Here is a 55555-nt window from a genome sequence, read left to right as displayed (position 1 = left end):
GTACCGGATGTCGCAGCTGCGGGAGCTGTTTCCGGATCTCGCATCGCCACAGCGGGTCCTTGAACTGACGCTGGCGGTCGGTCTTCGGGCCGGCTGATGCGTACGTCGACCGTCCACGACCGCGTCCGCGAGCGGTCCAGGAATCGTGCCTCGTTCTCGGTGCCATCGGCTGGCTCATGCGGCCCGGGGAAGAGCGGTGTCAGCCGGCTGAGACCGGCTGGGGTTGATGTGAAGTCCGGACAAGGCCTCGGGAAGCCCGTCGAGGGCGCTGTCTCCGAGAAGAGCGGTGGCGGATACGGCTCGACTGGATCCGGTGGACGATGCGCACCGGCCCGCCCATCGACGCGCTCATCGAGCATCTGGTCGGTGACCCGGTCCGTTATGCGCTGGAAAGCAGCTTTCCTGTCGTCGTGGAGGGCGCTGTCCCGGCACGAGCTGGCCCACGGGCGCGCGGCGGGCTGCAGCTGGGTGACCGGCGTGGGATACCCATCTGGCGGCCAGGCCGGATCCGCCCCGGGCACGCGCTTCCTCGGCAACCGTACTGACCAGATGCTCAGCGACGCCGAGCGGAAGGCCCGCGAGGAGTGATGCTCTGGGCTGCTGATTGTGCCGAGCTGCACTCACCTCATTCTCAGAGTTCGTTCGGCGCCAACGGGCCGGCAGTGGGATCCCCATCGCCCGCCGACTCGGCGTAGGACGGCAGTTTGCGCATCCGGCGCAGCGGCGACAGGAAAACGGGCAGGAAGGTGAGTGACTGGCCGACCGCCCCGGCCAGCAGCGTGGCGCGGACGCCGATCGTGGAGCCGAGCAGGCCGCCCATCAGCGCACCGAGGGGCATCGTGCCCCAGACCAGGAACCGCATTGTCGCGTTCATCCGGCCGAGGAGCCCGGGAGGGCACAGCGCTTGCCGGAAGCTGACCTGGTTGATGTTGTAGACCACACCGCTCATCCACATGGCGGTCTGCGCGACCGCGAGCAGCCCCAGCGTCCAGTCGCGCTGTACGAACGGTGTGACCAGCGCGCACGGTCCGGCGACCGCGATCGCAATCCAGATGGCCGGGCCCTGGCCGACCTTCGCCGCGAACCGTCCGGCCACCAGCGCACCGATCAGGCCACCCACCGCCGCGGTGGAGGTGAGCAGGCCGATGACGCCCGGAGAGAGCCGCAGCTCGCGGGCGAGCAGCACGTAGAAGACGGCGGAGATCACCGAACCGAAGAGGTTGGCCGAGCTGCTGCACATGGCGATGGCGCGGAGTATCCGGTTGCCGAGCACGAACCGCAGACCGTCGCGGATCTCCCGCAGCAGGTTGGGGTCGGGGCTGCGCTCGGGGCGCGGCGGCCGAACCTCGATCCGCCTCACGCACGCGGCCGACCACAGGAAGCTCACCGCGTCGACGAGTACCGCGTAGGGCGCGGTGAGCGCCTGGATCAGCGCGCCGCCGAGGCTCGGGCCCGCGATCTGACTGAGCGACTCGCTGGCCTGGAGCTTCGCGTTGCCCTCTACCAGCAGCTCCCGGTCGATCAGCTGGGGCAGGTAGGACTGGTAGGCGACGTCGAAGAAGACCGTGCTGACCCCGCAGGCGAGCGCGACCACGTACAACTGCTCGATCGTCAGCACCCCTAGGAGCTGAGCCACCGGCACCCAGGCCAGCAGGGCACCCCGAACCAGGTCGTTGACGATCAGCACCCAGCGGAAGCGCATCCGCTCCACCCACGCGCCGGCCGGCAAGCCCACCGCCACGAACGCCGCGGTCTCGCACGCCACCAGAACCCCGACCTGCCAGGTACTGGCGTGCAGCACCAGGATGGCGACGAGAGGAAGCGCCAACCGGCTGACCATTGTCCCGAACTGGCTGACCGTCTCACCGACCCACAGTCGACGGAAGTCGGCATGCCGCCACAGTCCGCCACGATGGTCAGGGCGGCCCGGCGAGGACTCGGTAACGGTCATGGGAAACTACCGTGGAAGAGTGATTGGGTTTTGTCAATCACTTATCCTGCCCAGCCCGTCGGTAGGCTACTGACCATGACCGAACGTCGGCCGGCGACCGACGCGGAGGCGAAGGCACTCGCCTCCGCGCTCCGCCTGCGCATCCTGCGCATTTGCCTCGGCGAGGCGCACACCAACAAGGAGATCGCGACGATCCTTGGCTGTGCTCCCGCCAGCGTGCTGCACCACATCAGGACGCTTGTACGCACCGGCTTTCTGGAGGCCCAGGAGGAGCGACGCGGTGCGCGCGGCGCACGGGAAATTCCCTATCTGGCGACGCGGAAGTCCTGGCGACTCGATGCGCCCGCGCAGGACCGGTCCTTGCTCGACGCATTCCTGGAGGAGCTGGCGCTGGCCCCCGCGGCCGAGGTCGACAGCACCCGGCTCGGGCTGCGCCTGCCGTCGGCGGAGATGGAGGAGTTCCAGACTCGGCTCCGCGCCCTGATCGAGGAGTTCGCCGCCCGCCCGGACGACCCGACCGCGCCCGCCTGGTCGCTCTTCATGGTGGTGCACCCCGACCCGAACCGGCCCTGACGATCGGACCCGGTCCGGGGTGTCGGCGAGCGGCAGGCGGCAGCAGCACGCCATGCGGGACATAAACAGGCGGACGCCGTGCTTGAGAACGGCACGAATGACTTTTTGCTGATCGAGAGACCGGACCAGAGGAGCGTGCCACACGTCAGTTGGCCGACTTGGCGGGCAAGAGCAGCAGCTCCCTTGATGAACTCGACAGTGGCGGCCGGACTTCGTCAAGGCAGCCCAACAGGCTCTGCGAGGGCAGCCTGTCTGAAACGGACGTTGCTTCCGGGGCTGGCTCGGTGCTGCGGAGCGCCCCCCGGGCCATCGGACTGGTCGCTGATGAAAGCCTGTGCTCCAACGGCTGACGGCCTGGAGACCGGCCGGGCAGGCACTCCACTGTCGGATGCCTGCCCCCGTTACGGCTGGTCGGGGGCAAGGACCGCCTGCGCACCGGGCAGGAGCCAGATCCCCGGAGGCGTGATGGACGGTGGCGGTGAGGACGGCGAGGGCGAGGCGGACGTTCCAGGCCGTACCGGCATTGAGAGAGTTGGCCCCTGCCCGTGATACGAGATGCCCACCTGGCCCTGCTTGCGGGCATAGCCTCCCGCGGACCGAGTGCGCGGGTTCTCCTGCCGAGGTGAGAGCGCGTGCCGTGTGCGGGCCTGCGCCTTCGACGCGGTCAACTGGCGGCAGTACCGGGCTGCCGGGCCGCACCAGCTGCTCCACCCCCTCGATCACCTCCAGCCAGGCATCGCGCTGCAGAGCGTCCGCCGTCACCTTCAACTGGCCGCTGCTCCACGGGTGTGCCGGGTTTCGACGGATGTGGAAAGCGAGAGCGTCCCGGAGCGTCGGCGGATGACGGTGCTCACGCTCGAAGGCGTGCACCCAGGCCGCCACGGCGAAGCCCCCGGCCGCGGCGGATACCGCAGCCGGTTTCGGAAGGGGGACGCTGGGCAGAGCCAGGGACAGGCGAGCGGCCTCGCCGAGGTAGTACGTGGCAGGCTGTCTCCAGCCGCGGTTGACATGCAGCTTGTCCACCCAGCCTGTCGCCTGCAGCGCGCTCAACGCGGCGATGGCAGCCTCGGGGGGGGGGCACACATGCGGGAGAGACGACGCAGCCCCACATCTCCCCGGCCGCAGGGCGCGGCACGCGCAGTGAGGCAGACCGCGGCCAGCCGGACCTCCGCAGGCTGGCCGCGCAGCAGAGCGTGCCCGACCAGCCGGCAGACCCAGCCATGCATCGCAAGATGCTCGTGGACCGGCAGCAGCGGTACGCCGGCGTGACGGTGCCCGGCGTCGGCCATGGTCCACGCTGCCTCCGCACTGACCGCGCAGGAGACTGGTCTGTCGGCGGCTCGGCGCAGCGAGCCGGTTTCGGCAGGGTCCTGCAGGGCGGCTTCCGTCAGACCCGCGTGGCGGGCGGCGAAGTCCTCGGCCGCCATCCTGATGCCGCGGAACCCGCTCGGGTGCAGCAGCACCAGGAGAGCCAGCAGCCGTCCCTGGCTGGAACGCCCGGCGCCGGCGGCATTCAGGTGCTGCAACACCGGTTCGAGCCAGGCGCCATGAGCAGGCTGCAGCCCCGGGCCGACAGCCAACACGTCCTCTTCGGCTGCCGCGCCGCGCACCCGGCGAAGGGCGATGGCGCATGCTGCTCGCACACCGCACACGGATCCCGCCTGGCGGCCGTGTCTGCCCGGGGGCTGCGCGCGGTGACCGTGTTGCTGCCTTTGAGGACGTGCCCGCGGGGGATGGCCTGCGCACACGCGGAGCACGCCTCCGCGACCGTCCACACCCGGTCCGTGAAGCCGGGCACGACGACGAGAACCATGTCACCGCCAGAGCTGGTGGCATGTCGGTGTGAGGTTCTTGCGGGGGCGGACAGCGAGTTCGTCCTTTCCGTGCAGGATCCGGTAGTGGGTGTCCTCGATGACGACGGTGACGATCTTTCCCGCGTGGCGCGGGCCGAGCTTGATGAACTGGCCGAAGCTCGATCGCCGGTTACCGGAAAGTCATATTCGGCGCGGTACGGCTCCGTCCTGCCAGCGGTAGAGGTCGCGCAGCAGGGAAATCTCGGCGCCGTGATGGATCAGCTCCCTGTTGACGTGCAGGACCCTGTTCTCCATGGGAAACCGCTCGGGACCCACCGTGGGCGGATTCTCCAGGTCAGTGTCCGAGAGTTCGCGGACCCCCGCGTTCCATCTCCCATACATCTCATCGAGCTGTTTTAGCGCCTCGTCAGCGGTCCCCGCGTAGGCGAATTTCTCGAAGTCGACGTCCTGGCCGCCGAAGTACCATCCGACCCGATAGCCCAGGCACGAGACGATGATGTGCGCCAGCCGCCAGGCAATCGTGGTCACCGGCGCCGGCACCGGGTCAGGGGACGCGAAGTCCATCGTCCATTCCCCCGAACCTTCCGACATCGGTGCGGCCGACGTGCCACGTGGGCGGATGCTCCAGCAGCCGCGTACCGGCTCCCAGAAGTACTCCTCATCGGTAAGACCGTCCAGCCGCGGCCGCAGGTTCTTGTGCCAGTACCAGTCCAGCTGCTCCGCGAGCCGCTCGCTTCTTGTCATTTCCGCACACTACATACAACGGAGACCTGGCGACCCTCGCGGACGCCGTCGCCGGCCGTGGGCCGCGAGAGCGTACCGCACCGGGAGATGACGCTGGGGGCTGATGTGCCCTTCGGGCCGCGCCGCCGCGAGCGGCTGTTCGACCTTGACAACCCGGCTGGCCGGGTTGGGTTCAATGACCCAAACGTGACAGCCTCGACCGTTGACATGACGGATGATCAAACCGCATTCTCCCGCCCGAGATCAGCATGAGTGTCCCGAGCGAGCGCCACGCCAGAGCCTCCGACCTGCATGTTCGAAGATGGCGAAGACTCAATGACTCGGGGCTCTAGGCGGAGAAGGCTGCTGTTACTGACCTTGCCGGCGTGATGTCGCGGGGCTGACAAGCTGTGGTTGTCGCAGTAAGCCGGTCACATGAGGTATCCGCAAGGGGGCAGGCCGACCGCGGAGCGACGGGCGTTTCGCGAGCGCATCCGGATACATGCGGCCGGGCTATTCGCCCTGGGACACGACAATGCCGCCATCGCCAGGCAGTTACGTGTCAGCGTGCGGTCGGTACAGCGGTGGCACCGGGCATGGGAGCACGGCGGAACACCGGCCCTGGTCTCGAAGGGGCCTGCGTCCAGGCCCAAGCCGAGTGAGGCCCTCTGGCCGCGAGCTGTGATGATGTCGATCTGGTCAGCGAGCGAGCCACAGCCGCGACGGCGGGAGCGCGTTCATGGCGCGAGGCGGCGGATGAACTCCGGCCAGATGACCGGGTCGTGTCCCGGGACCAGCTCGTACCCCTTTTCCTCCGCCAGCCGCTTGAGATGCCGGATGGGTTCCAGGGTCGCCTCTGGGGGGACGCCGATCGACGTGCCGGCGGGGCGCTCCTCGACGATGTTCTCGGTCAGGTCGGCCGCATCGCAGGTGAACACGTACCCGCCGCCGTCGGCGAGATCCACCACGAAACTCTGGTGGCCGGGGGTGTGCCCCGCGGTCAGGACGGCCGTGACGCCCGGTGCGATCTCCCGGTCGCCGTCGGCGAGCCGCCAGTCGATGCGGGGGTCGTCGAAGTCCACCCGGAAGATCGTCTCGCGCTCCACCTCGGGCCGTCCCGACAGCCCGTACTCCAGCTCGGCGCGCTGGATGTGCACGGGCACCCGGCCCGCGAAGTGCTTCAGCCCACCGGCGTGGTCGGCGTGCAGATGACTGACGGCGACGGCCGTGATGTCCTCCAGCGCGACCCCGACGGCGGCCACCGCCTCCGGCAGCGGCTCACCGGAACCGGGGAGTTCCGGCTGGTAGGAGGGGGAGGGGTAGTAGCGCCGGCGCAGCGCGGGGTCGCGCAGCAGGGCCGTGTTGAAGCCGGTGTCCAGCAGCAGCCACCCCTCCTCGGTCTCCAGCAGCACCCCCGGCACGGGCTCCCGCACCCGTTCCCCGTGCGGCGCGCCGTGCACGGACACCGATCTGGGCAGGTCCTCCCAGCCGAGGAGAAGGGGCAGGACGCGCCGTACACCGCGTCGGGTCATGGTGCTCCGTCCGTCGTCGGGGGAATCAGAGGTCCAGTTCGAGGATGGGTGAGGCGGCGCGGCTGACACAGATCATCATCGTCTTGGCGGCCGCCCGTTCCTCCGGCCCGAGCACCGAGTCACGGTGGTCGGGGGTGCCCGCCAGGACAGGCGTCTCGCAGCTGCCGCAGTAGCCCTCCTCGCAGGAGTAGGGCACGTCCGGCACACGGTCCCGTACGACCTCCAGCACCGACCGGTCCGCCGGCACCGCCAGCCGTAGCCCCGACCGGCGCAGCACGACCTCGAACCGCCCCTGTGCCGTGTCCTGCGGTGCGTCGACGGCCGGGCCGAACCGCTCGATGTGCAGTGGACACGGTGGTACGGCCGTCCGGCACAGCTCGGCCACCGCGTCCAGCATCGCCGCGGGACCGCACGCGTACACGGCGTGGCCGGGCGGGGCGGCGGCAAGTTCCGCGGCGAGGTCGGGCAGGCCCGCCTCGTCCTGGGGGACCAGCCGGACCCGGTCGCCGCCGAGCGCGATGAGCTCGTCGGCGTAGACGAGCCGGGAGCGGTCCCGGGCGCCCAGGACGAGGCGCCACGGCAGATCACCGGCGGCCAGCGCCCGGGCCATGGGCAGCAGCGGGGTGACGCCGATGCCGCCGGCCAGCAGGAGGTACCCGGGGGCGGGCAGCAGCGGGAACCGGTTGACCGGCCCGTCGACCGTCAGCTCCCGGCCGACCAGCGCCGTTCCGTGGAGCTCCAGGGAGCCGCCCCGGCTGTCCGGCGCGCGATGCACGGCGACCGTCCAGACGGCGCGCTCCCGTGGATCCCCGCACAGCGAGTAGGAGCGGCGAAGCCCGGAGGGCAGGGTCAGCTCCACATGGGCGCCGGGCTCCCACGGGGGCAGTGGCAGCCCGTCCCGCCGGGTCAGCCGCAGCTCGACGACCTCCTCGGCGATCCAGCGGGCCTGGCGGACCAGAAGGCGCGCGGAGTCCGGTGCGCGCAGGTCAGAAGACACGGAAGTACTCCCGTTGTTCCCAGTCGGTGACCTCCTGGTCGAAGCGGGCGATCTCGGCCCGCTTGACGCTCGTGTAGTAGGCGACGAAGTCCTTGCCCAGCCGCTCGGTCAGCTCCCGGTCGGCCTCCAGCGCGTCGAGCGCCTCGCCGAGGGAGCGCGGCAGTGGCTCCGCCCGGGTCGCGTACGGCTCGTCGGCCGCCGGACCCGGGTCCAGACCGCGCGCCACTCCGTCCAGACCGGCCGCGAGCTGGGAGGCGAGGTAGAGATAGGGGTTGGCGGCCGGTTCCCCGATGCGGTTCTCCAGCCGGGCGGACGACGGACCGTCGCCCAGCACCCGCACCATCGCGCCCCGGTTGTCCCGCCCCCACACCGCGCGGTCGGGCGCCAGCGACAGCGACCGGAACCGCTTGAACCCGTTCAGGGTGGGCGTCGACAGCGCGCTGGTGGCCCGGGCGTGGCGCAGCAGCCCGCCCAGGAAGGCGTTGCCGTACGGCGACAGCCCCGGCCCGCCGACGACGGCACCGGACTCGGCACCGGCATCCGCGTCGGGCTCCGGGGCGAAGACGCCCACGTCGCCGCGGACCATGCTCTGGTGCAGGTGCCAGCCGCTGGAGAACACCCCGGGCAGATGGGGCCGGCACATGAAGGTCGCGTGGTGGCCGTGCCGGGCGGCGACCTGCTTGACGGCGCTGCGCAGCAGCACCATCGCGTCCGCCGTACCCAGTCCGTCGGCGGGGCGCAGTGTCAGCTCGACCTGGCTCGGACCGAACTCGACCTCCAGGGTGCGCAGCGGCAGCCCCAGCCCTTCGAGCGTGCCGCGCAACACGTCGAGCATCGGGTCGAGTTCGTCGTAGCGCAGCTCGCTCAGGTACTGGTAGCCGTGATTCAGCATGCCCACCTCGGGTGCCGCGCCCGGCTGGCCCAGATCGGCCGCGCCCAGCCTCGGGTCGTCCAGCCGGAACAGGTGGAACTCCACCTCCAGGCCCGTGCGGTAGGTGAGCCCGTCCGCCTGCGCCAGCACCGAGCGCAGCAGCCCGCGCGTGCACAGCGGGACCGGGGCGCCGGAAGTGAACCGCAGGTCGCACAGCAGCCAGCCGGTGCCCGGCGACCACGGCAGCATCCGGAAGGTGAGCGGGTCGGGCACCATCACCATGTCGGCCGCGCCGCGCAGTTCGGGCAGCCCGAGCGGGGTCTCCCGGGTGAACAGCGGGAACACGGTACGGCCCGAGGTGTCCTTGGCCAGCAGGGACGAGGCGATGCCGGTGCCCTCGCGCAGCACGGCGGGCACCTCGGAGGCGGTGACGGTCTTGCCGCGCAGCAGCCCGTGCTGGTCGGCGAAGACGAGTCGCACCACCTTCAGCCCGCCGCCCTCGGCGCGGTCGCGGATCTCCTCGGCGGCGGCCGACTGTCCGTCCGTCCACCCCGCGTGACGTTCGACGAAGTCCACCGCGGTCAGCCGTCCGTTCCGGCCGCCTGCGCCCAGCCGCTGTCGGCCCGCTGTTTCGCGGTCACGGCGGCCCAGTGCTCGGCCCAGCCCTCGGTGGGACCGATGCCGTCGAGGGTGACGGGGCCGCGCAGTTCGGCCGCGCGCTCCGCGGGCAGCACCAACGGCGGGTCCTCGCCGCGCTCGACGGCGGCTATCGCCTCGCCCAGCATGCGCCGGTACATCACGATCGCCTTGTCGGAGCGGCCCAGGTGCTCGCGGGTGCGGTCCTGGATGGCGCCCTGGCCCTCCACCGCCCACTGGTCGTGCACGTTGATGTCGGTGCCGAGTCCGGTGTACGTCGTGGCCAACTGCTCGACGGGGTCGTAGCCGTAGCCGTTGGAGCGGCCGAAGCGCGGGCGGCAGTCGGGCAGGGTGACCGCGTCGACCCGCTGCCGACGCATCTGCGCCCGGTCGACCGGGCCGCCGACGCTGGTGAACTGGGCGTACCAGTAGCAGGAGGTGTCGTCGATCGGCACATGCCACTGGGTGATCGCGGTCTCGGCGTCCAGCGGGATGTGGAAGCCGTGCGGGAACACCTGGTGGGTGACCCGGACATGGGTGCGGCTGCCGTCCATCGGGCGGCCCTCGGTGTCGGTGCCGTCCAGCGTGCGCAGCGCCGTTATCCGGATGCCGTACGGGGTGCGGACGGCGTCGATGTCGGGACGGCCGTACTCCCGCAGGATCTTCGTCATCGGCAGGTCGGTGCCCCGGGAGGCGGCCCGGAACTGCTTGCCGTAGCTCTCCGAGGGGTCCTCGTCCTGGAAGAAGCGGTGCAGGTACGAGGCGTGCGCGGGGTCGATGCCGACTTCCAGGGCCTGGAGCCAGTTGCACTCCAGCAGGCCCTTCCAGGCGAAGGTGTGCCCGGGAGGGGCCTCGAAGCAGTCCAGCGCGGGCAGTTCGGGCGGCTCGCCGGGGCCGAGGTAGCCCCAGATCACGCCGTTGATCTCGCGCACGGGGTAGCTGCCCAGCCGGACCCGGGCGGCGAGGCCGCCGCCGGCCGGTTCGGCCGGGGTGTCCAGACAGGCGCCGTCCCGACCGAAGAGCCAGCCGTGGAAGCAGCAGCGCAGACCGCCGTCCTCCAGCCGGCCCAGCGCCAGATCGGCTCCCCGGTGCGGACAGCCCCGGTCGACCAGACCGAGCTCACCGTCCCCGTCCCGGAACAGGACGAGGTCCTGCCCCAGCACCTTCGGGGCCACCAGGGGTCGTACGCCGTCGAGTTCCTCGCTCAGGGCCACGGGCTGCCAGTAGCGGCGCATCCAGGTCCCGGCGGGCGTGCCCGGGCCCGTTCTGGTGAGCCGTACGTTCTCTTCCTCGCGCATCTGACGCCTTTCTGTCCCGGTCACGGAGACCGTAGCGATGGGAGGATCCAGGGAGTCAATAATTGGATCCAATATTTACGCGGGTGTAACAGCCTTTCCGGCGGCGGGCCTTGAGCACGCACACCGCCATGGCCGCGTCGGCGGCCGCCATCACCAGACCCGCCGCACCCCGTCCAGTGGTCGCCATCACCGCGGCCAGCGGCAGGGCGGCCAGGTGCGCGGCGAGGAACGGCCCGCGCGGGGAGGCCGGGTGACGGCAGAGCAGCACGCCCGCCGTCACCCAGGAGAACGAGCGCGCCAGCTCGATCCCCGGCCCGTCGAGCCCGTGCAGAGGCGGCAGATGCCAGGCGTAAGCCGACACCGTCCAGACTGCCGCTCCCAGGCGGGCCCCGCCGCGCTCCCGAGCGGACGGCGGCCCTGTCGCGCCGACGGCGCGCGCCAGCAGGGCCGGTCCCAGCACCGCCAGCGACTCGAAGCGGACCATTGCCCACACGTGCGTGTCCATCCCGCCCGGGGTCCGCACCAGCAGCAGCGGGACGGCGAGCACGGCCGCGGCCGCAGCGGCGAAGAGTACGCACCGGCCGGTCAGCCGCCGCGCCCCTGGCGCCACCGCGACCCGCAGCGCGGGCCACGCGAACGCCAGCGTGACCGCGAGGACCGCCCACAGCAGGCCGACGGCGACGGTCCCGTCCCAGGCGTGTGTGGTGTTCACCGCGGTCGCCGTATCTGCCGCGTGTGCCGCAGCCGCCGTGTGCGCCGCGTGGCCGTTGTCCCCGGAGGCGCCGCCCGTGAGCGCGGCGGCGCCGGTCACGGTCAGGACCGCGGACACGGCGAGCAGTTGGCGCACCGGGACCGCGAAGCCACCGAGCGTGCCGTGGGACGGCAGCGCGGGTGCGCCGGACAGTCCCCGTGCCAGGGCTCTGAGCACGGCGAGCAGCCGGTGAGCCGGGGGCGCGAGCGGGCCGAGCAGCCGACGCACCGGGGCCGTGGGCGAGTCGAGCCGTCGGCGTGCCGCGAGCGCCCCGTCGGCGGCCGTCATCCGCCGCAGCACTGCCCGCCGTCCCCACCGTCCCCGTCGGCCGGCGGGTGGCAGGAGACGGGTGCCGGGACGTCCAGCGCGGGGTTGCGGTCGAAGAAGCCGTCCGGCTCCAGGCGCAGCCTGGCCCGGGCCACCGGCATCACCGGCCACTCCTCGGGACGCGGGAAGTGGTGCGAGCCGACCGTCGCCCACAGCACCAGCTCCGTGCCGTCCAGCGAACGGTCCTCCTCCTGCCAGCGGTGCACCCCGTCCGCGCCGGGCTCGGCCTGGTTGGGGTACTCGCCCGCCACGAACCGCCGCGTCGGGTCGTACTCCGTGGCCCACAGCTGCCTCGCCACGAACGGCGCCCGCCGCGCGCACACACTGTCCGGACGCACCGGCAGCACCGCCGTGTTCTCCACATGCACCCGGTACGCGGTCGGCTCACCCATCCGGTTGCGCGCCTGGGTGCTCTCCACCCGCCAGTGCAGGGCCCGCGAGGCGTCCGTGGACCGCCCGCCCTCCGCCTCGCTGAGGACCGGCCGCAGCACGGTCCGCGCCGCGTTGCCGTACGGGTCGAGCGCGGGGTCGCTCTCGTGCTCGGCGGTCACCTCGACCAGCCGATTGGCCGTTCCGTCCACCGCCATGTCCAGCCGTACGGCGAAGAAGTGCTGGTGGTTGGTGACCGCCACGTTCGGGGCGACCCGCCGGGCGTACGGCGTCTCCTCGTCCTCCGTGACACCGGTCGCGGACAGGATGCCGGTCATCTTGATCTCCAGCATGACGGAGCCGTCCTGGTACAGGGACCAGTAGAAGCCGTAGTCGTAGTTGGCGACCGTCGCGAACGCCGAGATGATCAGCCGGCGGGAGCGGCGCACCTCCGTGCGGCCGGTGCGCCCGTCGTGGTGCTTCCAGAGGATCCCGTCGTCCTCCTCGTGCATGCAGACCGCGTTGGGGATGACCCGGGGCACGCCGTCGCCGCCGAGGACCGCCGCGTCGAAGTAGTGGATGACGCCGAGGCAGTCGCAGCCCAGGGCAAGGGAGTTGGTGAGCGGCCCGGCGCCGTACTCGCCCCAGTCGAAGAAGTTCTTGCGGTACTGGGTGGAGGCGGTGTCGAAGTACGGCACGTACATCTCGTTGACCGAGGCCCGGCGGATCACCTCGCGCGGCCCCCTGCCGCCCGCGTCGAAGCTCAGGTCGTGCAGCACCAGGCCCTCGCGGTGGCTGAAACCGACCCGTACCGACCAGCCCTGCCAGTCCACCCGCTGCCCGGTCACGGTGAAGCTCGGCCCCTCGGGCTGGACCACCTCCAGCGGCTTCAGACCCGCCCGCTCGGGCACACTCCCGGCGCTGAACACGCCGGACTCCTCCGACAGCGGGACGACTCCGTGGTCTTCGATGTACAGCACCTCCATCGACTCCATGTCGATGATCGGCACCACGCCCTGCACGGGCCGCGCGTAGCCGTTGTCGTCCTGCGACTCGCGGTGCCACACACTGCCCCAGGTCAGCCGACGGCCCGGGTGCTCGGGCGGCTCGAAGCCGCCGATCGACTCCGGGTCGACCATCACCAGCGACACGTCGTGGATGCCGCGCAGCGCGAGCGCCTCCCGGAACCGCGGGTCCGCCCGGCACGCGGCGGCGGCCTGCCGGGCCTCCTCCGAGGAACAGCCGGGGCTGCGCACGTCCAGCTCGCGCCATGCCGTCGCACGCGGCTCCGCACCGAGTTCCAGGTCGACTTCGTAACCGAGGTGCGCGGAGGGGCAGATCACCACCGCGCGGGCCCGCCGGGCGTCGCCGGGGCGGGCGGTGCGCGCGTGGTGCTCGTCCAGGGCCACGCCCCAGAACCGGGCGTCCTCGGTGACCCGGGCGTCGTCCTTCAACACCTTGACGGCGACGGCCAGTTCGGCGGCGGACAGCGGATCCAGCGGATGGGGTGCGGCGGCTGACTCGGAGCGGGGAGCGAGGGTGCTCATACGGGGGTTCCTTCCGGGGTGTTGCCGGTGGTGCGGGTGGTGCGAGGCGCGGCGGGGGTGCCGGCCGCCAGGTGGACCGTGCCGCCGTCGGCGCGGGGATCGGAGGCGGCGTCCAGGCGGCCGTCGTGCGTGAGCCGGACCACCTGGACGTGTCCGGCCAGATCGCTCGGGCCCGGCGCGGTGACCACGGGAAGTCCCGGTGACACGGCGGGCGTCGACTCCGGGACCGAGCCGGGCTCGGCGAGCAGGCTCTGCTCCTCGAAGCCGATGTCCCGGGCGCCGATCACCCAACGCGGGTCCGCCAGTACGGCGTCCGGGTCGGCGTCCGGGTCGGCAAGCCCGGGCAGGGTCTGGGCGAGGATCTGCGGCTGGGCCCGGCCGCCCTGGCAGCCGGCCGCCAGCAGCAGCGCGGGGGAGCGGCCGATCACCGGACACAGCGTGTGCGGCGGGCGCGCACCCGGGCGCAGCAGGCCGGGATGTCCGGGGAGCAGACTGAACGCCGAACCCCGGTTGTGCAGCACGATCCCGGTGCCCGGGTCGCACAGTCCGGAGCCGAAGGTCTGGTAGACGCTCTGGATCAGCGATACCGCGAGCCCGGAGGAGTCCACGGCCGTCACCGCGACCGTGTCACCGGACGGCCGGAACGGCGGCCGTGGCGGGAGCGCGCCGGCCAGCGGTGCCGGGTCGAGCAGCCCGTCGAGGTCGAGCCGCTGCCCGCGCGGGTCGCCCAGCAGCCGGTCGCGGGCGGCCGCGGCGTCCTGGCAACGGGCGGCCAGCACCCGGGTGCGCTCCACCGCGGAGCGTCCCGTGGCACCGGCCGCCGCGGCCAGCAGCGCGGGCAGGACAGCCCCCTGACTGGGCGCAGGCGCGGCCCACCAACGAACGCTCACCGGATCGGTGCCGACCGCATCGGCGCCCACGGGCTCGGCGCCGACTGCCTCCGTGTTCCCCGTCTTCACGTTCGCCGGTTCGGTGCGTACCGCCTCGGCACCCGCCACATCGGTGCTCGTCGGCCCGTCCGTCACCAGCTCGACCTCCACCGGCTCGGTGAACTCCGGCCGGTGCGCTTCCAGATCGGCCGCGGTGAGCGGGCTGCCGAGGTCGTGCAGGCCGGTGGCCAGTCTCTCGGCGACCGCGCCCCCGTAGAACGACCAGGGATCGGCGGCGAGTTCGTCGAGGACCGTCGCCAGCCGGGGCTGGGGCAGCGGGTCGCCCTCTGTCACCGGGCGGCCGTCCGGGCCGGTCAGCAGCGTGGAGAGGCCCGGGTCGGCCTTGACGCGCGCCTCGTTGTCCCGTACCGCGCGTGCCAGTCCGGCCGAGACCGTCGCCCCCTCCCGGGCGAGCGCGGCGGCGTCCCGGAGCGCGGTGCCGAGCGCGCCCGGCGTGCCGTACGTCTCGGCGAGCGCCGCCCAGCCCGCCACCACGCCCGGCACGGTGACGGTCTGCGGGCCCTGGGCCGGCATCCGGGAGTCCGCCGCGCGCAGCGCCTCGACGTCGGTGCCCGCCGCGGCCGCCCCGACGGACAGCAACGCGCGCACGGTGCCGTCCGGCGCGTGGACCAGGGCGATGAGATCGCCGCCGAGGGAGCACTGATGCGGGTACACGACGGTCAGCGCGGCCGCGGCGGCCAGCGCCGCGTCCATCGCGTTGCCGCCGCGCGCGGCCGCCCGCCGGGCCGCGGTGAGCGCCGCGGGATGCGGGGCGGCCAGGGCCAGTGCGCCGGCCGGGGTCACGCGGCGTCCCGGGGGAGAAGCAGAGTGCGCGAGGGGGCCGCCTCGGCGCCCTGGAGAGGCACGGGCAACGACAGCATGTCGTAGACCCCGGCCGGGGCGTGCAGCAGGTCGACCACTTCCAGGATCAACACGTCGGCGCCGCAGAGCAGTTGGTGGGTCTCCCAATGCGTGGTGTAGGCGACCGCCTCAATGCTGAGGTAGTCGATGCCCGCCGTGCGCACCCCCGCCTCGATCAGCCGCTCGGCGCCGTCCGGGGCCAGGCCGACCCACTGCCGGGCCTTCCACGGGCTGCGCAGCACCCCCGCCGAGTTGCTGGTGCGCAGCAGCACCCGCTCCTCCGTGCCGAGCCCCGCCGCGTCGAGGTCGGCCGCGGTGATCTGCTCCTTGACATGGGTCAGGTCCAGCACCCGGGCCGTCCCGTTGAGGGCCGACAGGTCCAGCCGGTCCACGGTCTTCCCGCCGTCGACGAAGTGGGCCGGGGCGTCGATGTGCGTCCCGGTGTGGGCCCCGATGCGCCAGCGGCTGACGTTGGACGGATCGCCCGCCGTACGCGACTCGACGACCTCCACCTCGGGTCGCCGGCCCCAGTGCAGCATGCCGGGGTGGATCGGCACCGAGACATCGATGGCCTTGGTCACATCGAGATGCATGACACACTCCTATTGGATGCGGATACTCTGTGAATGGATCCAATGTCGATGAACAGTGGACGGCGGCGGCGTGGCAGACTGCTCCACCACCGCGCGGCCCCCGTCAGCCCCCGAGAAGGGTGAGACCCACTCCGATGACGCCCCAGACCGACGAAGGCGCCCTCGTCGACGACATCGCTGCCCGTATCCGCGCGCGGATCATGGACGGGAAGCTCCCGATCGGGAAACCGCTGCGCCAGGCGGCGCTGGCCGCCGAGTTCGGGGTCAGCCGCACTCCGGTGCGCGAGGCGCTGCGCCAGCTGCAGAACGGCGGCCTGATCGAGATGCAGCCGCACCGCGGCGCGGTGGTGCGGGTGCCGGCGCCCTGGGAGGTGCGTCAGGCCTACGAGGTGCGCGCCGAGCTGGAGGCCCTGGCCGCCCGGCGCGCGGCCGCCCGGATCACCGACAGCCAGCTCGCCGAGCTGCGCCGCCACAACGACGTGCTGCGCGCGGCGGCGGAGGGCGCCGGTACGTCCGTCGCGGGTGCCCCGGACACCACCCAGGCCAACGACTGCTTCCACACCGTGGTCTGCCAGGCGGCGGACAACCCCTGGCTGAGCCGGATGATCGACCGGATCAACGAGAGCTTCCCGCGCAACGTGTCCTCGCTGGCCCTGACCGGTGACGAACGCCACCGCCAGCTGAACGTCCGTCAGCACGACGCCGTCGTGGCCGCGTTGACCGGCCGGGACGAGGACCGGGCGCAGGAGGCGATGCGCGAGCACGTCATCAGCGCCGGCGAACACCTGACCGCCTGGTACGAGCGCCGTTCCCAGACCGTGTTCCACGGCTGACCCGCCCCCGCCCCCGGCCGCCCCGGTGGCGGCCCTCAACGGGCACCGCCGGCAACCAGTCGCGCGGGGGAGAGGAAGTCCAGGTCCGGGCGCGGGAGTTCGCACACCAGGTCGGCCAGGGCGGCCCCGATCGCCGGACCGAACTTGAAGCCGTGTCCCGAACAGGCCGAGGCCAGCAGCGCCTGCGGCACCCCGGGCACCTCGCCGACCAGGAACCGCCGGTCCGGTGTCATGGTGTACAGACACGTCAGGCTCTCCGTGACCGGGCCCGCACCGGGCAGCACCCGGGCCACCGCCCTTGCCAGCAGGGCGAGTTCGTCGGCGGTCGCGGCGGGTCCGGCCGTGTCCGGATCCCACGCCGGACCCGTGTCCAGGCCGGCCTTCACCCCCCGGCCGTCGGTGGCCGGAAAGCCGTAGAGCAGCCCTTCCGGCAGATCGACCGAGAAGCTGCCCAGCCCGCCGGGCCCCAGCGGCCCCGCCGGATCCGCGGCGAAGTACGCGTTCACGATGCGGGTGACCGTCAGGTGCGAGGCCAGCGACGGCACCAGGTACGGCGTCCACGGCCCGGCGCACAGCACCAGCCGACGGGCCCGCACCTCCCCGCCCGCCGTCCGGACGACGACCCCGTCGCCGTCCGGACGCCAGCCCGTGACCCGCGTGCGGTCGGTGATCGTGGCCCCGGCCCGCTGCGCGAGGGCGAGCTGGGCGCGCAGGGTCGCGGGGGCGTCGATGATCCCGGCGGCCGGGTCGTGGACCGCCGTGAACCCCTCGGGCAGCCGCAGCCCCGGGAAGATCCGGGCCGCGGCTGTCCGGTCCACCGTTCGGCAGCCCGGACCGCGCAGCGGATCGGGCCGCTCCCCGGGCGCCGCGTAGAGCCCGCCGGTGACGTCCAACAGCCGGGTCCCGGCGGCCTGTTCCAGCTCGGCCCAGGCGCGGTAGGCGGTGTCGACCAGTACGTCCCAGTCGGCGTGCGGATAGGCCCGGCGGATCATCCGGGTGGCGCCGTGCGAGGAGCCACGGTCGTGCCCCGCCGCGAACTGCTCGATCCCGAGCACGTCCAGCCCCCGCTCGGCGAGCTGCCGCAGCGCAGCGCCGCCGTGCACGCCGAGCCCGACCACCACGGCGTCCCGGCGGGCCGCCCCGGACGCCCGGACGGGCCGGGTGCGCGGGAGGCGGGCGAGGGTCCGGGAGGTGTCCGCCGTAGCACCCGTGGCCGCTGTGGCACCGGTTGCCGCTGTGGCACCGGTGGCCGCCGCCGACGCCGTACGGTCCGTTCCGCGCACGTCCGCCGCGATCTCCGCGACCGCCTCCACCAGGGCGTCCAGGTCGTCGTCGTCGGTGTACACGTGCACCGACGCCCGCACCACCTTGGCCAGTCCGCGCGGGTCCATGTCCCAGCGGCCGTGGTCGGCCGGCACGGCGATCAGGTACACCCGCCGCAGTGCCAGTCGCCGCTGGACCTCGCCGGCGTCGAGCCCCTCCACCACGAAGGTGACGATCGCCCCGCCCGCCGCCGACGGGTCGGTGAGCCGTACCCCGGGGACCGCGCCGAGCCGCTCGCGCAGCCGCGCGGCGAGGACGGACAGGCGGGCGAAGACGGTCGCGGGACCGAGCGCGTGCAGGTCGGCCAGTGCCGAGCCCAGGCCGAGCCGCAGCGCGTGGGCAGCCTCCCACAGCTCGAACCGCCTTGCGTCGGGGGCCAGTTCCCAGCTGCGCTCGGCCGTCCAGCGGGCCCCGCGGACATCCGGTGCCTGCGGTGCGAGCCGTTCGAGGAGCGGACGGCGTACCGCCAGCAGCCCCGTGCCGCGCGGACCGCGCAGGAACTTGCGGCCGGTGCCGATCAGCAGATCGCAGCCGAGGGCGGGCATGTCGACGGGCAGCTGGCCCAGCGACTGGGTGGCGTCGAGCAGGAACGGCACCCCGTGCTCGGCGCTCAGCGCGCCGATGCCGGCGGCCGGTTCGACCAGCCCCGACGAAGTCGGCACGTGCGCCGCGGTCACCAGCGCGGCGGGACCGGTGCGCAGCGCCCGCTCCAGGGCCTCCAGATCGGTCGCGCCGTCGGGCCCGTTGGGCAGCACCTCCACCCGTACGCCCGTGTCGCGCTCGGCGGCCAGCAGGTGCAGGGCGCTGCTCACATAGCTGGAGCGGGCGGCGAGCACCCGGTCCCCGGGCCGCAGCCGCAGCGCCGACACGATGCGCTGCCAGCCGGCGGTGGCACTCTCGACCAGGGCTGTCTCGTCGGCGTCGACACCCAGCAGGCGGCCGGTACGGGTGTAGACGGCCGCCAGAGCGTCGGCGGCGAGCCTGGCCGCCTCGTAGCCGCCGTGCAGACTCTCGGCGCGCAGCTGGGCGATGACCGCCTCGACCGTGTCCGAGGCGAGGAGCGCGGCACCGGCCGCGTTGAAGTGGTGTCCGGTGGCGCAGCCCGGGGTACGGGCCCGCTCGGCGGCCACGTCGAAACCGGCGGGAGCCGGCGGCACCGCCGTCACGGGGGCGCTCACAGCGCCATCGTGATGCTCTTGGGCTCGGTGAACCCGTCGACCGCCGCGTCGCCGAGATCCCTGCCCAGACCGGACTGCTTGCTGCCGCCGAACGCCACGGCGGGGTCGAACTCGTTGTAGGTGTTCACCCACACGGTGCCCGCCTGGAGCGCCGCCGCGGCGCGGTGCGCGCGGCCGAGGTCGGTGGTCCACACGCCCGCCGCGAGCCCGTAGTCGCTGTCGTTGGCGAGCGCGATCGCCTCCTCCTCGGTGTCGAAGGGCAGTACCGCGGCGACCGGTCCGAAGATCTCCTCCCGGGCGATCCGCATGTCCGGCGTGACGTCGGTGAACACCGTGGGCCGCACGAACCAGCCGGGTCCCGGCAAGGGTTCACCGCCCGTGGCCGCCTTCGCGCCCTCGGCGAGTCCGAGGTCCAGGTAGCCCGTGACCCGGTCGAACTGCTCCTGGGAGACGAGCGGTCCGATGTTGATCCCGCCGGAGAGGCCGGGGCCGATCCGCAGCGCCTCGACGGCCGGCAGCATCCGGTCCAGGAACTCCTCCATCACCGTGCGCTGCACCAGCAGCCGGCTGCCCGCCGTGCACATCTGTCCCGAGTGCCCGAACACGGCCCGTACGGCGGCCGGTACGGCGGCGTCCAGGTCGGCGTCGGCGAACACCATGTTGGCGGACTTGCCGCCCAGTTCGAGCGTGAGCCGCTTGACGGACGGCGCCGCCGCGGCCATGATCAGCCGCCCGACGTCGGTGGACCCGGTGAACGACACCTTGGCCACGTCGGGATGCGCGACCAGCTCCGCCCCGGTGCGTCCGTCGCCCGTCACCACGTTGACGACGCCCTCCGGCACACCTGCCTCAAGGCACAGCGCGGCCAGCCGCAACGCGGTCAGCGGGGTCTGCTCGGCGGGCTTGACGACCACGGTGCAGCCGGCCGCCAGCGCCGGGGCGAGCTTCCAGGCGGCGATCATGAAGGGGAAGTTCCAGGGGAGCACGGCGGCCACCACGCCCACCGGCTCCCGCACGCTGTACACATGCCGGCCGGGCCCGGCGGGGTGCACCGTGCCGGTCAGCCGGGCCGGGGTGCCCGCGAAGTGCCGGATGGCCTGGAGGCCCAGCTCCACGTCGCCGCGGGCCCGCTCGATCGCCTTGCCGTTGTCCAGGGTGTCCAGGATCGCCAGCGCCTCGGCGTTCCGTTCCACCAGGTCCGCGAGCCGCAGCAGGACGTCCCGCCGGTCCCGGGGCGGCAGCGCGCGCCAGCGGCCGTCGCGGTGCGCCGCCGAGGCGGCGGCCACCGCCGCGGCCACGTCGGTGGCGTCCGCCTGGGCGATCGTGGTCAACGGCTCGCGGGTGGCCGGGTCGAGGACCGGGATGCGCCGGGCCGAGGCGCCCGTGGTCCAGGTGCCGCCGATGAGCATGGGCTCGCACTCGGGCAGCCTGGGCAGGGTGATGCTGGGGTCCAAGGGGGTTCTCCTTGTCGTTCCTGGAACGGGCGGCGCGGTTCCTCGGGCGGGATGGCTCACGCCGGACGGCTCACGCCGGATCGCCGGGCCGGTGGGCCGCGCTGGGCCAGGGCTCGCGCACGGCCGCCGAGACCGCGCGGGCGGTGGTGAGCACACAGCGGTCGAACTCGGCACGCCCGTGGGCCGCGTTCGCCTCGGTGACGTCCCTGCCCCACACACCGGTCTCGCTGACCTGGTCCATGCGGTAGTCCCAGAAGGAGTCGACGTCGACGTGCGAGGTGGCCCGCTCCATCCGCACCAGCTCGGGCGCCAGGTGCAGCATCACCGAGGTCTCGAAGTAGTTGGCGTGCATCAGCGCCCGCCCGTGCGTGACATGACCGTCGACCTCGGGACCCGGGTACATCGTCACGTACCCCAACGCCCGCACCCGGGCGTCTCGGTGACGCACCCTCAGTTTCTCGGCGGACACGTCGAGCGCGCCGTTGTTCCAGATGTGGCCGTTGAGCAGGACGAACTGCCGTACGCCGCTGGCGTACAGGGAGTCGATGACGTCCTCGATGACGGCGATCAGCGTCTCGGGGCGCAGCGCCACCGTCCCGGCGAAGCCGCCGTGCGAGGCGGACACGCCGAAGGCCAGCGGCGGCAGCACCGGTACGCCGGTCAGCGCGGACACGCCCAGGGCGACCGCCTCGCAGATCCGGGTGTCCACGGCCAGCGGCAGATGGGGGCCGTGCTGTTCGGTGGCGCCCACCGGGACGATCACCGCGTCGCCGCCGGCGACCGTGGTCCCGGCCTCCGGCCAGGTCAGCTCCTCCCACGGCAACGGCGTTCCGGTGCCGCCGAGTTGCGCGGCGAGTGCGGGGACGTCGAGCCCGGTGGGGACGCTCAGGCCGCTCGGCCCTGTGATGACGGACGGCATGTCTCTCCTGTCCTCGGGGGTACGGGGGTCTTGTTCGCGGTCACCAGCGGCGCCGGCTCTTCTCCGGCAGCAGGTCCAGCGCGCGTGCCGGGACGGGACGGTCGCCGTCGACCGTGGTGAGCCACACGACGGCGTCCGGGCAGTAGTCGCTGATGAGCTCGCGGCACACCCCGCACGGCGCGATGATCCGGAACCGTCCGGCGGGCTTGATCTGCACCGATACCACCGAGGTCACCGCCAGAGGCGCACCGGGCGCGAGCGCGCCGCGCGCGGTGCCCAGGGCGACGCCCTCCGCGCAGACCGAACTGCGCCGGCAGGAGCCCTCGACATGGACGCCGGTGTGGATCCGGCCGTCCGCGGTGCGCAGGGCGGTGGCCACCTCGTGCCGGTCCTGCTGCCACACCCGGTCCAGCAACGCCTGGGCCACGGAAAGGAGTTCGGCGTCCTGCGCACTCATCTCCGGTGGGACGGCCACGGGCGCGGCGGTCATGCGCCGAGCCCCAGCAGGCGGGCCATGTTGCCGCCCTCGACCAGCGCCCGGTCCTTCTCGTCCTCGATCGCCTTGGCGATCTTCATGCGCTCCAGGTCGAAGTCGGAGCCGGGCCACTCGCTGCCCATCAGGATCTGCCGGGGGCCGAGCCGGGCGTAGGCCCGCTTCACGTCGCTCATCAGCGTCGCGGACGTCTCCAGATAGACGTGCGGCTGCCGTTCGGCCACGATGATCGCCTCCGGCACGTTCCACACCGCGCCCATGTGCGCGATGATCGTGGGCACCCCGGGGTGGTCCCGGGCGATCTCCTCGATGGCCAGCGGGGCGCAGAAGGCGTCGTCCAGCGCGTTGACCAGCACCAGCAGCCCACGCCTGGCGCAGGCCTCGAACACCGGGTCGAGGAGCCCGTGGTCGGCCACGTGGTAGCCGTGCAGGCTCGGATGCAGCTTCAGCCCCACCAGACCGGCGTCGGCGATCCGGTCGATCTCCTCGATGGCGTCGTCCGCCTGCGGCAGCACCTGGCCGAAGCCGAAGAACCGGTCCGGGTGCGCGGCCACCAGCGAGGCGATGAAGTCGTTCTCGATGCGCTGCGCGAGCGAGCACACCATCGCCATGTCCACCCCGGCGGCGTCCATCCGGTCGAGGATGCGGCGCGGTTCGAAAGGCTTGTAGGGCGGCGGCGCCTCGCCCTTGCGCGCGCCCGTCAGGTAGTCGGAACGGCCGCGCACGTCCTGGGTGGTGTTGTAGGCGTCGATGATCAATGCGGGTCCTCACTCACGGGCACGGGGCCGAGGGGCAGATGGCAGCGGACGCGGCGGCCGGGTGCGATCTCGCGCAGTTCCGGGTGCCGGGTGCGGCAGAGGGCGGTGGCGAACGGACAGCGGGTCCGGAACAGACAGCCCTCCGGAGGGTCCGCGGGGTCCGGCAGTTCGCCCTGCAGCGGCTGCCGTTCGACGGGCGGGCCGGGCCGCAGCTCCGGCACGCTGGCCAGCAGCGCGCTGCTGTACGGATGGGCCGGGCCGGAGAAGAAGTCGTCCCGGAGAGCGGTCTCGATGATCTCGCCCAGGTACATCACGGCGACCCGGTCGGCGATGTGCCGCACCACACCGAGGTCGTGGGAGATGAACAGCATCGTCAGATCCCGGTCGCGCACCAGTTCCGACAGCAGGTTCAGCACCTGGGCCTGGATGGACACGTCGAGCGCGGAGACCGCCTCGTCGGCCACCACGAACCGCGGCGAGGACGCCAGGGCCCGGGCGATGCCGATGCGCTGGCGCTGGCCGCCGGAGAACTCGTGCGGCTTGCGCCCGCCGGCTTCGGCCCCCAGGCCGACCAGGTCGAGGAGCTCGGCCACGGTACGTTCCGCGTCGGCGCGGCTCGCGCCCCGGGAGCGCAGCAACGGCTCGGCGACGATGTCGGCGACCGTACGGCGCGGGTTCAGCGAGCCGAAGGGGTCCTGGAACACCATCTGGAGCTCGGCCCGGGTCCGCTTCAGCGCCCGGCCGCGCAGCCGGGTCAGATCGGTGCCGAGGAAGTCGATCCGGCCCGCCGACGGTTCCACCACGCGCAGCAGCGCCCGCCCGAGCGTGGACTTGCCGCACCCCGACTCACCGACCAGGCCCAGCGTCTCGCCCCGGGCGATGTCCAGGTCGACGTCCCGCAGCGCCCGCACCCGGCCGCCGGCCCGGCCGGCGTAGTCGACCCGCAGTCCGCGGGCGCTCATCAGGACCTCGCTCATACGGCGGCTCCCGCCGCGCGGGCCCGCGCCCGGGCCGGCCCGGGCAGCACACAGGCGTCCAGATGGGCCGGGCCGCCGTGACGCCGCCGCAGCTCCGGGCGGCTGTCGCAGCCGTCGTGGGCGAACGCGCAGCGCGGCCGGAAGCCGCAGCCGGGCGGCCGCTCGACACCGGCGGGCGGAGCGCCGGGGATGGCCGGCAGCTGCTCGGGTACCGGCCCGCGCAGCGGAGGAACCGAGCCGAGCAGGCCCATCGTGTAAGGGTGTTGCGGGTCGAACAGCACCTCGTCGCGGGTGCCCTGCTCCACGATCCGGCCCGCGTACATCACCGCCACCCGGTCCGCGACCTCCGCGACCACCCCCAGGTCGTGCGTGATCAGCAGCACGGACGTGCCGTGCTCGCGCTGCACCCGCTTCAGCAGCGCCAGCACCTGGGCCTGGATGGTCACGTCCAGCGCGGTGGTCGGCTCGTCCGCGATCAGTACCGCGGGGTCGTTGGCCAGCCCCATCGCGATCATCACGCGCTGGCGCATGCCGCCGGAGAGCTGGTGGGGATAGGCGCGGGCGGCCCGTGCCGGGCCCGCGATGCCGACCTCGCCGAGCAGTTCGACGGCGCGGCTCGCGGCCGTGGCGCGCGGGACGTCGCCATGGGCGCGGATCGTCTCCGCGACCTGCGCGCCCGCCCGGTGCAGCGGGTTGAGCGCGGCCAGCGCGTCCTGGAAGACCACCGCCACGTGCTTGCCGCGCACCCGGCGCAGCTCCCGCTCGGACGCCCCCACCAGTTCCCGGCCCCGGAAGGACACGGATCCGTCGATGTAGGTGCGCGGGCCGCGGTTCAGGCCGACCAGGCTCATCGACAGCGCCGACTTGCCCGACCCGGACTCGCCGACCAGCGCGAGTATCTCGCCCTTGCGCAGCGTCAGGTCCACCCCGTCCACGGCGGGCAGCCGGCCCGCCGGCACGTCGAACCCCACACGCAGTCCACGGACTTCGAGCACCGCCTCCGGAGGGGCCACGTCGTGCACGCCTTCCGACGCGGTCGTGTCGTGCACGGTCTCCGGCGCAGTCACGTCATGCACGCCCTCCGGCGCGTTCATACGGCACCGCCCACGGCCAGCGCGGCCCGGTGGATCAGCTCGGCGACCCGCTCGGGCCACACCAGGGTGGTGTAGTGGCTGCCGGGCAGGTGCTCGACGGTCGCCTTCATCCGCTCGGCCATGAAGTTCTGGATCTCCGGGCGCAGGGTGCGGTCGTCGTCGGCGACCAGGTACCAGGTGGGCAGCGACCGCCAGGCCGGGACCCCGGTCGCCTGGGTGAAGATCAGGTTGTCGGCCTTGCGTCCCTCCGCTTCGACGGCCGCCCGCTGCTCGGCCGACAGGTCCGGGCCGATCTCCGCCCAGAACTCCGCGCTCGGCTCGGACTTCCACTCGCCGTTCGGGCCGCGCCGCATGTACTTGGAGATCTCCGCGGGCTCGTAGCGCTCGACTATCCCGTTGACGGTCTCGCCCTCGTCCGGCCCGAACGCGGCGATGTAGACCAGCCCCGCGACACGCGGGTCGCGACCCACGTTCGTGATCACCGCGCCGCCGTAGGAGTGCCCGGCCAGCAGCACCGGGCCCTCGGTGCCCGCGAGCGCGGCCGTGGTCTCGGCGATGTCGTCGGCGAGCGAGGTCATCGGGTTGGTGACCGTGACCAGCCGGTGGCCGTGGGCGGCGAGCAGCGGCTGGACCGCCGACCAGGTGGTGGGCCGTCCGCCGGCACCGTGGACCAGCACGATGTCCATCGGGATCATCCTTTGCGTAGACGCGGGTCGAGGACCGTGTAGAGCAGGTCGACCGCGTGGTTGACGAGGGTGAACAGCAGGGCGATCGCGAGGGCCGTGCCCTGCACGACCGGGTAGTCGCGCTGCAGCACGCCCTGCACGAGCAGGCGTCCGACACCCGGGTAGGAGAAGACGGTCTCGGTGACCACCGAACCGCCCAGCAGAGAACCGAACTGGAGCCCGAGGACGGTGACGATGGGCAGCCAGGCGTTGCGCAGCACGTGCCGGCGCACCACCGCGCCCTCGCCGAGGCCCTTCATCCGGGCGGTGCGCACGAAGTCGTCGCCGAGCACCTCCAGGACGGAGGCGCGCACGATCCGGGTGATGAAACCGGCCATCGACAGCGCGAGCGTCACCGCGGGCAGGATCAGGTGCTGGATCCATGGCCACACCAGTTCGGGCCGGTCCTGGAGGATCGCGTCGAGCAGGACGAAGCCGGTGGTGGGCTGATAGTCGAGGGTGCTGGGCAGTCGGCCGAGGACGGGCAGCCAGCGCAGCCACACGCCGAACACCACGATGGCGAGCACGCCGAGCGCGAACCAGGGCAGCGAGAAGCTGACGGTCGCCACGGCCCGGGTCGAGGTGTCGATCCAGCTGCCCCGGCGCAGTGCCGCGACGACTCCGGTGACGACGCCGAGCAGCACCGCGACCGTCATGGCCGCGAGGGTGAGTTCCACGGTTGCGGGCAGCGCGTCGCCGAGCAGGCCGAGGATGCTGTTGGAGCCGTAGAACGAGGTGCCGAGCCGCAGATGGACCAGGTCGTCGAGGAAGTGGCCGTACTGGGTGAGCAGTGGCTGGTCCAGGCCGAGGGCCTTGGTGACCCGTTCCTCGTTGGCGCTGAACTCGGCGGCGGAGGCGGTGTTGCCGCCCGCCGCCAGGGAGGTCGCCGGGGAGCCCGGCAGCAGCCGTATCGCCACGAACACCAGGGAGGCCAGCGCGAACATCACGACGGGGATCACGGCCAGCCTGCGCAGGAACACCCAGGCCGCTCCCGTCGGCCGGGGCAGGCGCACCCGGGTCAGCACCCCGGTGCCCGCGCTCATGGCGTTCCCCTCGGGTCGAGGGCGTCGCGCAGGTCGTCGCCGGCGAAGTTGCACGCCACGACGAACAGCAGGGTGAGGGCGGCGGGCAGCACCACCAGCCGGGGAGCGGTGTACAGGAACTCCTGCCCGGCCTGCACCATGTAGCCCCAGTCCGGCTGCGGCGGCTGGATGCCGAGGCCGAGGTAGGAGAGCCCGGCCGCGAACCCCGCCGCGACCGACAGCGTCATGACGACCTGGGCGAGCAGCGGACCCCCGATGTTGGGGAGCACCTCGCGCAGCAGGATGCGGGGCGCCCCGGTGCCGCCGAGCCGGCAGGCCACGACGTAGTCCTTGGCCGCCTCGCGTGCGGTCAGGGTGCGGGCCAGCCGGGCCAGCCCCGGCGCCAGTGAGGCACCGATGCCGAGGATCAGACTGACCGTGCCCGGTCCGGCCGCCGCCACCAGCAGGATCACCAGCAGGATCGACGGGAAGGCCAGCGCCAGGTCCACCAGCCGCATCAGCGCCTGCTCCACCACACCGCCCGCGTATCCGGCGACCAGCCCGACCAGGATGCCGACCCCGGCCGCGAGCGCGGTCGCCGCGAAGGACACCAGCAGCAGCGGGCGGGCCCCGTGCACCAGCCGGGCCAGCTCGTCCCGGCCCAGGTCGTCGGTGCCCAGCGGATGCCCCGGAGCCCCGGGCGCCAGCAGCGCCGAGGAGGTCTGGCGCAGCGGGTCGGCCGCCACTATCAGTGGTCCGAGCAGAGCGGCCAGCACCGTGGCGGCCAGCAGCAGCCAGGCGAGCAGGGCGGGCCAGGAGCGGGCCACCCTGCGCCGGCGCAGCGCGGCCGTCAGCCGTCGTGCCGTCCCGGACCGGGGCGGGAAGGCCACGGCGGCGGGGGCCGCCGCCTCCACCGCCACGGCGTCGACCGCAGCGCCGGTCTCAGACACTGGCCTTCTCCATGTAACAGCGGTGGTTGGCCAGCGCGTCGGTGTTCATGCCCTTCACGTCCGCACCGCTGACGACCAGGTTGCTGAAGCAGGCCAGCATCGACAGGACCATGTACTCCTCGGCCCACCTGCGCTGGATCTTCGTGTAGGCGGTGGTGCGCTTCTTGGCGTCGGTGAGGTTCTTGGCCGCGTAGAGGTCGTCGGCCAGGGAGGCGGCGCCCTTCAGGGTGTCCATCCCGGAGAGCTTGGAGCCGTAGATGCTGGTGGGGCTCGCCATCGCGCCGACCATGTCGTCGGGGTCCGGCACGTAGGTGTTGCGCTCCCAGATCATCAGGTCGTGGTAGTCGTCCTCCCCGTCCAGGAGCCGGCTGAAGTAGGTCGCCGGGTCCACTGACGTGGTGGCCACCTTGAAGCCGACGTCGGTGAGGTTCTGGGCGATGATCTGGGCCGCCTTGGGGTGCCAGGAGTCACTGGCGGCCATCAGCCGGATGGTGCGCCCCTTCGCCCCGGCCTCCTCGACCAGCCGCTTGGCTTGCGCGGTGTCCTGGGTGCTGAGGTCGGCGAGCGCGGTGTCGTAACCGCTCTGGGCCGGCGGGATGGCGTAGCCCCTGGGCTCGGCGCCGACGCCGTAGAACGCCTGCTGGAGGATGGCCTTGCGGTTGATGGCCAGGTTGATGGCCTTGCGCACCTTGAGCTCGGGGACCCGGCGGGCGTCGATCATCATGATGGCGTCGGCGTTGTGCGGGGTGTCGTACACCTTCACCGTGCTGTCCTTGCGCAGCTGCGAAACGGCTGAGTACGGGGCGAACTGGGTCGCCGACACGTCGCCGCTGAGCAGCGAGCTGACGATGGTGGAGGGGTCCTGGACCTGGCGCAGCACCAGCCGGTCTATGGGGGGCTTGCCCAGCCGGAAGCCGTCGAAGGCCTTGAGCGTGATGGACTGCCCGGAGGTGGCCGCGGAGAAGGCGAACGGCCCGGTGCCCACGAGGTGCTTGCCGATGTCGGCGCCGTACTTGTCCAGCGCGGCCTTGGAGATGATCCGGCCGCCGATGTCGGAGAGCTTGCCGAGCACGGTCCGGTCAGGCTTCTTGAGGACCATCTTCACGGTCATGTCGTCGGGCGCGGTGAGCGAGGCGACGTTGGCTCCCATGCTCGCCAGCGGGCGGGTCGCGCCCTTGGGCAGCGTCTTGTCGTCGGGGTCGAACTGGCGGCCGAGACTGGCGAGCACGTCGGCGGAACCGAGGGTGGTTCCGTCGTGGAACTTCACCCCCTTGCGCAGGGTGAAGATGTAGGTGAGCTTGTCATCGGACATGGTCCACTTCTCCGCCAGGTCCGGTGTGGGCTCGTTGGTCTCGAAGGAGATGAACGTCAGACCGCGGCAGACGCAGTCGACGGCCATCCAGTCGCCCAGGGAGGTGTAGAAGGCCGGGTCGTTGACGGCGCTGGTGGCGTCGATGGCCAGGGTGAGTGTGCCGCCTTTGCCACTGCCGCCCCCGTCCTGGGCCGCCGCGCCGCACGCGGTGAGCAGGGCGGGCAGTCCGAACCCCACGCCCACGCCGAGCAGTCCGGCCCCTCGGAGCATCGTCCGGCGCGAGACGTCCCGAGAGGCGATCGTCGGCACCGACGACGGGGTGACGGCGGCGGTCGAGGGCGATCCAGATGGTTGGTCCGGCATGGGGCCTCCTTGGGCACCGATCCTGAGAATGGATTAAATCTTCGCTGGATTGGATCCAAAAACATGCTCAGTGGCTCCCGATTCCCTCTCGTGTCCCTGGCGTTAAAGCCGTGTGAAGCGGACCCCGAAGAACAGGTCGCATACGGCGGCGGCGCCCTCAAGCTCTGGTGCCGCGAAAGGTGGCGCCGCCCGTGCGGGCCGTGCCCACCGACTGTCCGAGGATCCGAGCGTCCATCAGCCTGAAGACTGCCTTTCTGGCCGCCAAGGACGGCCGGACCGGATGGTGTCCTGCCGAGTGGTGTAGTCAGTGAACCTCTTCATCCTGTCCCGCGGGGATGAAATGGGCTGGTCAGGTGGGGTGACATGGCGAAGCCCCTCGTCGTTGGTGTGCAACTGGCTTTCCAGGCGCTTCTCCCCGAGTGTCTGATGAGCACCCGTAACCGGCCCCATCCGCTCGAACAGCCCGAGAAGTCCGCGATGGCCGGCATCAGCGGCTACCTCAACTCCATCTGCCACCGGCCGGGATATCTGGAGATCCACACCAACTCGGCATGCCGCGTTGCCAGCCGCCTTCTGCCCTTCCGCCATGACGACCACGGCGTGTGCGGCATCCCCGGGCTGCGGCCCACTGATCTCACCCGCCAACGGGTACGTCTGATCCACCTGCCCACGAGGGCCCGCCTTGATCTTGTCGATTCTCACCGAGGGCACGACAGCCGCCCGATGCACATGCTCATGCGACAGGAGACCGACTGGCACCAGCGAGATGGACGCTCGCCCCTATGACGTCAGCCCACCCTCACCGAGCAGGAAGCCGAGCACCGCGAACGCTGGGCGTACACCGCCAGTCCACCCCTGCGCACCGGGAGGCCACCCTCCACACACTCCAGACGGGCGGGATCGGCGCGGCCTCCGCCGCGCCGTCGGGGATTCGCGTACGGGCTGCTGACTAGCGAGCTCCGGGAGCTGATACGCGAGTGGGTCGTCCCGCTGCACGAAGCACTCCATCGGCCGCTGGGGATGGCGGAGCAGACCGACCCGCGCCGCTACCTCCATGTGCCGAAGAACTTCTCCGACGACGACGCCCGGATACGCGTCGACCTGCCCACGCACCTGGCCTTCTCCCGTGACCTGGTCGCCGACCTCATCACCCAGAAACTCGCCCTGGAAGGCGTGACGTTCTCCTGGCACCCGGCCGGACGCACGCCGTACGTGCTGGTGAAGAAGACCCGCCGCCCGCCGAAGAAGGCCGCCTTCAAAGACCCCAAGGTTCGCGACCTGGTGGCCAATGCCCCGGAGTCCGCCCCGGTCATCGGCATCGGCACCAGCGGCAGAGTCGTCTCCGTCGACCTGGACGCCGAATCGCCGCACATCCTGGTCGACGCCTCCACCGGCGGCGGCAAGTCGGTGACCCTGCGCTGCATCACCTGCCATATGCTCCACACCGGCTCACAGGCGTACATCCTCGACTGCAAGCGGATCTCCTACCCCTGGGCACGCGGCATCCCCGGCGTCACCTACTGCGCCGACATCGCCGACATCCACGACGCCCTGATCGAGCTCGGCCTGGAAGGCCGGCGCCGGGTGCGCGTCGCCGACGAACTCGGCATCGACGCCGTGGACGCCATAGGACCCAGGCTGCTGATCCTCCTCGAAGAGGTCAACGCCACGATGAAGCAGCCGGCGCGCTACTGGGAGAGGATCCGCGAGTCCGGCGACCCGAAGATCTCCCCGGCGATCGACGCGCTCAACGAGGTCCTCTACATGGGCCGCCAGGTCCGCATGCACATGCTCCTGGTCGCGCAGTCCGCCACCGCCCGCGCCCTCGGGGCCCGGAGGTCCGCGAGCAGTTCGCCACCCGCATCCTCGCCCGCTACAGCATGAACGCCTGGCGCATGCTCGCCCCCGAAGTCCACCCCGCGCCGAGGTCCACCAAGCACCCCGGCCGCGCCCAGGTCGTCATCGGCGGCACCGCGAGCGAGACGCAGGTGCTGTTCTTCACCGACGCCGAAGCCCGCGAGTGGGCCACCACCGGCCCGCCACCACCGCGAAGACGTGGTCGGCCATCCCGCCCCAACCTGCCCCCGAACAGCTCCAGAAGGCCGCCGACGGCCCCGCCGGCGCCACCGCGGACGACGACGTGCCGCCGACCCTGCCCACAACCCCGGAGACGGCCGCACAGCCTATTCTCCCCACCGCCCAGACCACGGTCGCCGTCGACGACCAGGCAGTGGGGCTGCGCGAGGCCCACGAGCACCATCTGCCGGAGATCACCTCGCCGCACTGAATCGCCGCGGTCCACCCCCGGCCTGGAGAACTCCCGGTTCACCAGGTGTACCCGCCCCTTGGAAGGAACGGCCCACCATGAGCTCGACTGGGCTCGCGACCTGATCTGAAAACCGGCAACGAACTTGCCACACGCCCAACATGTTCCTCTCTGGTGATCTGAATGGTGTCCGCTCGCGGCGGACCAGATCACCGGAGGCCGGAACTGGCGAGGTCACTGCGGCCGTAGCACCTCGACGGCGCCACAGAGCACGACGCCCACCTCACCCTGCACCGCGCCGGCCGTCTGGCTGGCAGCCCGAGATGGGCACGAGGGCGGCGCGGGTGAGATGGAGGACGTGGTCGCGTGCGTATCCGTCGGCCGCATAGACGTCTCTGGCCCCTTTCCACGCCAAGGTGTGGAAAGGGGCCAGATTTGGTAGCGGGGGCAGGATTTGAACCATGCGACCTCTGGGTTATGAGCCCAGCGAGCTACCGAGCTGCTCCACCCCGCGTCGGTAGGACCACTGTATGTCAACAGCCTGCCGTGCGCTTGGAATTGTTCCACGGTCCGTGTAGGTTCCGGGTCCGCGTTAGCAGTGTCGGTCGATCTCTAGCAGTCGGCTAGCAATCTTCCGGGTGGCGTTAGCAGCACCTGTGGTCGGGGGTGGTCAGTCCCGGGAACTTCTCGGTCATCCGGCCTCTTGGTCCTGGGCGGCTTCCTACGGTCAGCTCATGGTCACCAAGCGTACAAGCGTGAGGGCTGGCAGTCAGGAGTCTGCGACGGCTTCGATCCGGTACGAGGACGACTCGGTCCGCAGCGTCGAGTTCGGGCAGCTCCGCCGGGGCAGTTTCGACGGGTCCGTGCCGTGGCGGCGGGTCAGGTCGGCGAAGGGTCACAAGCATCATCCCGGGGAGTACGCGTCGGCGACGACGCGTGGGCTGGTGGTCTACGAGAGCCGTCTGGAGCTGGCTCGGCTGCTGCTGGCGGACTTCGACCCGCAGGTGGTCGGGATATTTGCCCAGCCGTGCCGTCTGCGGGCGCGGGTGGGTGGGCGGTGGCGGCTGCACGTGCCGGACTTCCTGCTGGTGCTGGGGGACGGCAACGTGCGCGTGGTCAACGTGAAGCCGGCCGACCGCCTTCTTGATCCGAAGATCGCGGAGGCCCTGGCCTGGCCCGGGGACCTGGTGGAGGGCCACGGCTGGCAGTACGAGATCTGGTCGGGGGCGGATCCGGTGCTGCTGGCCAACGTGCGGTTCCTGGCCGCCTACCGGCGGGCCGGGCTTGTGCCAAACGAGGACATCGCGCGGGCCTGGGAGGTGGTGCAGGACGGGGATCCCCTCACGGTCGCCGAACGGCGCCTGGCGGCTGGCCGGCCGGTCGAGGACGTGCGGCCCGCCGTCCTCGCGCTGGTGTGGTCGGGGCGGCTCTCGGTCGACCTGAGCCGCCCGATCGACGGTGACTCGGTGCTGCGGAGGGCGGCATGAGCAACTGGACGGTTCCGTTACGGGCGGGACTCGCCCTGAGTTTCCAGGGTGAGCCGTTCACGGTGTCCGAGGTGCGAGGCCGCGAGGTCCTGCTCCAGCAGTCCGGGCCCGGCGGGGTGCTCTGGAGGCTGGTCGACGTGGTCGGCCTGCTGGCGGACCCGACGACCCAGCTGCTGGGCGAGTTGCCGGACGAGGAGGAGTCCACGGCAGTCGCTCTGGGACTGCTCGACCAGGCCGAGGAGGACGAGGTCACCCAGCGCTTCCAACACGTGCAGGAAGTCCTCTGCGGCTACCGGCTGGGCTCACGGGAGCTGGCTCAGGAGGGCGAGCCGCGGCCGGAGTACGCCCCGGGTGTCCCGCTGATGCACCGCTACCTGGCCAAGGCTCGCGAGTTGGGGGTCGGTGAGAGCACCGTCCGGCTGTGGGTCACGCAGGTGAAGAAGTCCGGTCCGGCGGGCTTGGTCCGCGCGAGCAAGCTGCGACGGAACGCCCAGGACAGGGTGGATCATCGCTGGCTGGAGAGCGCCCGGACGGTCCTGGACAGCTACACGAACGCCAGCCGGCCGGTCCGCGGGCTGATCCTCTTGGAGATCGAGGAGCGTGTCGCGGCCGAGCATGGCCGGGGCACGGTGAAGATCCCAGCCCAGTCGACCGGCTATGAGGTGCTGCGCGAGCTGGACGCGGGGACGAACGCGTTCACGGGCAGCACGAAGGGGAAGCGGTCGATCGCGAACCGCCCGCAGACTGTCTACGGCCGGCTGCGGGCGACCCGGCCGGGTGAGTACGTGCTGCTGGACACCACCCGGCTGGACGTGTTCGCGATGGAGCCGGTGACCTGCCGCTGGGTGCAGTGCGAGCTGACGGTCGCGATGGACCTCTACAGCCGGTGCATCACCGGGCTGCGGTTGACCCCGGTGTCGACGAAGGCCGTGGATGTCGCCGCGGTGCTCTTCGAGACGGTGCGGACGCGCCCAGAGCTGTTGCCAGGAAGGAACCTGCCCCGGCTTGGCGTCCCGTCCACGGTGGTCGTCCCTGCGGAGAAGCTGGTCGACGTGGAGGGCAGGCCGCTGCTTCCGTCGGTTGCGGCCGAGACGGTGGTCTACGACCACGGGAAGATCTACCTGTCCAACCACGTCCGCAGTGTCTGCGCCCGGTTCGAGATCTCGCTGCAGCCGGCCCGGCCGCTGACGCCGACGGACAAAGCCCCCATCGAGCGCTGGTTCAAGACCCTCAACCAGGGGCTGCTGGCGGCTCTGCCGGGCTACAAGGGCCCTGATGTCCACAGCCGCGGCCAGTCGGTGGAGGACTTCGCGTTCTTCTTCATCGACGAGCTGGAGATGATCATCCGGGAGTGGATCGGCCTGACCTATCACCCGCGCCGCCACAGGGGTCTGGTGATCCCGGAGGTCCCGGGCTTGAAGCTGAGCCCGCTGAACATGTTCGACCACGGCGTCGCGCGGGCGGGCACCCTGCGGATCCCGGCACGGCCGAACTTCGCCTTGCACTTCCTTGAGCAGGCCTGGTGCACCATCCAGCACTACGGGGTGGAGCTGGAGGGGATGCGCTACAACGGCAGCGGCTTGGATGGGCTGCGGGAGGCCAAGAGCCCCTACACCGGGGTTCATGAGGGCAAGTGGCCGGTCTCCGTGGACCCGGACAACATCCGGCAGGTCTACTTCCAGCGGCCGGACCACTCTTGGCACGCCCTCCAGTGGGAGCACGCTCCCGCACTGGACGGGCCGGTGAGCCGCGAGGCCATGCGCTACGCGCGCAAACTCGCGCTCACGACGCATCGCTTCCCTGATCCGAAGCGGGCCCTGGTCGAGCTCTTGGAGCGCTGGGGAGTGGGTCTGACCGGGAACCGGGCCGAGCGGCGGATGGCCGTGCGTCTGTCGGAGGACCGCCTTTGCCTGGTCGGCTCAGACGAGGTCGAGGACCCGGAGGATCCGCTGCGGCTTCCGACGCTCAGGTCGATCGCCGCCCTGGAAGCGGCCCCCGCTGCTGCCGAAGCCGCCGATGACCTCGGCGGGGACGACGACGAGGACGAGGACTTGGAGGCCGCCTTCCCTGGCGAGACCGACGAGTTCATCGACGAGGACGACTACTACGCCGACACCTGGGAGAGCCGGTGAGCGCGATCAGCGGCATGGTGTTCGAGGGAGACGATCGTCAGTATGTGTTGACGCGCCTGTCCGGCTGGCTCGAGATGGTCTTCGGGCCGGACCGGGTCCAGCCGCCCCGGCTGACGCGTCGGCAGATGGGCGAACTGTCCGAGCTGGAGCTGAGGCGCTACCAGGACCTGCGGGCCGTCTGGCATGCGAACCTCGGCCCGATCAAGACTCCGCAGATGATCTCCCTGCATGAAGCCCTCACCGAGATCGTGGACTCGAACCGGCAGGACGGTGACAAGGCCAAGCCCGCGGCCCTGCTCGACGCATACCCCGGCATCGGGAAGAGCACGGCGATTCGTGAATACGCGCGGGACTTCCACCGCGAGCAGGTTTGTCTGCACGGGCAGACCACGCCGGAGGGCCATAGGAGGGTCCCGGTCGTCTACGTCAACCTGACCGGCAACACGCAGATCCGTGGTCTGAACGCGTCGATCTGCCGGTTCTACGGCCTGCCGACCAGCGGCGACGCGGACACCCTCGCTGAGCGCGCGGTCGACGCGGTCCTGAGCATGAGGACCGCGGTCTTCGTCATCGACGACGTGCACTTCCTGGCCCCGGGGAAGTCCTCGGCGGTGCGGATGGCCAACCATCTGAAGTTCCTGTCGAACGTGTTCCCCGTCACCCTGCTTTACGTCGGCGTCGGCGTCGCCGACCGGGGGATCCTGCGTGAGGGCCTGTCGCCGCAGCAGGCCCTGCTCGCGCAGTTCGGCCGCCGCACCACCGCTCTGACCCTGCGTCCTTTCCAGATCGACGACGACCAGGGGCGGAAGCAGTGGCGGGTTCTGCTGAAGACCATCGAGAAGAAGATCGTCCTGGCCGAGAAGCACCCGGGGATGCTCGTCGACCTGGCCGACTACCTGTTCGCCCGCACGACCGGGCACTTCGCGTCGCTGATGGCGCTGATCAACCGGTCCTGCCTGCGAGCCGTCCGCTCGGGCGAGGAGAAGCTCGACAAGGATCTGATCGACACGGTGAAGAACGACGCCGCCGCCGAAGAAGCACGCCGCGAACTCGAAGCGGCGATCGAGGCCGGTCTCCTCAGCGCCCGCCCGGGAGGCCCGGCCCGCAAGCGGCGGTCGGCATGATCTGGGCCGCCGACCGCTTGCCGATCGTTCTGCCCCCGCTGCCCGGAGAGGCCCTGGACAGCTGGATCGAGGCTTACGCCTGCCGACTGCGAACGTCCTCCACTGGCCTTCTGCGGTTCCTCGGCCTTCCTGGCATCGCGGCGAGGCACTTGGTCTTCCGCCTGGAGGAAGCGGACCTGAAGGCGCTTGCGCGGCTGACCGACGCGGACGCGTCCGAACTCGACCGGATGACTTTGCGGTCCGTCGCGCGATCCGACTTGCTGCCGCAGCTCCCGCAGAACGGGGACGAGATGGCCCCCGTCTGGCGTCACCTCGGGCGCCACAGCCGCTTCTGCCCCCGCTGCCTGGCCGACAACGGGGGCCGCTGGCCACTGGCTTGGCGGCTGCCGTTCTCATTCGCCTGCCAACAGCACCAGTGCCTGCTGGTCGACCACTGTCCTGGCTGCCGGGACAGGCCACAGCTGTTCACCAATCAACAGCTCGGCCGCAGCACCAGCGGCGCCCACTGCATGCGCCTGACCCTGCGCGACGGACGCAAGACGGCCTGCCGACACGACCTCACCCAGACGCCGGCACAACCGTTGCCACCAGACGGAACAGCCCTCGCCGGCCAGCAGCACCTCGACGCGCTCGTCCAGGCAGGGTCTCCCGCTCTGCACCATCTGTACTTCCTCAGCCGACGATGCCTGCGCAGCCTGATGCTCAGCCCCTGGGCGGCGCCCGAGGCCGTCGGGCTCGCACTGCGCGAATGCAACGGAGGACTTCTGCCCGACAGCCCGCACGACCTGGCCGACGCCGGCCGGCTCGCGATCGGCACCACCCTCGCGATCTGGGCCTCGGACACCGCTACGACCACCGGGCAGGCCGTGTTCGAGTGGCTCATACGAACCGATCAGGCCCACCGCCGGAACGCCTCTGCCTCCAATCTGTCCATCGATCAGCGCCTCCTTTCCTGGGGACGGGCCAGCCCCGAGATCGTCAGCCGGGTGATCGCCGACGCGGACCAGAATTTGCCCCTGGACACGCGGCTTCGCTACCGATCTGCGGCCCATCCCCGCAGGCCAGACCTCGCAGATGCCGACATGCGGAAACGGGCGGACAAGATCCCGGCAGCCCTCTGGCCTTCGTGGACTCTCCGGCTTCTCCCCAACACCCCCATCGACCCGCGAACCGTCGACGGCTTCAGGCGAGGCTGCCGCAGCAAGCTGCTGCTCGCCGGCGCCAAGTCACAGCACCACACCTGGGCCCAGCCCTCCAACCGGTTGATCATTCGGATGGCGTTTCGACGCGTGATCGCCTCGCCCGAGCACGAGACCGCCATCGCCAGCTGCCTCACTCAGCTCGCCAGTCACCTCGACGATGAAGGCTCCCCGATCGACTACGTGTCGGCAGACGATGCCGCTTGTTCACGTCCGAGAGCGTCACGCTCAACCTCGACGAGTACACGCAGCTCTGCCGCCGGCAGGGCTGGGCCCGCGGCGGAACAGGGCGAATCCACATGCTCAGGTGGATGCTCCTGAGTTTCCTCCTCGGCACCCACGCGGACCTGCCTCCGAGGAACATCCACGCCCGTGACGAGTTCCGCTACCAGGTCCCGCCGCTGATGCGCGCATTCCTGCTGAAACAGGCGGCCACAAACCTCGCCGCCCACCGGATCGACGAACCCGTGCTCTGGGAGCCCCCCACCGAATGGTGCGACTGGACCGACTGGCCCGGGGCTACCCCCGAACAGATTTCCGACAGCGACTTCGACACCTTGATCGCCGACCGGACCCCGGCCGAGGAGACGGCCGCCGCCCTCGGACTGACCACAGAGCACGTCCGGCTCTACTGCGACGCCACCGGCACCACCCAACCGCCGCCCCCTCCCGCATCCCCCGGCCTCGGCCGGCGTCGGCCTCGACGCGGGATGCTCGACCCCGGCTTCCTCCGCACCACTCACTCCAGCGGAACTCTCAACCAGAGCCTGATCGCCCGCAGCGCCGGCTGCAGCCTCTCAACCGTCCAAAACGCCCTGGAAGAAGCCGGGATCCCCGCCACACCACGCCCCGAACCGCTCAGCCTTCGCATCACCCGCGAGGAACTCGAACAGGCCTACCTGCACCGACGCCTCAGCATCCCCGACATCGCCGAACAGTTCGGTCTCGACAGACACCGCCTCAACCTGCTGGCCAAGAAGTGGGGCATCGAGATCCGCCCGAACAGCGCCACCAGCAACCCGTTCGCGAACCTGCCGGACGCACCGGCCCTGTCCGACTCGATGGCGGCCATCAGCAACGTCCGCAACTGCGTCGAACGCCTCAGACGCCTGGCCCGGCTGCCTGGCCAACGGAACCTCTGCGCGGCCGCCAGGAGCCTCGCAACGCTACCGGCGACGCTCACGCACCAACTGCATGCCCTGGAGAAGGCCGCAGGCGTTCAGCTGATCGAACGGACCAGCCCCCTCGCGGCCACTCCCGCAGGCACCGCTCTCATCCACGAAGCAGAGCACCTGCTCGGCCTCTTGGACGCAGCGCAATCCTCCGCCACCTGACCGGCGGCCCGACCTACGACTGGGGTGGTCGCAAGGCGCCGGCGATGACGGTGGTCACCATCTTGCGGACGGCGGAGGTCTGCGGCGGGGCGCTTGTCCGGTCGGCGAACAGCAGGTGCCCGGCCCCGACGAGGGTGGGGGCGAGTGTGTCGATGTCGGCGTCACCGGCCAGGCGCCCCAACTCCCGCTCGGCGGTGAGGTATGCGGCGATCATGGCGGCGCCTTGCACGGCCAGTGGGATGCCGGTCAGACCGGCCTCACGCAGCCGGGCGCGGAGGCCGTCGCGGAAAGTGATGAGCGCGACAATTGCCACCGTGACCGGCCCGAACAGATCCTGCAGCGCGTCAGCGAGGTTGTCCACCACACTCCCGGTTCCGGCGGCGGCACGCAGAGTCATGGTTCGGTCCTCGATGCTGCGGACGCGGTCGAGGACCAGCTCCGCCAGGAAAGCGTCGAAGTCGGTGAAGTGCCGGTGCAGCACACCCTTGGCACAGTTCGCCTCCTCCGTGACCGCCCGGCTGGTCAACGCGTCGGGCCCGTCCCGAAGCAGGACGCGCTCGGCGGCTTCGAACAACTGGCCGCGCACGTTGTGGATGTGTACCCCTGACGGCATTGTCTCCCTCTCCGCGCCGCCCCTCCTTAACAAGTGGGCAACCGCCCATTAGTGTGGGCGCATGCCCACTTTATCGCAGGGACAGCCGGACAAGTCCGGGCCCGAGCCCCACCGCCACCGGCAGACAGCTGAGTCGTTCGGCGTCGACGCCGAACGCTACGACCGCGCCCGACCGCCTTATCCCCAGGCCCTGGTGGACAGGATCGTCGCGGCAAGCCCGGGTCGGCACGTCCTCGACGTCGGAGCCGGGACCGGTATCGAGGCCCGGCAATTCCAGGCGGCCGGCTGCTCGGTGCTCGGTGTCGAGCCCGACGAGCGGATGGCCGCCTTTGCGCGACGCAGCGGTGTCGAGGTCGAGGTCGCCAGGTTCGAGGACTGGCAGCCGGCCGGGCGGCAGTTCGACGCGGTCATCGCCGGCACCGCCTGGCACTGGGTGGACCCCGTCGCCGGCGCGGCTAAGGCTGCCCAGGTGCTCCGGCCCGGCGGCCGGCTCGCTCCCTTCCACCACGTCCCCCAGTTGCCGGCCGAGGTGATCGACGCCCTCGCCGAAGCACTCCAACGGGTCGCCCCCGATTCCCCGTTCAACCCCGGCCTGCTGAGAGGATCGGCCGTCGACGCCTACCAGCCACTGTTCGCGAAAATCGCCGACGGGATCCGGCAGACCGGCAGCTTCAGCGAGCCAGATCAGTGGCGCTTCACCTGGGAGCGCACCTACTCCCGAGACCAGTGGCTCGACCAACTCCCCACCTTCGGCGGCCTCACCCAACTCCCCGCAGACAAAATGGCGGAGGTCCTAAACAGCGCCGGGACCGCGATCGACAGGCTCGGCGGCCACGCCACCATGCCCTACACATCCGTCGTGATCACCTCGACCCGCTCCAACACGGCCTGACCGCCGCAACCATCGGGCGTCGCCGGGCGCGAGCAGACTGATGAGCTCGGCGACGCCCCCGGGAGGCGGGGCAGGTTCTCCGGCTCCTTGCACCGGACCTCAGTCCCACGGTCCGTCCCGGCGGGCCACACGATTGCTAAAGATCAGCCGATCGGCCCACTGCTAACGCAACATGGAATCCGGAGTCACAGCAGGACTCACTGCTAACGGAGCGGCTCAACCTACATCCGTGGCGGCGGACGCCAACCGATTCGAACGTGAAGTTGCCCGAAAGCGCTCTCCCCGGCCGCACGCACGTGGTCGGCGCGCCCGCCGTACACGCCCGCCGTCCGAGCTGGGTGCTGGACGCGGATATCGAGGGGTGCTCCGACCGCATCGACCAGGCGGCCCTGATGGAGGGCAGATCAAAGATGCCGTGGATGACGGGAGTTCGCATGGTCCGGCCTCGGCCCTTGGGCCTGCAGGCGTGGGTGCATCCGGTCCCCGGCCAGTGCCTCGGCGTCGGCCGTAGCGGCTGGTGTTGCAGACCGTGGTGTTCGCGGAAGCGTTGCAGGACAGGCATCACCCGGGCACCAGCCTGCAACGCCACCGCCACCGTGACCCTCAGGCCGCCACCGGTTCCGCCGCAAGGAACCCTTCCACGGCCTCCCTCGCGCGGCGGTCGAACTCGCTGTACTGTGCCTCGCGCTCGGCTCCCACGACCGCGTCGCCGACCAGCAGATTGCCCTCGGCGTCGAGGCGCTGAGGGCGCTCCTCGGCGTCGGGGAGCAGGGCGACGGAGGAGTGGGAGAACCCGCAGTAGTAGGCGATGCCCTCGCTCAAGTTGGTCTCCAGCACAGCCTGCATTCCCTCCATGATGGGGTCGTCGGAGGTGGCACCGGCCAGGCCCAGCCACAGCATGCGCTTGCCCGCCAGGCGAGGCTTGCTGCGACCGTAGGCGAATCCGTAGTTCCACACGCGATCGATCCAGCCCTTGAGGAGGGCGGGCATGCTCTGCCAGTACACGGGGAACACAGCGACGACGACATCGGCGTCGAGAATGCGCTGCATATGGGCCCGGGCTTCGTCCGAGTACGGCTTCTCCCGGTTGCCCCAGTCAGGCTGGTCCGCCACGTTCATCCGCGGGTCGAATCCTTCGGCGTGCAGGTCGAGCAGGTCGACGACGTATCCGGCGGTCTCGAGTTGCGCAACGGTACGGCGGGCGGTGTGCGCGGTGAGGGAATCGGTGCGGTGGTGTGCGATGACCACAAGGGCGGTTCTGGCTGTGCTGTGGAGGTGCGACATGGTCTCTCCTGGCTGGTCTCGGTCGGTTCTGCCAGTCCAGTACACCCATGATCGATTGGATGATCCATGGGAGAAGCGCTCTGCTGCATAGGAGTTCGTCTACGATGACGCCCGTGGATCCTTTGAGTTCTCTGCTCAGTGGCATCCGGGCCGAGGGCTCGGTCGTCAGTCACGCCGTGCTGGAAGCGCCCTGGACCATCCGCTTCGCCGACGGCGCCCCGCTCACCATGGTGAGCGTGCTGCGTGGCGGCGGCACACTGCTGCTGCCCGACGGCACCGAACAAGCGGTCGGCGTCGGCGACACGGCCATCGTGCGCGGCCCCGACCCGTTTCACCTCGCGGATCGGCCAACCTCCTGCAACCGCCCACACGTCGAGTACGAAATTGCCTGCTTCGCAGAGGATGCCGCATGCACCGCCCAGGACCTCGGCGGCATCCGCTGGGGCAACGATCCGGACGGAGCGACCGCACTGATCGTGGGCGCATACCGCGCATCGGGCCATCGCCATCAACGACTGCTGCGCGCCCTGCCACCCGTACTGGTGATCAACGAGGACACCGAGGTTTGCACCTGGCTGGAGACAGCCGCCGCCGACGCCGCCCTGCGCTCGGCCGGCTCGCAGGCGCTGATGGACCGACTCCTGGACTGGGCCCTGGTATGCACGCTGCGCACCTGGTTCGAGCAGGCAGGCCCGGACGCCCCCGACTGGTATCGCGGCCTGGCCGAACCGATCCTCGCCCCCGCCCTCCAGGCCTTCCACGCCCGGCCCTCCCATACGTGGACGGTAGCGGCGCTCGCCGCCGAATCCGGCGTCTCCCGGGCGCTGTTTGCCAAACGCTTCACCGAGGTGATGGGCCGCCCGCCGCTGACCTACCTCACCGAATGCCGCATGGACGAGGCCGAGGCGCTCTTGTCCGACACCGACTTCGCCATCGCGCAGATCGCCAAGTCTGTCGGCTACGCTGATGCCTTCGGCTTCAGCGCCGCCTTCAAACGCCATCGGGGCTTGAGCCCCAGCGTCTTCCGCGCCGCGGCGTCCTGACCTACCACACCCCGGATAGCGGATGCCGTCATCCTTCTCTTGGCGTGGCTGCCTCGAACAGAATGCCGTCATGACGATGTTCTCGACTTGCGCCGAGCAGGTGGCCGCTGCAGTCGAAACCCAGTGCCGCGAGGGGTTCGCCCTGGTCGCGCTCGATGGCATGGGAGGCTCCGGCAAGTCGACCCTGACGGCCCCGCCCTTGCTGAGTTGCGCGGCGCCATGGTCGTGCACGGTGTCGACTTCTACCGCCCCATGGACGCGGAGGAGCGCGCCCGACTGGATCCTGCGCAGGGCTACCACCGTTACTTCGACTGGCAGCGGCTGCGTGAGGAGGTGCTCCTCCCGCTCGCAGCCGGCCGCGATGCCGCCTACCGGCGCTACGACTGGGGGACCGGGACCCTGGCTCCGGACGGGATCCACACCGTCTCTCGCTCCGGCATAGTCGTCGTCGAGGATCTGCATTCCGCCCGGCCCGAACTCGCTGATCACTACGACCTGCTCGTCTACGTCGACACTCCGCGCGAGGAATCCCTACGCCGGCTCCGCGAGCGCGGCCACGACCATGGCCCGAACGACTGGAAGTCCGGCCTCGGTACTGGTGGGCTCGCCTATTCAACTGTCGTCAGTTCGTCGTGATGTCCAGCCGGATGGTGACCGTAGGTGATCGCCGACTGTATTCCGGCTCCAGGTTTCTCACTCTGGGCGGCGAGCTTGGCCGTGGTGACCTGGTGGTGGCTGAGGGCGTTGTGGCGGCAAGTTCGTTAACGGCACCCCGACTCGCCCGCGGCGCACAGCGGCGCGGGGAACGGCTGTACTGCTGGATCTGTGTCCGATCGACCCTGGGGTCGATGACGACGATCTCCTGCTGAGCGGACGCCTCGCCGGTCACGGCTGCCAGCGGGGAGCCTCGTCGTCCGGGGTGTCGGGGCTGGCGAAGTGGAAGGGGACCGACAGGTGGTCGGCCAGGGCCCTCCCCGCCCGCTCGGCGGCCGCGGCCGACGGGTGCCACCGGCTGGCCGCCTCGTCCTCGCCCAGGTACCGCTTGGCCCCGGACGAGTAGACGGTGGCCAGCGCACGTTCGCCCTCGGGGTCCACGGTGAGCGCCAGCAGGCGCACGAACCAGTCGTGGACGGTATCGCCGTCCCAGATTGCCTCGATCGCCACGACGCGACCCGGGCAACCAGCGGCCCGGCGGGCCAAGGACTCCAGGTCGAGAGGACTGTCCGGGGTGCGGGCGATCCGATCCCGGTAGTGGCGATAGCGGTCGGAGACGATGTCTTGGGCGTCGTTCAGCCCGATCCCATCGTTGCGGCCGATCTCCCAAAGGGTCCGTATCGCCTGGAGGAGGGAGTCCTGGAGGACGTACCCATCGACCTCGTCACGGAGTCCGGCCGGCAGGCCCTCCCACCACGCGGTCGCAGCCGCCTCGTCGATCACTGTCCACCCCGAATCCTGTGTGCCGCACGGCCCGGCACCACACTATCTGGGGTCTACTGGTGGGCTCGCGTATTCCAGCGTGGCCGGTTCTGGCGCTTGGGAGACGGAGCAGTGACTGTACGCGTTCGCCGGGAGGCAGGGATTGCGTGCTGTCAGGGCCGCAGGAGCCTGACAGCAAGGAAGCACGGAGCCTGGTGGAGCTTGTTGTAGGCCGTTTCGTCGAGTTCTCGCAGGCCGGGCGCCGGGCGAGGCTCGATGAGTCTTTCAAACATGAACCCGGCGGCCAGCAGCTCGTTCAGGAACGTTTCCAGCGGCATGCGCTGGTAGTGGACTGCCAACGGCCCCCCGACGAGCGGGAGGTCGACCCAGTCCTCGGCGGACTGCTGGACCAGGTGAAAACCGCCTTCGGCCGTCTCGTGATCGCCTTGGTGGCGGTCCACGCGCTGCCCGGGTACGAGGTCCGCACCCTCCTCACCGAGGACCTCGACCTGTCCCGCGGGACGCTTCAGGTCCGCCGCGGGCTACTGCGGCACACGGGTGGACCCGGAGGTGGCCTGGGCCTGGCGCCGGCTCGTCGTGAGCCGTGGCCTGGCCCGGGTCGACGGACTCGCGGCCGAGGTCGGGTGGAGCCGCAAGCGACTGTGGTCCCGGTTCCGGTCGCAGCTCGGCCTGCCGCCCAAGAGCGCCGTGAAGCTGGTCCGCTTACCATGCCGCCCACCGCCTGGTCGCCGGTGAAGGCGCCGCCCAAGTCGCGGCCGACACCGGCTACGCCGACCAGTCCCACCTGCATCGGGACGTCAAGGCGTTCACCGGGGCAACCCCCGCGACCGTGGCCGACGAGCCGTTTCTCGCCGTTGACGACATCGCATGGCCCAGCCGCGGAACAACCTCCATGCATCGCGTCTCCAGAGAGCTGCGGCTCGGTCGCGCGCCGGAGGTGAGACGGCTACCGCTGTGAGCGTCGCCGGCCGCCGGGCTCCTGCAGCGGTGCGTTGTGAAGCTCACCTTCACCGGCGGCACCTGGTGGAGCCGTAAGATCACCCGTGTTTGCGGCTGGTGACACGGAGCAGTGATCACGAGCAGCGTTGCTCGGCCCGGCGGTGGTGACCGGGGCGGCAGCGGTTGTGGCGGCAGTGATCTCACGCCGAGGACACCGCGGCGCATGATGCGGCATCGCTAGCGCTATTGAGCCAGCCGCAGCATTCGGCTTTGAGGGCGGCAATCTCACGCGACAGGGCGGGGTGCGGGTAGGGGCGTCCGATGGCGGCGATAGGGTCGTTCGTGGTGAGGGCGAACTCGTGGGCTGGAACGTCAATGGCATCGCGGCGGACTCCCCCTCAGAAAAGCCATCAGGGAGGGCCGCATGATGCGTCCCTCCCCCCGGAGTCAGGCCTACTCAGTAGCCCGACTTCCACTTCTGGTACCCGCCCCAGTTCGCCTCGTGTATGTAGACGTCCCCGTTGTAGTTGCTGTCCAGGACGCCAACCCCCCATGCGAGGTTATCCAGCATGACCTGGTCCCAGCTCGAACCCTGGCCGTACCAATATTGGTTGTCGCCATAGCCGTCGTTTATCCCCATGCAGGGGGCGATGCTGACGTCGTTCCTCTGGTCCAGGCAGAGTCCGGTGCCGTTCAGCCTGATCTGCACAATGTCGTATGAAATGTGGGTCGCGTAGACAATGGCCCACGTCTGGAGGACGTTTCCACTCTGGCAGGGTTCGGTGGTGACGCTGGCGGTGACCCTGTTGGCCATCAGACAACGGCCGGTCTCCCAGTTGCGCAAGAGGTCCACTCTGATCACGTCACCTGCGTTCAACGCGGACGCGGAACCAGCATTCAGGAACACGAACCCCATGGACGCGGCCAGAGCGAGCACCATCGTCCACACGCGGTGAGCGATACGCCCCGCAGTGCGGGACTGCGTCGGTGTCTGAGTCCCCTCGGTCTGACCCGCGTCTAATTTCTCTGTGTACGTCATGTCAACTTCCTCTGCTTGAACGGGATTTGCAGTGCCGCGTTCGGCCCGCACTGAGGCCGAAGCTACAAGACATCGCTAGTCCGATCGTTGCTCCCGTGTTGTCACGGCCGCCCATCAGACGGTCCTGCCGCCCGTCGTCCTGCGATCGATTGGCGACGCCCCACCAGGGCGTCTCAACGAGACCGTGCTTCGAGCGCCTAAGGAGGTCGAATGCATCTGGCTACCGTTGAGGATGTGGCTGCCCGTCTTGGGCTGCCGATCTCTCCGGATGAATCCCCACGCGCTACCGCCTTCTTTGAGGACGCCATGTAGGCGGCGGTGCGGACGATGGGGATGCGGTGGCGTGCCCGTACTTCAGCGAGCCCGCCAGACGCAGCAGGTCGTCCCAGTGGTCGGCGACCAGGTCCAGATTTGCCTTCTTGGTCAGCAGCGGCCCGGCGGTCGGGAAGCGTTCCCCGTAGTCGGCCTTCGCGCCCATCCGGTACAGGGTGATCTTGCCCAGGTCGCGGATGTGGGGCGAGAGCTGCTTGCCGACCAGGTCGAAGAGCCCGAAGTCGACCAGGGTCATTATGTGGACAATTCAAGTTGATCATCCTTCCGTGTGTCTTCGGAGTGCTGAAGGGTTGGTCGCATTCGGCCAGTCCGCCTCAGCTGGCCGGTGCCGCTCGGGCGGGCGGCTGGGCCCCGGGGTGCGCATTTGAGGGTGATCACCCGCGTTGTGCAGACCCAGGAGGGCCCGTGACATCCTGTGGCAGGCCGAAGTGCGCCTCGATCGGGTTGGCCCAGGAGGCGTAGGTCGGTGTGAAGCACAGCTCGACCTTGTTCTTCTCCGCCCAGCGGCGGATGTCCGCACCAGTGTGGGCGGAGAGGTTGTCCAGAATGATGTAGATCGGGGCGCCGTCGGGCCGGACGGCTCGGATCGACTTCGGCGCGGCCAAACTGTTGGCGATGCCTTTGCGGCGGCGGTTGACGCCCCACAGGGCGTCATCGCCAACGGAGTAACAGCCGTGGAGGTAGGTGACGCCGTGAGTGCGGCGGTAGGTCGCCGGCAGGCGCTCGGGCTTGCTCTGCTTCGCCGGGCAGGAACCTGGGGTCGGCCGGATCCCCAACGGCCCGAACTCGTCGAAAGCGAAGACCCGGTCCGGAAAGCGGTCCAGCACCTGCTCGATCCGATCAAGAGTGGCCGCGCGCTCGGGGTCGGGTGATTCCTTCCAGGTCTTGGTGCGCTGGAAGGTGACGCCGCGGCGCAGGAGCAGACACCGTAAAGTCTCGCGGCTGATGCGGATGACGCGTCCGTGCACGCGGCGCAGGTAAGTGGCGAGTTTGCGGATCGACCAGCGGGTGAAGGGCTGACCGAGTTTGGTGGGGCGCGTGACGGCCGTCTGGATGACGAAGTCCTCGTCGTCATCGCTGAAGGCGGGGACGGCCTCCCGCCCATCGAGGGTCCAGGCAGGCCAGGCCGATCTCGTTGAACCGGCGGGGTGGCGCTGTCGCTGTCGCCGTTGGAGGACGACGAGCAGGAGCAGGCCGCCGCCGGCACGGAGAAAGTGCACGTCACACGACTGGCCCCCTGCTGTGGCGCGGACGGTCCCGCGCATCGAGCGTGGTCTGGGCGGGGCAACGACGCCTCGGCCGAGCTCATAGAACGGATCCTCATGCCCGTCACCGTGAAAGACCACCGGGTACCCCACAAGTCCACCGTCCCCGCGAATAGAGGCGAGGACGTCGAACTCTTCGTGCGGGAGCGCGACGGCACGCCCCCCGGCCACCTCGACGAGCGCACGGCAGTCCTGATGCTCCACGGCCGGAGCGTTCCGGTGCTCGCGGGCTTTGATCTCGATTTCAAGTCGTACAGCTGGGCCGATGCGCTGGCGAAGGCCGGTTACGACGTCTTCATGATGGACCTCCAGGGCTCGGGGCTGTCGCCGCGGCCGAAGATGGACGACCCTCGCAACGTCAACCCCGCCCAGCAGAACCTTCTGAAGCCGAGACCTCCAGGTTTCACGCCGGGCCTGCCGAACTATCCGTTCCAGCTGACCAACTCGAACAGCGACCGGGACGAGCTGAACACCGTCGTGGAGTGGATCATCCGCGAGCGCGGGGTGAAGAAGGTGGCCTTCATCGGTTGGTCCGCGGCCGCGTTCACGATGGGGCCGTACGCGGTCAAGAACCCGGGCAAGGTGTCCAGCCTGTTCCTGCTGGCGCCGATCTTCCCGCCCGAGGGCACGTCGAACGCCCCCGACCCGCTGCCGCTGCCCGGCTTCCCGACGTTCCTGAGCACGAAAGACGGAACCTGGAACGGGTGGGGCAACGAGGCGCACTGCGAGGGCCAGCGCGAAGAAGAAATGCGCGACAAGGTGTGGAACGCGATCATGAAAAGCGATCCGGTGGGCAGCACGTGGGGGCCGGAAGGTGAAGGGCGCAATCGCATCAGAAACTTCGTCCGGTGGGGCTGGAACAAGACCACCGCGGCGCAGGGCGGCGTCCTCGGCGGCAGCGTGCCGGTCCTCATCGCGTACGGGGAGCACGACAGGCAGGTGAACACGTCGAGCGAAGATCCGGAATTCAACTTCTCGGTCCCCGCGCTTTACAACGCCATCGCCGGCGACCGCAAGCTGATGGTCAAGCTGGACTGCGCCGGGCATTCGGTGGTGTGGGAGATGCAGCACAAGAACGTGCACAACCTCTCGAAGCACTGGCTCAAGCACCAGAAGGTCGACGGCAAGACCCAGGGCATCTTCGACATGAACACCAACGGCGACATCAGCCCGGCTCCGTAGAACAGCCGAGCCCTCGACCGCGAACCGTGGGGGTCCAGGGTCCGAACGTCGGCCTTGCGCCGTCGTCAGGGCCGCCACAGGCACCGGCGAGATGGAGTCCGCTGTCTGCGCGCCCTCGCCCGAACGGCGGGCCACGGCATCGTCCGCGGCGGTGCCGGCGCCCTGGGCGCGAGCGTGACCGGGTGGATCATCTGGTGGATCCAGCGACGAACGCCTGCGCAACCTGCGGGAACAGAACCCACGCGTCGCACACATCCAGGGCAGGATCGCCGAAGCGCTGGCCCGAACCGGAACCGACAGAGACCTCACCCGGCTGCGCAACGACCTGGCCCTGGCCCAAGAACACGCCGACACCTGGAACAACTGGCTGACGAGGACGACGTCACCGCCGAGACCGAACGCCGTCTCGCCGACATCGCCGTAGGCATGACCGCCTGGGCAAAGTGCCTCAACCGGGGAGCCCTGCAGATCATCGTCTGCGACCACGCGAACCCGGCTGAACCCTGGTACCAGGACGCCGTGATCGGCAACTGGCGCCCTGACAGCGATGGCAACCGCAACGCCCTCATCCCCCTGACTGGCTTGCATAACGGCACCGCCGGGTACGGCTGGGCCAGCCGTACCCGGCTGCCTCTTGGTGGCGGACCGCATCCGAGTACGCCCCGCCCGCGCCCGCGGGATCAGGTCGACCAGGCCCTCGGCACGGAGGTTGGCCAACCTGCGCCTTGCCCGCTCGATCCGGGCCAGGCGCGGTGATTTTAAGGCATCTGTTCGGTGGTTGGCACTGAGGGATCGTCATAGGCCGAGGCGTCGCAGTGCGAGTGCGACGTGGCCGCGCAGGGAGCGGTCCCATCCCGGTAGGACACCGGCGACCTCATCGTCGTCGGCGTGGACCAGGACGGTCAGCGCCTCGTCCGGCAGGGCTGTTGTCTGTCGGCGGGCCAGTGCGACTGTGGCGGTCACCCGCACTGCCTCGTCCGTGGATGCCAAACCTGCTGTGAGCGCCACGAGTTCGCCGGAGCTGGGAGGGCCGGGGAGAAACGCCAGGGCGAGATTCGCCGACGCACGGGCGGGGCCTGTGTCGAACCGCACGCCGGCCAGCGCGGCCGCGAGTCCGGGGACCTCGGGGAACCAGGCCAGCAGCGCCGCCGCACGGGTCGCCACGGCAGGGTCGGGATCCCGCAGCCAGGTCAGGAACGAAGGCGCACGGCGCTCGGCCGCGCGGTAGGCGTCGGCCGCCCAGCGCACGGCCACGGCATCGGCGACGTCGGCGACGGAATCGAGGTCCGGGTTATCGTCCTCGAACAGCACGCTGAGCACCGCGGCCTCGTCCGACGGGCCGACCCGTTCGGCGTCGGCGAAGGCACGCGCGGGGTCGAAGGGCAGGACATCGTCGCGCAGGTCGCCGAGGGCGACAGCATGCAGTAGGTGCACAACTGTCGCCCGATCGGGCGTCGTGGGCGTGTCCGCGAGCAGCACCAGGGGAGCCACCACGTGAGCGCTCGCCGGCCACCGGGTGCCCTGGTGGTAGACATTCCCGCTCAGGGCCGACACGGCCGCACCGCGAACCACGGGATCGGCGCTGGACAACGCGGCCAGCTGGCCGGGGACGTCCTCCGCAGAGCCGTATGCGTGGTGGAGGCAGGCCCAGTCGGGCGAGGAGGAACTGCTCACAGGCCCGGACCCTACGCCTCTCGGTGGACTGACCACGACGCCCGCGCCTACGGCTGTCGGCGGCTTGGAGCTTCATCACCTGCTGAATGAGCACCGGCTACTAAAAAGCCGTTGCGCGACCTCGTTGACGAGGGGGCCTTCACCGTGGTGTGGAAGCGACGCGCCACTCTGGACGACGGGCTGCCGTCTGGCTAATCCAGGTCGGTGGGTGAGCCCCGCTCACCCTCATTGGTAGCGACCGACTGTCGGCGTGCGCTGTACGGCTGGGTAGGGTCGCGGTACCCGAGCTACGACGGACCGTCTTCCGGCACTGGAAGCGTGGCTGCACGAGAAGCAGCCGTATGACGTCCCCCAGTGGATCACGCTGCCTGTGACCGGTGGGTCGGAGGCGTACTTGTCTTGGGTGGTCGAGGAGGCTCACTCGCAGTAGGGCACACCACCCGGCACCTCACCCACCGAGCCTGCGCGCCGCGATGGCTCACGACGCGAACGCCGGCAAGTGGCCGGCCCGATCGCGCTCCGTGTCGGGGAGCCGGGCAGCGATGCTCTGCGCACTCTGACGTCCCATGGTGTTCGGCTTTGACTCCGCTGCTGCGGCGAATTGGCGCGCGACGTAGACCCCACGGTCTACGTCGCCTCCGCGCAGAAGCGCCGACGCCAGATCCCCGAGGACCACCACTCCAGAGTCAGGCAGTTCCGCACCGAGGCGCTTGACCGCGGAGTCGGCTGTGACCGTCAGTTCTTGGCGCTTGAGTTCGCCATGATGCGGTTCCTCCGCCGTGCTGGGCTTCGGGGCACTCGATTGGTCTGGACCGCCGACGCCGCGGGGCGTCGGCGGAAGATCCCCGGCCTCACTTGCCGTCCATGTCGGGGCTGGTGCCGGCACACGGAGGGTGACCGGAGAGGCCGGTCAACGGCGCGGTCGGCCTGGCCCGCGTGTTGCGGGGCCAGGCCGACCGGCTCAACGGGGCGCTGTCAGGCCTGGCGGGCCTTGAAGCGCGGGTTCTTCTTGTTGACGACGAAGACCACGCCCCGGCGGCGGACCACCTGGGCCCCCGGTTTGGACTTCAGTGAGCGCAGGGACTTGCGTACCTTCATGGCTCTGCTTCTTCCTGTTCGGATGCCGGCCCGCGGTCAGTGCCGGGCCGGGGTCACGTGGCGGTAGCGGCGCTCGAAGCGCTCCACCCGGCCGGCCGGGTCCACGACCCGCGAGGCCCCGGTGTAGAACGGATGACTCGCCGACGAGATCTCGACATCGATCAGCGGGTAGGTGTTGCCGTCCTCCCACTCGATCGTCTCAGCCGAGGTCGCTGTGGAGCGGGCAAGGAACAGGGCGTTTGCGGCGCGATCGCGAAAGGCGACCTGCCGGGAGTCGGGATGAATGCGCGGCCTCATGGGGTTTCCTTCCTCATGGCCGTCCGCCCAGGGCGGAGGCGTGGTTCAGCGCTCCTCGCGGAAGGGGACGTGCTTCCCGGCGAGCGGGTCGTACTTGCGCAGGACGAGCCGGTCGGGGTCGTTGCTGCGGTTCTTGCGCGTCACGTAGGTGACGCCGGTCCCGGCCGTCGACTTCAGGGTCACGACGGGACGCACGGTGTTGCGTGCCATGCGGCCTTCCTTTCGCCTACACCACCGATATTGACCGGTGCATGTCAGATTCGTGTTATGGAACAACCGCTCCCGCCGTCCCATTCCCGGCCCGGCACGCAGCGCCCACTGCCGCAGACCATCCGGATGGATGTTCGCGGCAGGTCGGCAAGGTCACCGATGCGCTGCGCATCTGCCTGGCACCCACAGGGCATCAGCGCCGACCGCGCTCGTCGACGACGACCTGCGCTTCGGGCACGGTCCGGCCACGCCGCGTCCGAAGGCGGGGGCGAACCGTGGCTGCGTGAGCTCCCGGCCGGCGGGGCGTCGGCGCCGAGTCGTGGGAGAACTACGCGCGGGCGGTCACCGAGTGGATGGAGTTCCTGGCCGAGCACGGAGTGAGGCTGTTCGACTCGCGGGAGCGGTTGAAGGCGGGCTGAGCCGGTACACCGAGCATCGGGCGGCGGAGCCGACGGGCGGGCCTCCGCCTCGGCGAGACTCGGCCCGTTGACAGGCGGGGCGTTCGGCGGCGGCCTGGACGGCATCGCGGCCGCGGTGGCGTGTCGGCCGGCCGAGCCCTGGACCTCGCGATTCGGTCGGGACCACGGATGCCCTGGCTTCCCTGCACAGGTATATGACACGTCGAAGGCGGGCATCCAGAGCTCGCCGTCACTGAACGCGACAATCGGATGACCGCCTGTCCACTCCGGCTGCGAGTTGTCCACAGACACCGGTCAATTCCGTCCCCCGCGGCGAACGAGGAGACCGCCGGCATGAAGAGGCCGGGCCGCTGGGCGCGCGCGACGATCACGGCGCGGGCGGCAGATTGAGCGCGTGGTGTGCTCCGAGGAGCAGGACGCGGCGGCCGACGAACCTCGGAGGCTGCATCCTCTCGTTGCCGAATGCCTTGACGCGGGCTCGGGGCAGTGGTCATCACCGGGGGAGCGGCCCGGAAACCCTCTCCTCCTGCCCAGCCCTGCAGGAGGAGACGGTCACGGTGTCCTGGTTGGGCCGATGCGGGCGTGGGCGGGCTGTCAGCCGGGGTAGTTGATGTAGCCGTTGCCGTCGGCGTCGTTGGCGCGCTTGATGTAGGAGTGGACGTCCGCCTTGGCGCCGGTGGGTTTGAGCAGGTTGATGGTGTCCTTGTCGTTGTTCCAGATGAAGTTGCAGTTCTGGCGGTAGACGACGTTGCCGGCGTCGGAGTCGGGGCCCTTGCCGCCGCGCAGTTTCACGTAGTCGCCGGGTTCGAGCTTGTGGCTGGCGGCGAAGGTGAACTTGTTGCCCGTGGCGTCCTTGACGACGTAGCCCTTGAGATCGACGGTCGCGGTGCGGGAGTAGTTCTTGATCGTCAGGTACTCGTCTTTGGTGTTGCCGCCGGAGCACCGGTTGGAGTCGCTGCCGGGGGCGTCGTACTGGACGCCCTTGATCTTCAGCGCGGACGAGGAGTCGGTGGCCTGGGCCGGTCCGGCGGCGATCACGGCGATCGTGCCCGCGGCGGCAACTGCGGTCAGGGTGTGGCGCATGCGCATGAGGAATCCCCCCTCAGCGGTGCGAATGGAGCGCCAGGAGCATACCGAACGTGATCAGCAGGTGTTCTTGTCGTGTGCAGATCGTGAAGCGGGTCGACGTGCAACCTTCGGGGAAGCCCTGGCGTCCGCAGATCCGGATGATCCGGATGATCCGGATGATCCGGTGTCCGGCTGGTGGCGGGCCGCTGACGCCAGCGACTGCTCCACCTGCCTGCGGCATCCCGCTTTCGTCCGGCCGGTGAACGACTTCGCGTCGTACACGACCAGTTCGCCGTCGTCGGTGTACTCGAACAGATCCCGGCCGCCGTCCCCGCCCGTCCCGTCGACCGGCTGTGCCCGCTCCCGCAGGCGCATCACCAGCAGCGTTACCAGGGACTCCGACAGCCTGGGGCTCTCGGCCAGCTTCTCCCACGGAACTCTCACCACACGCCCACGCTACGAACCCTCTCTGACATCACGGGCCTGCCCACTACGCCGACTCCTCGTCCCGGCCCCGCCCACCGTGATCATCATCGGCCGGGTCCTTGTCTGCCTTGGACGGGTCGGACGCGCGGGGGTTCCCGGAATCCTGAGCGTTGGCAAGCCGGAACCTTCATGTCAGCTGATGGCTGTGGTGGTCCTTCGCGCGGGTTCGCCGTGGTTGACGGGATCTGGCTTCTCGATCATTCGCCGGGCCGCATCCAACTGGCTGGCCCGCAGGCTGCGGCGCGCGTCTTCCTGCCGTCCTGCCAGAACGGGGTCCACGCCGTGGGCGGCGACCTGGTCGTGAATCAGCTGCCCGCTGCCCGCTGCCCGCTGCCCGCTGCCGGGTGTTCCGGCGTCGACGATGATCGGTTGCCTGCCCAGCAGCAGATGGGCATTGACGGCGTGCCGACCGAACACGGGAATGGCAATGAGAACTGTGCATCGTGATGTTGCTGGTCACGGGTCTGGTGTGCGCGGGGTTCGGGATGCTCGTGCTGGTCGTGGGTGGATGACTTCGGTGAGGATCGTCGATCACCGGGACACTTCGCGGTTCGTGAGGACGAGCAGGGACCTGACCAGGGCGGTCGCCCACGTCGGGTTAGTGCGGACCTTGCCGAGCACGGGCCAGTTCTTGAGGTGGGCGAAGCCGTGCTCCACCGGTGCCCGGACCGCTGCCAGTGCGGTGTTCGACAGCTTCTGTCCTCGTGTCAGGGGCCGGTTCCGGGCGGCCTTGTAGCCGGTGATCACTGCGGGGCCGGTGTCGGGCCGCTGTCGTCGAGCCCGACGAAGCCCAGGTCGGCGATCGCCCCGAGACCGGCCGCCCGCAGCCTGGCGGTGAGCTGGTCGTGTCGGCAGGCGGTGATCTCCGAGGTCCGTCCGGGCCGGGCCGCCGAGACCCAGAGCAGTCGGCCGCGGTCGTCGGTGAGCGCGATCACGAGCAGGCCATGGCATTTGCTCTTGCCGGAGTAGTTCTTCGGGTTCTCTTTGCCGGTGCGCCGGCGGGTGCGGATCAGCGTGCCGTCCAGCAGCACCATCCCGCCACCCTTGCGGGCGATCTTTTTGAGGGCGCGGTCCAGGCGCGGGGCGCGGGCGGCCAGCAGGCCGACGACTTCCCTGACCCACCGGGTCACAGTGGTGCGGTGTATCCCGTTGCCACCGGCCAGATCACCCGGCCGCTGGTCACAGCGCAGTACGGCCAGCACGAGGGCGGCGATCCGGCCCGGAGGCAGGGCCCGCCACCGTGACCTGATCTTCTTCAGGTGGCCGCGGATCAGGCCGGCGAGCCAGTTCAGGGTGGCACTCGACAGCGGCAGGCGGGCAGTGCAGACAAGGCCGTCAGGGACCTCGACGGGATGGTTGTTTTTCTTCACACCAAACTCAACTGCCGCTGGGGGCCAGCCAGTTACGCCACGTCGGCGCCCGCCTCCCTACGCCTGGGAGCGTGCGGCGAATTTGCCCTCAGGACGCTTGTGCAGCCAGCCGCGGTCGGCGAGCTTGGTCATCTTCGCCCGCAACGGTTCCAGCTTCCCGCGCACCGTCACCTCAAGGCCCAGCTCCTCGC

At 70.6% G+C, this 55555-nt stretch carries 54 protein-coding genes, 1 tRNA gene and 5 pseudogenes (1 of these 60 cut by a window edge); 20 read left to right on the top strand and 40 right to left on the bottom strand.

Annotation, left to right across the window (positions count from 1 at the left end; all coding sequences use genetic code 11):
• Together ABZ725_RS50070 and ABZ725_RS50065 are read left to right on the top strand one after the other, a co-directional pair.
• Positions 1–97: the final stretch of a helix-turn-helix domain-containing protein gene (locus ABZ725_RS50070; protein WP_358809047.1), read on the top strand. It extends 1043 nt beyond the left edge of the window; only the last 97 of its 1140 coding nucleotides appear in the window; its start codon lies beyond the left edge, outside the window; its stop codon occupies positions 95–97.
• Between the two features lie 269 nt (positions 98–366).
• Positions 367–588, top strand: coding sequence for a hypothetical protein (locus tag ABZ725_RS50065; protein WP_358809046.1), 222 nt, complete (start codon positions 367–369; stop codon positions 586–588).
• Positions 589–631: 43 nt separating this feature from the next.
• Here the strand turns inward: ABZ725_RS50065 and ABZ725_RS50060 are convergent, their stop codons facing one another.
• Entirely contained in the window at positions 632–1951 is a 1320-nt protein-coding gene (locus ABZ725_RS50060; RefSeq protein ID WP_358809045.1) for an MFS transporter, read from the bottom strand.
• A gap of 75 nt (positions 1952–2026) precedes the next feature.
• Here ABZ725_RS50060 and ABZ725_RS50055 point away from each other — a divergent pair, with 75 nt between their 5' ends.
• A complete protein-coding gene (locus ABZ725_RS50055) occupies positions 2027–2524 on the top strand; it encodes a helix-turn-helix domain-containing protein (RefSeq protein ID WP_358809044.1) in 498 nt (165 codons plus the stop codon).
• Positions 2525–3570: 1046 nt separating this feature from the next.
• On the opposite strand, the gene ABZ725_RS50050 is transcribed toward ABZ725_RS50055, so the two are convergent.
• A complete protein-coding gene (locus ABZ725_RS50050) occupies positions 3571–4134 on the bottom strand; it encodes a hypothetical protein (RefSeq protein ID WP_358809043.1) in 564 nt (187 codons plus the stop codon).
• A gap of 384 nt (positions 4135–4518) precedes the next feature.
• Positions 4519–5082 carry a DinB family protein gene (locus ABZ725_RS50045; RefSeq protein WP_358809042.1) on the bottom strand — a complete coding sequence of 188 codons (564 nt, stop codon included), beginning with the start codon at positions 5080–5082 and terminating at the stop codon, positions 4519–4521.
• 414 nt (positions 5083–5496) lie between these two features.
• Between ABZ725_RS50045 and ABZ725_RS50040 the strand changes: the two are divergent.
• Positions 5497–5700, top strand: a pseudogene (locus ABZ725_RS50040) (helix-turn-helix domain-containing protein); the annotation flags it as partial.
• Positions 5701–5798: 98 nt separating this feature from the next.
• On the opposite strand, the gene ABZ725_RS50035 reads toward ABZ725_RS50040, so the two are convergent.
• Genes ABZ725_RS50035 through ABZ725_RS50000 form a run of 8 tightly spaced genes read right to left on the bottom strand, consistent with a single transcriptional unit; the run spans position 5799 to position 15772 of the window.
• Complete coding sequence (locus tag ABZ725_RS50035) at positions 5799–6593, bottom strand: N-acyl homoserine lactonase family protein (protein WP_358809041.1); 795 nt, start codon at positions 6591–6593, stop codon at positions 5799–5801.
• Between the two features lie 25 nt (positions 6594–6618).
• On the bottom strand, positions 6619–7590 hold the full coding sequence (locus ABZ725_RS50030) for a PDR/VanB family oxidoreductase (RefSeq protein WP_358809040.1): 972 nt from the start codon (positions 7588–7590) through the stop codon (positions 6619–6621).
• Positions 7580–9037 (bottom strand): glutamine synthetase family protein, encoded by a 1458-nt coding sequence (locus ABZ725_RS50025; protein ID WP_358809039.1) that lies wholly within the window; start codon positions 9035–9037, stop codon positions 7580–7582. Before ABZ725_RS50025 ends, ABZ725_RS50030 begins: the two co-directional genes overlap by 11 nt.
• 5 nt (positions 9038–9042) lie before the next feature.
• Complete coding sequence (locus ABZ725_RS50020; RefSeq protein WP_358809038.1) at positions 9043–10395, bottom strand: aromatic ring-hydroxylating dioxygenase subunit alpha; 1353 nt, start codon at positions 10393–10395, stop codon at positions 9043–9045.
• 55 nt (positions 10396–10450) lie between these two features.
• On the bottom strand, positions 10451–11434 hold the full coding sequence (locus tag ABZ725_RS50015) for a hypothetical protein (protein WP_358809037.1): 984 nt from the start codon (positions 11432–11434) through the stop codon (positions 10451–10453).
• A complete protein-coding gene (locus ABZ725_RS50010; RefSeq protein WP_358809036.1) occupies positions 11431–13389 on the bottom strand; it encodes a primary-amine oxidase in 1959 nt (652 codons plus the stop codon). Before ABZ725_RS50010 ends, ABZ725_RS50015 begins: the two co-directional genes overlap by 4 nt.
• Entirely contained in the window at positions 13386–15122 is a 1737-nt protein-coding gene (locus tag ABZ725_RS50005) for a gamma-glutamyltransferase (RefSeq protein ID WP_358809035.1), read from the bottom strand. Before ABZ725_RS50005 ends, ABZ725_RS50010 begins: the two co-directional genes overlap by 4 nt.
• Positions 15119–15772: a cyclase family protein gene (locus ABZ725_RS50000; RefSeq protein WP_358809034.1), complete on the bottom strand. Its 654-nt coding sequence runs from the start codon at positions 15770–15772 to the stop codon at positions 15119–15121. The genes ABZ725_RS50005 and ABZ725_RS50000 overlap by 4 nt, the downstream gene beginning before the upstream one ends.
• Before the next feature lie 134 nt (positions 15773–15906).
• On the opposite strand from ABZ725_RS50000, the gene ABZ725_RS49995 reads away from it, so the two are divergent.
• Positions 15907–16605 carry a GntR family transcriptional regulator gene (locus ABZ725_RS49995; RefSeq protein ID WP_358809033.1) on the top strand — a complete coding sequence of 233 codons (699 nt, stop codon included), beginning with the start codon at positions 15907–15909 and terminating at the stop codon, positions 16603–16605.
• A gap of 35 nt (positions 16606–16640) precedes the next feature.
• On the opposite strand, the gene solA is transcribed toward ABZ725_RS49995, so the two are convergent.
• The 11 genes from solA to ABZ725_RS49940 all read right to left on the bottom strand — a co-directional run bounded on the left by solA (position 16641) and on the right by ABZ725_RS49940 (position 29173).
• The gene (solA, locus tag ABZ725_RS49990; protein ID WP_358809032.1) at positions 16641–19106 is read right to left on the bottom strand and encodes an N-methyl-L-tryptophan oxidase; all 2466 of its coding nucleotides are present in this window, start codon (positions 19104–19106) and stop codon (positions 16641–16643) included.
• Positions 19103–20560 (bottom strand): aldehyde dehydrogenase family protein, encoded by a 1458-nt coding sequence (locus ABZ725_RS49985; protein WP_358809031.1) that lies wholly within the window; start codon positions 20558–20560, stop codon positions 19103–19105. The genes solA and ABZ725_RS49985 overlap by 4 nt, the downstream gene beginning before the upstream one ends.
• A 70-nt stretch (positions 20561–20630) precedes the next feature.
• On the bottom strand, positions 20631–21479 hold the full coding sequence (locus tag ABZ725_RS49980; RefSeq protein WP_358809030.1) for a creatininase family protein: 849 nt from the start codon (positions 21477–21479) through the stop codon (positions 20631–20633).
• Positions 21480–21519: 40 nt separating this feature from the next.
• Positions 21520–21969: a cytidine deaminase gene (locus ABZ725_RS49975; RefSeq protein ID WP_358809029.1), complete on the bottom strand. Its 450-nt coding sequence runs from the start codon at positions 21967–21969 to the stop codon at positions 21520–21522.
• Positions 21966–22730, bottom strand: coding sequence for an amidohydrolase family protein (locus ABZ725_RS49970; RefSeq protein ID WP_351918361.1), 765 nt, complete (start codon positions 22728–22730; stop codon positions 21966–21968). Before ABZ725_RS49970 ends, ABZ725_RS49975 begins: the two co-directional genes overlap by 4 nt.
• Entirely contained in the window at positions 22727–23707 is a 981-nt protein-coding gene (locus ABZ725_RS49965) for an oligopeptide/dipeptide ABC transporter ATP-binding protein (RefSeq protein WP_358809028.1), read from the bottom strand. The genes ABZ725_RS49970 and ABZ725_RS49965 overlap by 4 nt, the downstream gene beginning before the upstream one ends.
• Positions 23704–24774: an ABC transporter ATP-binding protein gene (locus ABZ725_RS49960; RefSeq protein ID WP_358809027.1), complete on the bottom strand. Its 1071-nt coding sequence runs from the start codon at positions 24772–24774 to the stop codon at positions 23704–23706. The genes ABZ725_RS49965 and ABZ725_RS49960 overlap by 4 nt, the downstream gene beginning before the upstream one ends.
• A gap of 23 nt (positions 24775–24797) precedes the next feature.
• Entirely contained in the window at positions 24798–25487 is a 690-nt protein-coding gene (locus ABZ725_RS49955) for an alpha/beta hydrolase (protein WP_358809026.1), read from the bottom strand.
• A 5-nt stretch (positions 25488–25492) separates the two neighbouring features.
• Positions 25493–26569 carry an ABC transporter permease gene (locus ABZ725_RS49950; protein ID WP_358809025.1) on the bottom strand — a complete coding sequence of 359 codons (1077 nt, stop codon included), beginning with the start codon at positions 26567–26569 and terminating at the stop codon, positions 25493–25495.
• A complete protein-coding gene (locus ABZ725_RS49945; protein WP_358809024.1) occupies positions 26566–27498 on the bottom strand; it encodes an ABC transporter permease in 933 nt (310 codons plus the stop codon). Before ABZ725_RS49945 ends, ABZ725_RS49950 begins: the two co-directional genes overlap by 4 nt.
• The gene (locus ABZ725_RS49940; protein ID WP_358809023.1) at positions 27491–29173 is read right to left on the bottom strand and encodes an ABC transporter substrate-binding protein; all 1683 of its coding nucleotides are present in this window, start codon (positions 29171–29173) and stop codon (positions 27491–27493) included. The genes ABZ725_RS49945 and ABZ725_RS49940 overlap by 8 nt, the downstream gene beginning before the upstream one ends.
• A gap of 363 nt (positions 29174–29536) precedes the next feature.
• On the opposite strand from ABZ725_RS49940, the gene ABZ725_RS49935 reads away from it, so the two are divergent.
• From ABZ725_RS49935 to ABZ725_RS49925, 3 genes are all read left to right on the top strand, one after another.
• Positions 29537–29959: a hypothetical protein gene (locus ABZ725_RS49935; RefSeq protein ID WP_358809022.1), complete on the top strand. Its 423-nt coding sequence runs from the start codon at positions 29537–29539 to the stop codon at positions 29957–29959.
• 234 nt (positions 29960–30193) lie between these two features.
• Positions 30194–31057: a hypothetical protein gene (locus ABZ725_RS49930; RefSeq protein ID WP_358809021.1), complete on the top strand. Its 864-nt coding sequence runs from the start codon at positions 30194–30196 to the stop codon at positions 31055–31057.
• Between the two features lie 136 nt (positions 31058–31193).
• On the top strand, positions 31194–31460 hold the full coding sequence (locus tag ABZ725_RS49925) for a hypothetical protein (protein ID WP_358809020.1): 267 nt from the start codon (positions 31194–31196) through the stop codon (positions 31458–31460).
• 415 nt (positions 31461–31875) lie between these two features.
• Here the strand turns inward: ABZ725_RS49925 and ABZ725_RS49920 are convergent.
• Positions 31876–31953 (bottom strand) — tRNA-Met (locus ABZ725_RS49920).
• Between the two features lie 241 nt (positions 31954–32194).
• Here ABZ725_RS49920 and ABZ725_RS49915 point away from each other — a divergent pair.
• From ABZ725_RS49915 to ABZ725_RS49895, 5 genes are read left to right on the top strand one after another with little or no spacing between them, the layout of a single operon-like run.
• A complete protein-coding gene (locus ABZ725_RS49915; RefSeq protein WP_358809019.1) occupies positions 32195–32926 on the top strand; it encodes a TnsA-like heteromeric transposase endonuclease subunit in 732 nt (243 codons plus the stop codon).
• Positions 32923–35058: an integrase gene (locus tag ABZ725_RS49910; RefSeq protein ID WP_358809018.1), complete on the top strand. Its 2136-nt coding sequence runs from the start codon at positions 32923–32925 to the stop codon at positions 35056–35058. Before ABZ725_RS49915 ends, ABZ725_RS49910 begins: the two co-directional genes overlap by 4 nt.
• The gene (locus ABZ725_RS49905; protein WP_358809017.1) at positions 35055–36182 is read left to right on the top strand and encodes an AAA family ATPase; all 1128 of its coding nucleotides are present in this window, start codon (positions 35055–35057) and stop codon (positions 36180–36182) included. Before ABZ725_RS49910 ends, ABZ725_RS49905 begins: the two co-directional genes overlap by 4 nt.
• Entirely contained in the window at positions 36179–37702 is a 1524-nt protein-coding gene (locus ABZ725_RS49900) for a TniQ family protein (RefSeq protein ID WP_358809016.1), read from the top strand. Before ABZ725_RS49905 ends, ABZ725_RS49900 begins: the two co-directional genes overlap by 4 nt.
• A complete protein-coding gene (locus tag ABZ725_RS49895) occupies positions 37693–38715 on the top strand; it encodes a LysR family transcriptional regulator (RefSeq protein WP_358809015.1) in 1023 nt (340 codons plus the stop codon). Before ABZ725_RS49900 ends, ABZ725_RS49895 begins: the two co-directional genes overlap by 10 nt.
• Before the next feature lie 13 nt (positions 38716–38728).
• Here the strand turns inward: ABZ725_RS49895 and ABZ725_RS49890 are convergent, their stop codons facing one another.
• The gene (locus tag ABZ725_RS49890; RefSeq protein ID WP_358809014.1) at positions 38729–39328 is read right to left on the bottom strand and encodes a helix-turn-helix domain-containing protein; all 600 of its coding nucleotides are present in this window, start codon (positions 39326–39328) and stop codon (positions 38729–38731) included.
• A 61-nt stretch (positions 39329–39389) separates the two neighbouring features.
• On the opposite strand from ABZ725_RS49890, the gene ABZ725_RS49885 reads away from it, so the two are divergent.
• Positions 39390–40220 carry a class I SAM-dependent methyltransferase gene (locus ABZ725_RS49885; RefSeq protein ID WP_358809013.1) on the top strand — a complete coding sequence of 277 codons (831 nt, stop codon included), beginning with the start codon at positions 39390–39392 and terminating at the stop codon, positions 40218–40220.
• 603 nt (positions 40221–40823) lie between these two features.
• On the opposite strand, the gene ABZ725_RS49880 is transcribed toward ABZ725_RS49885, so the two are convergent.
• Positions 40824–41504 carry an NAD(P)H oxidoreductase gene (locus tag ABZ725_RS49880; protein ID WP_358809012.1) on the bottom strand — a complete coding sequence of 227 codons (681 nt, stop codon included), beginning with the start codon at positions 41502–41504 and terminating at the stop codon, positions 40824–40826.
• Between the two features lie 104 nt (positions 41505–41608).
• Here ABZ725_RS49880 and ABZ725_RS49875 point away from each other — a divergent pair, with 104 nt between their 5' ends.
• Complete coding sequence (locus ABZ725_RS49875; protein WP_358809011.1) at positions 41609–42547, top strand: AraC family transcriptional regulator; 939 nt, start codon at positions 41609–41611, stop codon at positions 42545–42547.
• A gap of 219 nt (positions 42548–42766) precedes the next feature.
• Positions 42767–43183 (top strand): hypothetical protein, encoded by a 417-nt coding sequence (locus ABZ725_RS49870; RefSeq protein ID WP_358809010.1) that lies wholly within the window; start codon positions 42767–42769, stop codon positions 43181–43183.
• A gap of 249 nt (positions 43184–43432) precedes the next feature.
• Here the strand turns inward: ABZ725_RS49870 and ABZ725_RS49865 are convergent, their stop codons facing one another.
• Together ABZ725_RS49865 and ABZ725_RS49860 are read right to left on the bottom strand one after the other, a co-directional pair.
• Positions 43433–43984: a hypothetical protein gene (locus tag ABZ725_RS49865; protein WP_358809009.1), complete on the bottom strand. Its 552-nt coding sequence runs from the start codon at positions 43982–43984 to the stop codon at positions 43433–43435.
• A gap of 152 nt (positions 43985–44136) precedes the next feature.
• The gene (locus ABZ725_RS49860) at positions 44137–44424 is read right to left on the bottom strand and encodes a hypothetical protein (RefSeq protein ID WP_358809008.1); all 288 of its coding nucleotides are present in this window, start codon (positions 44422–44424) and stop codon (positions 44137–44139) included.
• 97 nt (positions 44425–44521) lie between these two features.
• Between ABZ725_RS49860 and ABZ725_RS49855 the strand changes: the two are divergent.
• Positions 44522–44942, top strand: a pseudogene (locus ABZ725_RS49855) (helix-turn-helix domain-containing protein); the annotation flags it as partial.
• Positions 44943–45380: 438 nt separating this feature from the next.
• On the opposite strand, the gene ABZ725_RS49850 reads toward ABZ725_RS49855, so the two are convergent.
• The 3 genes and pseudogenes from ABZ725_RS49850 to ABZ725_RS49840 all read right to left on the bottom strand — a co-directional run.
• Positions 45381–45962 (bottom strand): RICIN domain-containing protein, encoded by a 582-nt coding sequence (locus tag ABZ725_RS49850; protein WP_358809007.1) that lies wholly within the window; start codon positions 45960–45962, stop codon positions 45381–45383.
• A gap of 283 nt (positions 45963–46245) precedes the next feature.
• Positions 46246–46530 (bottom strand): Tn3 family transposase, encoded by a 285-nt coding sequence (locus ABZ725_RS49845; RefSeq protein WP_358809006.1) that lies wholly within the window; start codon positions 46528–46530, stop codon positions 46246–46248.
• 187 nt (positions 46531–46717) lie between these two features.
• Positions 46718–47438 (bottom strand): annotated as a pseudogene (locus tag ABZ725_RS49840) (IS630 family transposase); the annotation flags it as partial.
• A gap of 260 nt (positions 47439–47698) precedes the next feature.
• Here ABZ725_RS49840 and ABZ725_RS49835 point away from each other — a divergent pair.
• Together ABZ725_RS49835 and ABZ725_RS49830 are read left to right on the top strand one after the other, a co-directional pair.
• On the top strand, positions 47699–48742 hold the full coding sequence (locus tag ABZ725_RS49835; RefSeq protein WP_358809053.1) for an alpha/beta fold hydrolase: 1044 nt from the start codon (positions 47699–47701) through the stop codon (positions 48740–48742).
• Positions 48743–49168: 426 nt separating this feature from the next.
• Positions 49169–49498: a hypothetical protein gene (locus ABZ725_RS49830; protein WP_358809005.1), complete on the top strand. Its 330-nt coding sequence runs from the start codon at positions 49169–49171 to the stop codon at positions 49496–49498.
• Positions 49499–49537: 39 nt separating this feature from the next.
• Here the strand turns inward: ABZ725_RS49830 and ABZ725_RS49825 are convergent, their stop codons facing one another.
• Positions 49538–50416, bottom strand: coding sequence for a hypothetical protein (locus ABZ725_RS49825; protein ID WP_358809004.1), 879 nt, complete (start codon positions 50414–50416; stop codon positions 49538–49540).
• A gap of 289 nt (positions 50417–50705) precedes the next feature.
• On the opposite strand from ABZ725_RS49825, the pseudogene cutA reads away from it, so the two are divergent.
• Positions 50706–50846: pseudogene (cutA, locus tag ABZ725_RS49820) on the top strand (divalent cation tolerance protein CutA); the annotation flags it as partial.
• 48 nt (positions 50847–50894) lie between these two features.
• On the opposite strand, the pseudogene ABZ725_RS49815 reads toward cutA, so the two are convergent.
• The 9 genes and pseudogenes from ABZ725_RS49815 to ABZ725_RS49775 form a co-directional block, all read right to left on the bottom strand.
• Positions 50895–51179, bottom strand: a pseudogene (locus ABZ725_RS49815) (transcriptional regulator); the annotation flags it as partial.
• A 212-nt stretch (positions 51180–51391) separates the two neighbouring features.
• Positions 51392–51514: a type B 50S ribosomal protein L36 gene (ykgO, locus tag ABZ725_RS49810; protein WP_358809003.1), complete on the bottom strand. Its 123-nt coding sequence runs from the start codon at positions 51512–51514 to the stop codon at positions 51392–51394.
• 36 nt (positions 51515–51550) lie between these two features.
• Positions 51551–51811, bottom strand: a complete 261-nt coding sequence (locus ABZ725_RS49805) for a type B 50S ribosomal protein L31 (protein WP_358809002.1) — start codon at positions 51809–51811, stop codon at positions 51551–51553.
• Positions 51812–51856: 45 nt separating this feature from the next.
• Positions 51857–52021, bottom strand: a complete 165-nt coding sequence (gene rpmG / locus ABZ725_RS49800) for a 50S ribosomal protein L33 (RefSeq protein WP_351921082.1) — start codon at positions 52019–52021, stop codon at positions 51857–51859.
• Positions 52022–53034: 1013 nt separating this feature from the next.
• Positions 53035–53529 carry a lamin tail domain-containing protein gene (locus ABZ725_RS49795; RefSeq protein WP_358809001.1) on the bottom strand — a complete coding sequence of 165 codons (495 nt, stop codon included), beginning with the start codon at positions 53527–53529 and terminating at the stop codon, positions 53035–53037.
• Positions 53530–53583: 54 nt separating this feature from the next.
• The gene (locus ABZ725_RS49790) at positions 53584–53955 is read right to left on the bottom strand and encodes a hypothetical protein (RefSeq protein WP_358809000.1); all 372 of its coding nucleotides are present in this window, start codon (positions 53953–53955) and stop codon (positions 53584–53586) included.
• A gap of 171 nt (positions 53956–54126) precedes the next feature.
• Entirely contained in the window at positions 54127–54411 is a 285-nt protein-coding gene (locus ABZ725_RS49785; protein WP_358808999.1) for a hypothetical protein, read from the bottom strand.
• Positions 54412–54525: 114 nt separating this feature from the next.
• Positions 54526–54741 (bottom strand): transposase family protein, encoded by a 216-nt coding sequence (locus ABZ725_RS49780; protein WP_358808998.1) that lies wholly within the window; start codon positions 54739–54741, stop codon positions 54526–54528.
• Entirely contained in the window at positions 54738–55364 is a 627-nt protein-coding gene (locus ABZ725_RS49775) for a transposase family protein (protein ID WP_358808997.1), read from the bottom strand. Before ABZ725_RS49775 ends, ABZ725_RS49780 begins: the two co-directional genes overlap by 4 nt.
• Positions 55365–55555: the final 191 nt, after the last annotated feature.

The sequence above is a fragment of the Streptomyces sp. NPDC006872 genome, from assembly GCF_040635845.1.
GTDB lineage: Bacteria > Actinomycetota > Actinomycetes > Streptomycetales > Streptomycetaceae > Streptomyces.
The sequence above is the reverse complement of the archived record's forward strand: the minus strand, read 5'-3'. Positions and strand labels throughout refer to the sequence as shown.

Bases quoted from the DNA above. Each gene is read 5' to 3' on its own strand.
- ABZ725_RS50000 (WP_358809034.1), bottom strand. From the start codon at position 15,772: ATGCATCTCGATGTGACCAAGGCCATCGATGTCTCGGTGCCGATCCAC.
- ABZ725_RS49930 (WP_358809021.1), top strand. From the start codon at position 30,194: ATGGCGGAGCAGACCGACCCGCGCCGCTACCTCCATGTGCCGAAGAAC.
- ABZ725_RS49995 (WP_358809033.1), top strand. From the start codon at position 15,907: ATGACGCCCCAGACCGACGAAGGCGCCCTCGTCGACGACATCGCTGCC.
- ABZ725_RS49980 (WP_358809030.1), bottom strand. From the start codon at position 21,479: ATGCCGTCCGTCATCACAGGGCCGAGCGGCCTGAGCGTCCCCACCGGG.
- ABZ725_RS49950 (WP_358809025.1), bottom strand. From the start codon at position 26,569: ATGAGCGCGGGCACCGGGGTGCTGACCCGGGTGCGCCTGCCCCGGCCG.
- ABZ725_RS50035 (WP_358809041.1), bottom strand. From the start codon at position 6,593: ATGACCCGACGCGGTGTACGGCGCGTCCTGCCCCTTCTCCTCGGCTGG.
- ABZ725_RS49830 (WP_358809005.1), top strand. From the start codon at position 49,169: ATGACCGCCTGGGCAAAGTGCCTCAACCGGGGAGCCCTGCAGATCATC.
- ABZ725_RS50045 (WP_358809042.1), bottom strand. From the start codon at position 5,082: ATGACAAGAAGCGAGCGGCTCGCGGAGCAGCTGGACTGGTACTGGCAC.
- ABZ725_RS50060 (WP_358809045.1), bottom strand. From the start codon at position 1,951: ATGACCGTTACCGAGTCCTCGCCGGGCCGCCCTGACCATCGTGGCGGA.
- ABZ725_RS49975 (WP_358809029.1), bottom strand. From the start codon at position 21,969: ATGACCGCCGCGCCCGTGGCCGTCCCACCGGAGATGAGTGCGCAGGAC.
- ABZ725_RS49880 (WP_358809012.1), bottom strand. From the start codon at position 41,504: ATGTCGCACCTCCACAGCACAGCCAGAACCGCCCTTGTGGTCATCGCA.
- ABZ725_RS49890 (WP_358809014.1), bottom strand. From the start codon at position 39,328: ATGCCGTCAGGGGTACACATCCACAACGTGCGCGGCCAGTTGTTCGAA.
- ABZ725_RS49910 (WP_358809018.1), top strand. From the start codon at position 32,923: ATGAGCAACTGGACGGTTCCGTTACGGGCGGGACTCGCCCTGAGTTTC.
- ABZ725_RS49940 (WP_358809023.1), bottom strand. From the start codon at position 29,173: ATGCCGGACCAACCATCTGGATCGCCCTCGACCGCCGCCGTCACCCCG.
- ABZ725_RS49805 (WP_358809002.1), bottom strand. From the start codon at position 51,811: ATGAGGCCGCGCATTCATCCCGACTCCCGGCAGGTCGCCTTTCGCGAT.
- ABZ725_RS49935 (WP_358809022.1), top strand. From the start codon at position 29,537: ATGGCGAAGCCCCTCGTCGTTGGTGTGCAACTGGCTTTCCAGGCGCTT.
- ABZ725_RS49845 (WP_358809006.1), bottom strand. From the start codon at position 46,530: ATGACCCTGGTCGACTTCGGGCTCTTCGACCTGGTCGGCAAGCAGCTC.
- ABZ725_RS49900 (WP_358809016.1), top strand. From the start codon at position 36,179: ATGATCTGGGCCGCCGACCGCTTGCCGATCGTTCTGCCCCCGCTGCCC.
- ABZ725_RS49795 (WP_358809001.1), bottom strand. From the start codon at position 53,529: ATGCGCATGCGCCACACCCTGACCGCAGTTGCCGCCGCGGGCACGATC.
- ykgO (WP_358809003.1), bottom strand. From the start codon at position 51,514: ATGAAGGTACGCAAGTCCCTGCGCTCACTGAAGTCCAAACCGGGGGCC.
- ABZ725_RS49850 (WP_358809007.1), bottom strand. From the start codon at position 45,962: ATGACGTACACAGAGAAATTAGACGCGGGTCAGACCGAGGGGACTCAG.
- ABZ725_RS49895 (WP_358809015.1), top strand. From the start codon at position 37,693: ATGCTCCTGAGTTTCCTCCTCGGCACCCACGCGGACCTGCCTCCGAGG.
- ABZ725_RS50010 (WP_358809036.1), bottom strand. From the start codon at position 13,389: ATGAGCACCCTCGCTCCCCGCTCCGAGTCAGCCGCCGCACCCCATCCG.
- ABZ725_RS50015 (WP_358809037.1), bottom strand. From the start codon at position 11,434: ATGACGGCCGCCGACGGGGCGCTCGCGGCACGCCGACGGCTCGACTCG.
- ABZ725_RS49870 (WP_358809010.1), top strand. From the start codon at position 42,767: ATGGTCGTGCACGGTGTCGACTTCTACCGCCCCATGGACGCGGAGGAG.
- ABZ725_RS49965 (WP_358809028.1), bottom strand. From the start codon at position 23,707: ATGAGCGAGGTCCTGATGAGCGCCCGCGGACTGCGGGTCGACTACGCC.
- ABZ725_RS50055 (WP_358809044.1), top strand. From the start codon at position 2,027: ATGACCGAACGTCGGCCGGCGACCGACGCGGAGGCGAAGGCACTCGCC.
- ABZ725_RS50020 (WP_358809038.1), bottom strand. From the start codon at position 10,395: ATGCGCGAGGAAGAGAACGTACGGCTCACCAGAACGGGCCCGGGCACG.
- ABZ725_RS49875 (WP_358809011.1), top strand. From the start codon at position 41,609: ATGACGCCCGTGGATCCTTTGAGTTCTCTGCTCAGTGGCATCCGGGCC.
- ABZ725_RS49885 (WP_358809013.1), top strand. From the start codon at position 39,390: ATGCCCACTTTATCGCAGGGACAGCCGGACAAGTCCGGGCCCGAGCCC.
- rpmG (WP_351921082.1), bottom strand. From the start codon at position 52,021: ATGGCACGCAACACCGTGCGTCCCGTCGTGACCCTGAAGTCGACGGCC.
- ABZ725_RS49955 (WP_358809026.1), bottom strand. From the start codon at position 25,487: ATGGACATCGTGCTGGTCCACGGTGCCGGCGGACGGCCCACCACCTGG.